Genomic DNA, 56,445 nt, shown 5'->3' on the forward strand with positions numbered 1-56,445 from the left:
GACCCCGACCCCGCAGAAACCAACCCGACTTCTCCCGAGGAGTGATCGCATATGCAGCCCGTACTCAACACCGAGGATGTCAAGTGCGTCGAGGTGGCGCTCACGCGTGAGGGAGTGAGCGTCTCCGAGCTCATGCACCGGGCGGGGTGCGCCGCCGCGCAGGAGGTCATGGAGCTGGGCGACGCCGAGAGCGTCGTCGTGCTCGTGGGCCTGGGGAACAACGGCGGCGACGGCTGGGTCGCCGCGGAGGCGCTCCACGCGCGCGGCCTCAACGTGACGGTGGTCTCGCCGATCGAGCCCGACCAGCTCTCCGGCGACCTCGCGCGCCAGGTGGCGCAGAGCGCGCTCAAGGCGGGCATCGAGCCCGTGGTGGGTCCTTCTCGCGATGAGCTCGAGGGGCTTCTGTCGACGGCCGACGTGGTGCTCGACTGCATGCTCGGGACGGGCTTTCACGGCGAGGTCCGCGCCCCCTTTGACATCTGGATCGAGTGCGTGAACGGCTGCGGGGCGCGCGTCATTGCCGTCGACGTGCCGAGCGGCCTCTCCGCGCAGACGGGCCTTGCCGCAAAGACCTGCATCGTGGCGGACATGACGGTCACGATGCTCGCCCTGAAGCCGGGCCTTCTCGCCGATGACGGCCGCGACGTGTGCGGCGCCATCGTGGTGGCCCCGCTCGCCGAGCAGACCGGCCGGCTCGTGGTGGATGCCGACCCCGTGGCCTGGCGCACCGACCTGGCCGACTACCTCGACGTCCTGCCGGCGCCCACGACGGCCGTGGACAAGTTCTCCCGCGGCTCCGTGCTCGTGGTGGCCGGCTCGCGCCGCTTCCCGGGAGCCGCCATCATGGCGGCTCGCGCGGCCGCGCGCATGGGTGCGGGCTACGTGACCCTGGCCATCCCGGCCTCCGCGGCCTACGTTGCCCAGAGCCACCTGCTCGAGATCCCGGTGGTCCCGCTGCCCGAGGACCCCGACGGCGTGGTCTCGAGCGAGGCCGCCGAGATCGTGTCCAAGCTCGCCGCGCGCTCCTCGGCCGTGCTCGTGGGCCCGGGCCTGCGCGTCACGGGGGGCTCCTCCGCCGTGGTCTCGGCGCTGCTCCAGGCGGAGGTGCCGCTCGTCGTCGACGCCGACGGCCTCAACTGCCTGGCGCGCCTCACCAACAACTGCCTGCCTGAGTTTCCCGAGCTCACGCGCCGCGCCGCCCCGCTCGTGCTCACCCCGCACCGCGGCGAGCTCGGCCGCCTCGTGGGCCAGCCGGACAACCCGCCCGTCTCCCTCGTGGAGCAGCTCGAGGCCGCGCGCAAGATCGTGTGGGCCGACGGCGGCTCGGAGCTTGTCGTCGTGACCAAGGGCACCGCGACGGGCTGCGTGAGCGTGGAGCAGGCCGTGATGCCCAAGCCGGGCCCCGCGGCGCTCGCCACGGCGGGCTCGGGCGACGTGCTCGCCGGCATGATGACGGCGGCCCTCGCGCAGCGCGCGGGGGAGGACGTGGACCTGGCGCTGCTCGCCGCCTTCGTGTGCGAGGTCCACGGCTACGCGGGCTCGCTCGCGGCGGAGCGCGTGGGCTCGCACGCCGTCATGGCCTGCGACCTCATCGACGTCATCGGACTTGCCTCCGACGCCGTCGAGGAGCACGCCACGTACCCGACGGACCCCGAGGAGGACTAGTCCGGCCCAGGCCGGGGGAGGAGCCGCTGGCTCATGGAGAGAGACAGGGTGAGGAGCCCGGAGAGCCGCTGGGCGTGGGTCGAGGTGGACCTTGCCGCGCTGCGGAGAAACACCGCCGCGTTCAGGCGCCTCATCGGGCGCGGGACGCAGATGATGTGCGTGGTCAAGGCGGATGCCTACGGGCACGGCGCCGTGGCCTGTGCCAAGACCATGCGCGCCGCCGGTGCCGACCAGTTTGCCGTCGCCACGGTGGCCGAGGGCGTGGCCCTGCGCGAGGCGGGCATCGAGTGGCCCATCCTCATCCTCTCCGAGCCGCCCGTCGACTGCGTGCGCACGCTTGTGGAGCACGACCTCATGCCCTCGGTCTACACGGCCGACTTTGCCCTCGCCCTAGGCGAGGCCGCGGCGTCCGCGGGGCGCGTGGCCCGCTACCACCTGGCGCTCGACACGGGCATGACGCGCATCGGCGTGCGCCGGGGCGACGTCGTCGAGCTGCGCCGCACCATCGACTTTCACCGGGGCCTCGAGTGCGCGGGCACCTTCACGCACTTCGCGACCGCCGACGTCCCCGACGACTGGGACTTTGCCCTCCAGCTCAACCGCTTCCGCGAGTCCGTGGAGGCGCTGCGCGGGGCGGGCCTGGAAACGGGGCTCGTCCACTGCGACAACACGCCGGGCACGGTCATGCACCCCGAGTGCCGCTTCGACATGTGCCGCGTGGGCATTGGCCTCTACGGCCTGCACCCCGCCGACGTCACGCGGGTGCGCCTGGAGCTCGAGCCCGTGATGAGCGTGCGCGGCCGCGTGACGCGCGCGGTCTACCCCAGCGTGGGCGACGGCGTGGGCTACGGGCTCACCTGGCGCGTGCCCAAGCAGAACATCCAGGTCGCCACGGTGCCCATCGGCTACGCGGACGGCCTCGCGCGCGAGCTCTCCAACAACATGGACGTCCTGGTGGACGGCTGCCGCTGCCGCCAGGTGGGCAACATCTGCATGGACCAGTTCATGTTCGCGGTGGACGTCAACAGCGCCCGTTCCTATCGCCCGTCGCGGCCGGTGGAGTACGGCGACGTGGTCACCCTCATCGGGTCCGACGGCGACGAGCGCATCACCGCTGACGAGATGGCCCGCCTGAGAAACACCATCAACTACGAGGTTGTCTGCGACTTTGGGATGCGCCTTGAGAAGATCTACACCTAGCGCCGGCACGCGCCGCGCGACCGCCGCGCAGAGAAGGGGGCTCGACCTCATGTCCGTCATGTACATTCCCGGGCACGACCACCAGGGGCCGCGCGAGGTCTCCCTGCAGGAGATTCGCGACCTCATGGGCAACTGCCAGCTCTGCCCGCTCGGCGCCACGCGCACGAACCTCGTCTTTGGCGTGGGCAACCCGCACGCGCGCGTCATGTTCATCGGCGAGGGCCCCGGGCGCAACGAGGACCTGCAGGGCGAGCCCTTCGTTGGGGCGGCGGGCAAGAAGCTCGACTCGCTGCTCGCCTGCGCGGGCCTCACCCGGGACGAGATCTACATCGCCAACGTGGTCAAGTGCCGCCCGCCCGGAAACCGCAACCCGCGCCCCGAGGAGATCGAGGCCTGCGCGCCCTTCCTGCGCGAGCAGATCCGCTCCATCTGGCCGGACGTGATCGTGTGCCTGGGCAACTTCGCCTCGCAGTTCGTGCTGCGCACCAACGCCGGCGTGACCACGCTGCGCGGCCGCCTGCACCAGACGGGCCACTTCGTGGTGTGCCCCACGTTCCACCCCGCGGCCTGCATCTACCACTCCGAGTGGCAGCCCCTGCTCGAGGAGGACCTTGCGATGGTGGGGGCCTGGCTCGCGGAGCATCCCGCGGGCTCGGACGCCGCCCAGGGAGGTGCGCGATGAGCGAGAAGAGCTTCCGCACGACCTCGCGCGAGGAGACGATCGCCCTGGGGGAGCGGCTGGGGCGCGTGCTCGCCGCCGGCGACGTGCTCGTGCTGACGGGCGACCTTGGCGCGGGGAAGACCCAGCTCACCAAGGGGATCGCCGCCGGCATGGGCGTGACCGACGACGTCACGAGCCCCACCTTCACCATCGAGATGGTCTACGAGGGTGCGGGGATGCCGCTCTACCACTTTGACCTCTACCGCCTGGACTCGCCCGAGCAGCTGGAGGACACGGGCATCTTTGACGTGCTCGGCGCTGACGGCGTGTGCTCGATCGAGTGGGGCGAGCAGTTTGCCGAGGAGATCGGCGACGCGCGCGTGGACGTCTTCGTGACGCGCCTCGACGATGAGGCCGCGCCGGGCGAGGAGCCCCCGCGCGAGGTGCGCCTGGTGGCGCACGACCCCCGCGGCGAGGAGCTTCTCGCGAGTCTCTGACGGGGCCTGCCAGGTCACGGGCCGCAGGTTCTTCTCGCCCGCGCCCTCCAAAATTGAGAGAAATTCTCAGTTGATATTAACTCTCAATATGCTAGAATCTCCTCAGCGAGAGGGGAGGGGACATGCCAGCACGAAACACGGTTCAGCGCCAGGTCATCGAGGAGACGCTGAGGTCGCTGGCCAACCATCCCACCGCCGACGAGGTCTATGACGCCGTCCACGCAGAGCACCCCAGCATCGGCAAGGCCACGGTCTACCGGACGCTGGGCAGGCTCTCCGACGAGGGGACGATAGGCCGCGTGCGCATCAACAACGGCGCGGACCGCTTTGACCATCGCACGTTTTCCCACTACCACGTGCGCTGCGTGCGCTGCGGTCGGGTGGACGACGTGATGATCCCCCTTCTGGGGGACGTCGACGAGGCGGCCGCTCGCGCGTCGGGCTATCAGATCTGTGGTCATACGCTGCAGTTTGATGGCATCTGCCCCGCGTGCCAGGCATGCGGGGAGGAGCGGGGCTAGGCATCTCCGGCCCAGGCGTCGCCCGGGCCGCGTGCATAGGAGAGGACGGCGGAGCTGAGGGGCTCCGCCACCTACGCGACAACAAGGAGGTTTCACGATGGACAAGTGGGTCTGCAAGGTCTGCGGTTACATCTACGAGGGCGCCGAGCCGCCGGCGGAGTGCCCGGTCTGCAAGGCTCCCGCGAGCCAGTTCGAGAAGGTCGAGGGTGAGCTCAAGCTCGCCGCCGAGCACGAGTACGGCATCTACGCCAAGACCGTGAAGGACAACGCCGACATCTCCGACGAGGACAAGGCCTACATCCTCGAGCAGCTCAAGGCCAACTTCACCGGTGAATGCTCCGAGGTCGGCATGTACCTCTGCATGGCGCGCATCGCTCACCGCGAGGGCTACCCCGAGATCGGCCTCTACTGGGAGAAGGCCGCCTACGAGGAGGCCGAGCACGCCTCCAAGTTCGCCGAGCTGCTGGGCGAGGAGCTCGAGCCCAACATGAAGGCCGACACCAAGGCCAACCTGGCCTGGCGCGTTGACTGCGAGTTCGGCGCCACCGCCGGCAAGACGGAGCTCGCCGCCTGCGCCAAGAAGAACGGCCTCGACGCCATCCACGACACCGTCCACGAGATGGCTCGTGACGAGGCCCGCCACGGCAAGGCTCTCAAGGGCCTGCTCGAGCGCTACTTCGGCTAATGGCTGGCCGGCCGAGGAAGAAGGCCGCCGGATCTGCCCGATCGAAGAAGGTCAAGCCCTCGGGGCCCGTGCCGTGCGCGGTGCTCTGGGGGCTTGACCCCTCTTCCGAGAGGGGCGCGGCGGTGCGGGCGGTGCTGCGCGAGATGGGCGTGGTGGCGCGCACGGCGGGGTACGAGCGGCTGGGCGACGCGGCGGGCGCCTTCGCGCGGCTGCCGGGATTCCGGCCGGCGCCGGTGCCGTTTGCGGGGCCGGAGCCGTCGGTGGGGGAGTTCGTGCTGCTCTGCGGGCTTACGGACGCGCAGGTGAACGAGTTTCTGGCGCGCTCGCGCGAGGCGGGGTGCGTCGTGGACGCAAAGGCGCTGATCACGAAGGTCAACCGCGCCTGGCCGCTCGCGCAGCTGATCGAGGCCGTGGCCGAGGAGCACCGCCAGATGGGGTCGGGTCAGGCTGCGGGCGCGCCGGGGCCGGGTGCGGGGCCGGAGGGCGCGGAGGGCGCGGCGGAGTAGGCGGCCGCTGGCGCGCCCGAGCCCGTTCCTGTCCTGTCGATGTGCCTGGCGCGGTTCTTCTCGCCGGGCCCGACCTTGGTTCCTCTTGCGGGTGCGCTCGGGCGTCTCGCCCCCTCCCGCGCGGCCGAGCTCATATCCTTTGCGTGGTTGGCCGCGGTCGGCTGCGGGCTGGCCTCGACCGCGTGGGAAGACAACGACATTGGGTGTTTTGGCCCCTCGCGTATCTCCTGAGGACGATTTCGTGCGGTTTTGGAACGGTATTGGGTCAATGGTTTTATATCAACGCAAAGAATCAGCCCAATCTTGCCCTCATTTTTGACCAAATTGCCGTGTTATCGCCGGTATTGGGTAGGGGGTTTGATGTGTTGGGGATTCTCATATCAAACCGTTGACCCAATACCGTCGCGCTCGGCTGACCGGGCCGGCACGCGCCGCCCGGCACGCCCCCCGGCGTGCACGCCGCCCCGGACCAGCGCGCGAACTGCGGGAGTACGGGCCCGTGCCGCTCGCGCTACACTAGACGGGTTGAAATCCCGACCGAGAAGAGCCGCCCATGAGCGAGAAGAACCCTGAGGCCGTCGCGCCCTCTGCCGAGAAGATCGTCCTTGCGCTGGACACGTCCACGGACATGCTGGCGTGTGCCGTCGGGCGCGTGGGCGCGGACGGCTCCGTGACGGTGCTGGCCGCGCGCGACCATATGTGTCGCCGCCAGGCCAACGTGGAGCTCGTGACCACGGCGCAGCAGGCGCTCGCCGATGCGGGCCTTGCGATGGGCGACCTCGACGCCGTGCTCGTGGGGCGCGGTCCGGGCTCGTTCACGGGCGTGCGGATTGGCATCGCCACGGCCAAGGGCCTGGCGTGCGGCGCGGGCCTGCCTCTGTACGGAACTTCCGCGCTCGACGCGATGGCGTGGTCGGCGCATGCCGGCGGCGCGCGCGGCACGCTCGCGGTGGCCGGCGACGCCATGCGCGGCGAGGTCTACCCCGGCATCTACGAGCTTGACGAGGCCGGCGCGCACCGCACCTTTCCGGCCGAGACCGTGCTCAAGGCGGATGCCTGCGTGGCCGCGTGGGCCGGTCGCGCGGACGCCGCCGAGCTCACGCTCACGGGAAACGGCCTGGCCAAGTACCGCGCGCGTTTTGAGGCCGCGGGGCTCGCGTCCTTCTCGCCCGAGGAGGCGTGGTATCCCACGGGCGAGGGGCTGCTCCGCGCGGCGGTGGAGGCCGGCGTGTTTGACGGCGCCGCGGCCCAGCCCGGCGACCCGGCGCTGGTGCTTCCCATCTACACCCGCCTCTCTGACGCCGAGGAGGCGGAGCGCACGCGCCTGGGCCTCAAGAAGCCGGCGACCGTGGAGCTCACCGGCGTGGATGACGCGCTCGCGGGGATCCACCTGCAGCTGCGCCCCATGACGGTGAACGATACCGCCGCCGTGGCCGCGCTCGAGGCGGCGGCCTACGAGGGCTCCGCGCACACGCCGTGGACCGAGAAGATGTTCTACGAGGAGCTCTCCCAGCCCGGTCGCAGCTGGTGGGTCGCGCACGACCAGGGGACCGTCATCGGATTTGCGGGCGGCGTGCTTGCCGGCGCCGACTTTGAGATCGAGGAAGTTGTGGTGGACGCGTCGCGCCGGCGCGAGGGCATCGCCACGCGCCTCGTGGCGCGCGTTGCCTACGACGCGCAGATGCTCGGCGCGAGCACGATCTCCCTCGAGGTGGACGAGAAGAACGAGCTCGCCCGCGCCCTTTACGGCGCGCTCGGACTCGCGGAGGAGGGCCGTCGTCCGGGCTACTACCCGGCAGCCGCCGGCGAGCCCGCGCACGATGCGCTCATTCTGCGCGCCCCGCTGCCGCTCGCGGCGGACGCCGTGATCGCGACCGGCCGCCCGGAGCCCGCCCCCTCCATCCGCCCATGGCCCATCGTGCCCGCGCCGCGCAGCGACGAGGCGCGCGCCGCGCTGGCCGCCGCCGGTCCGCTCATCCTTACGATCGAGTCCTCCTGCGACGAGACCGCCATGGCCGTGACGGACAGCCATGGCGTCGTGTGCGCGAGCGTCGTGGCCACGCAGATCGACTTCCACGCGCGCTTTGGCGGCGTGGTGCCCGAGATCGCCTCCCGCAAGCACACCGAGGCCATCGTGGGCGTCTTCGAGGAGACGCTTGCACGCGCCGGCGAGCACTTCGGCGTGGACACGCTGGCGCCTTCGGACCTCGCGGCCGTGGGCGTCACGGCGGGCCCTGGCCTCGTGGGCGCGCTCGTGGTGGGCGTCGCGTTTGCCAAGGGCCTCTGCGCGGCCGCTGACCTGCCGCTCATTGCCGTGCACCACCTCGAGGGCCACCTCATGGCCAACCTCTTCGAGACGCCGGACCTCGAGCCCCCCTTCGTGGCGAGCATCGTCTCCGGTGGCAACACCATGCTCGTCCACGTGCGCGCCTGGGGCGACTATGTGCTCCTGGGCGCCACGATCGACGACGCTGTGGGCGAGGCCTTCGACAAGGTGGCCAAGGCGCTCGGCCTGGGATACCCCGGCGGCCCCGTGATCTCCAAGCTCTCCGCACAGGGCAACCCGCGCGCGATTCACTTCCCGCGTGCGATGATGCACAGCGGTGACTACAGCTTCAGCCTCTCCGGCCTCAAGACGGCCGTCATCACCTACATCGAGGGCGAGAACCGCGCCGGCCGCGCGATCAACCTGCCCGACCTGGCGGCGAGCTTCGAGGCCGCGGTCATCGACGTGCAGGTGGCCAAAGCCGTGACGGCCGTGGAGGAGACCGGCGTGACGGACTTCTGCGTCGGTGGCGGCGTGGCGGCCAACCCGGGCCTGCGCGCGGCGTACAAGAAGGCGCTCGAGAAGCGCGGCGTGCGCGTGACCGTGCCGCCCATGCGCGCCTGCGGCGACAACGCGGCCATGATTGGCATCGCGGCGCTCAGGAGCTACAACGCCGGGTCCTTCTCGCCGCTCACGCTGGACGCCGACCCCAACGCCGCCCTGGGCACCTGGTCCACCCCCGACGCCCCCGTCCCTCCCGTGTGGGAGTGATGTGACGAAGGGACAGTCCCTTCGTCACATTTTGCGAGAGGTGGATGCGGGGTGAGAGAAGGGGTGCGATGTACTTCCGGTACGGACAGGAGGAGACGGACTACCTCAAGGCGCGCGATCCGGTGCTCGGCGAGCTGATCGAGAAGATCGGCCCCGTGCGCCGCGAGGTGGACCCTGACGTCTTTTCTTCCGTGGTGCACCACATCGTGGGCCAGCAAGTCTCCACTAAGGCGCAGGCGACGATATGGGCGCGCCTGCAGGAGCTCCTGGGTACGGTGGACGCGGCGCACGTGCTTGCGCGTACCCCTGCTGAGCTGCAGTCTGTTGGTATGACCTTCCGGAAGGTGGACTACATACGGGAGTTTGCGCGGTGCGTCTCGGACGGCGAGTTCGATCTTGCCGCAGTGGCGGTGATGCCGGACGAGGAGGCCATTGCGGCACTTTGTGCGCTACCAGGCATCGGACGCTGGACGGCGGAGATGATCCTGCTCTTCTGTCTTGAGCGTCCCGACGTGCTGGCCTTTGATGACCTGGCAATCCAGCGTGGCCTGCGCATGGTCTACCATCATCGCAAAATCACGCGCAAGCTCTTCGAGAAGTACCGGCGTCGCTACAGCCCCTACGGCAGCGTGGCCAGCCTCTATCTTTGGGCCGTGGCGGGCGGCGTCATCCCCGGAATGCGCGACTATGCGCCCAAGACCAAGCCATCGTTGGGAAAGGTGTGACATGCATACCTGCGACCACGAATCCCCGCTGGGAAAGATGCTGCTCGCGGCCGACGACGCCGGGCTCACGGGCGCATGGTTCTACGGTCAGCGCTCCTTTGCGCGCGGGCTGGAGGGTGCCGAGAAGGACGCGGAGACAGGCGAGCCCGCCGACTCGCCCGTTCTTCTCGCCGCACGTTGCTGGCTGGACGCGTACTTCGCAGGAGAGCGTCCGGGCGTGGCCGACGTCCCGCTGGCGCCGCGCGGCACCGCGTTCCAGCGTCGCGTGTGGGACGCGCTTCTCGCCATCCCGTACGGGGAGACGCGCACGTACGGCGAGCTTGCGGCTGAGCTGGGGTCGTCGCCGCGTGCCGTCGGCGCCGCCGTGGGCAGGAACCCCGTCAGCGTGATTATCCCGTGCCACCGCGTCCTGGGCGCGGGCGGCTCTCTCACCGGCTACGCCGGCGGCCTCGAGCGCAAGCGAGCCCTTCTCGCGCTTGAGCGGGCCCATGCGCCGGAAAGGCCGCACGGGGCATACGTAAACTCGCTTTTTCGGAAATTCTAGTTTGCGCGTTCTCGAGCTCGCGGTTTTTGATGCGTAAACGAGAAAAACAGTGTAATTTGACCGGGAATCTGGGTTTACGCGTTAAAAACTTCAAATCAAATCACGCGTAGCCAAAGGTTTCCGAAAAACCAGATTGCGCGTCCCCGAACTGCCGAACCGTGCAAAAGTGCCTGTCCCCCTTGCACGCAGGCCGTGCAAGGGGGACAGGCACTTTCGCACGCCTAGCACGCACCGGACCCGCACATGAGCTCGATGATCGTGCGGTCGGTCTCGCGCATGCCCTGAGCGGCCAGAACGCCCACGTTGCGGATCGTGTTCTCCACGCCCTTGACCACGATGCCGTCGCCGCCAAAGAACTGCTTGCCCTGCCGCTGCATCTGCATGCCCAGAAGGCCGGCCTCCACCGCGCTCGCGATCTTGGCCGCGCAGCTCGCCTTGGCGCCGTCGCAGACCATGCCGGACTCGATGGCGATGGCGTTGACCACCGTGTGCGCCACCTCGTCGGCGCGCCCGCCGTAGAGGTAGGTGATGCCGGCCGCCGCGCCCGCGCCCGCGCTCGTGGCGCCGCAGTAGGCGGAGAGCCGGCCTATGCCGGTCTTGAGGTGGATGGTCACCAGGTTGGACACCACAAGCGCGCGCAGCAGCTCCTCGTGCGCCACGCCCAGCTCCTGCGCGTACACGATCACGGGCACGCTGGCCGTGAGGCCCTGGTTGCCGCTGCCGGAGTTGATGACCACGGGCAGCTCGCAGCCGCCCATGCGCGCGTCGGAACCGGCGGCGGCCCAGGCCTTGGCGCGGTTGGCCACGCCGTCGCCGTACGCCTCCAGGAGCACCTTGCCAATGCCCGCGCCCCAGCCGCCCGTGAGCCCCTCGCGCGCGATGGCCACGTTGCAGGCGATCTGCCGGCCCAGGACCTGCTTCACGTCCTCCAGGTCCACCGCGCCGGCAAACTCGACGATCTTCTCGACAGAGAGGAGGCTGCGGTCCGCCCCGGAGTCCTTCTCGCCCGCGCCCTCCTCGAAGGGCTGGTCGAGAAGAACCTCGCCATCACGCTCCACGCGGATGACGTTGGTGTGCGAGCCGGCGATCTCGCAGAACGCCGTGTGGCCGCCGCCGGAGACGCGCACCTGGATGTCGAAGATCCACGGCCGCTCGCTCGGCGTCACGGTGACCTCGTGCGTGGCGAGAAACGCGCGCATCTCCTCGACCTGCTCGGGGGTGACGCCGGCCAGGACCTCGAGCTTGGCGTCCGCGTTGCCCGCGACCACGCCTGCCGCCGCGGCCGCCTCGATGCCGCGCGCGCCGCCCGTGTTGGGCACGACGACGCTCTTCACGTTCTTGATGATGTTGGAGGAGGCGGCCACGTCCACGCGCTCCGGCGCCGCGCCGAGCGCGCTCCGCGCGAGCGCGGCGCAGTAGGCCACGGCGATGGGCTCGGTGCAGCCCATCGCGCAGACGAGCTCCTCCTCGAGGATGGCGACGTAGGCGTCGTAGGTCTCCTGGTCCATGGGATCCCTTCCCGACGTGCAAGGGGGACAGGCACTTTTGCACGCCCCGGAAGCGTGCAAAAGTGCCTGTCCCCCTTGCACGCTCACCCGTTACGGCGGTGTTTCCCAGTAGTCTATCAGCTCGCGGTCCTTCTCGACCCGCGGTATTCTTCTAGCGTGCGCGTAACTTTCTCGCATCGGGTGTGCCCGCTTGCAAGGGGGAGGGGAATGGGTCCCCTCCGGTTGCGTCGCGCGGAAGGGGATTACCAAACAGGGAAAGGAACCACCATGAAGGCCACCCCGCACGTGTACGTATCTGACAGAGTCTCTCGCCGCGACTTCCTCAAGCTCTCGGGCCTCGTGGCGGGCATGGGGGGCGTGATGGTCCTTTCCGGCTGCGGTCCCGCCGCGCAGGAGCCCACCGCCGACGCCTCGGACGAACCGGCCGCCGACGCCGCGTCCGACGGCGCCGTCACGCTCGGCGACGGCACGACGCTGCGCGTGGGCATGGAGGCGGCCTACGCCCCGTACAACTGGCAGGTCTCCGAGGAGTCCGAGTACACCATCCCCATCGAGAACGTCTCCGGCGCCTTTGCGGACGGCTACGACGTGCAGGTGGCCAAGATGATCGCCGAGGGCCTGGGCATGGAGGCCGTGGCCGTGAAGCTCGACTTTGCCGGCCTCATCGACGCGCTCAACAACGGCCAGATCGACATCGTCTGCGCCGGCATGTCCGTCGACCCGGAGCGCGCCCAGTCCGCGGACTTCTCCGACTCCTACATCGACGACGACATCGTCATGATCACCACCAAGGACTCCGCCTACGCCGGCGCCACCACCTTCGCCGACCTCGCCGGCGCCTCCGTCCTGGGCCAGGCCGCCACGATGTACGACACCGTGATCGACCAGATCCCCGACGTCAACCACATGACGCCGGCCGAGACCGTGCCGCTCGTGGTCCAGGGCCTCACCAACGGCACCTGCGACATCATCACCTACTCGATGCTCTCGGTGCCCAAGCTGCTGGAGACCTACCCCGACTTCGTGGAGCTCGAGATGACCGACAAGTTCGAGGGCTCCGTCATGCCCGACAACGCGGCCATCGCCAAGGGCCAGGATGCTGCGCTCGAGAAGATCAACGAGATCATCGCCGGCATCCCGGAGGACGAGCGCCAGCAGATGTGGAACGACTGCATGGACCGTCAGCCGGCCTAGGCCTGGTGCACAACAGCGATCTGCCTTGGAACGGGGCGGGGGCGCGGGCCCTCGTCCCGTTTGGGGCGAGAAGTACGAGGGGTTTGCATGAGAAAACTGCGTGACTTCGTGGCGGGCGACCACCGCTACGTCCTTCTCGGCACGTCCGCCGTGGCTCTGGTGGGCATGCTGCTCTCCAGCTCGCCGCGCCCCGCGATGAGCTTCCTGGCCCAGGCGTTTACCGTCGAGCTGGTGATGTACTACTTGCTGGTGGCGTGGCTCGTGGTGAGCGCCGCGGCCCTGGTGCTCAAGCTCGCGCACTGGCGCAGCTACGGGACGACGTCGCCCTTCGTGAGGCCGGCCGCCCGCCGCGCCCTGCGCTACGGCTCCTACGCGGTGTGGGCGATCGCGCTCGTGCTCCTGGCTGACCGCGGGGTCATGGGCGTCGCGTCCGCGTGGCAGGCCGCCGCCGCTGCCTCGGCCCGCCCCCAGGACGACATGCTCCAGGGCATCCTCTACATCCTCCAGCACGACCACCAGACCTTCACCACGGGCCTCGCGACCACCGTTGAGCTGGCGGTCTTTGGCACCGTCTTCGCCTTCTTCCTGGCGCTGCTGCTGGTCTTTGCGCGCATCCAGACCGTCGACCGGCCGGACAACGACTTCGTGCGCTTCTGGAAGAGGCTCGGCTGCGGCTTTGCCAAGGCGTACAGCACCGTGATCCGCGGCACGCCGATGATGATCCAGGCCATGATCATCTACCCGGCGATCTTTGCGCTCTTTCGCGGCACGGGCATGACCACGACGGAGATCAACGGCCTCTGGACGCCGTTTCTCGGCGGCCTCGTCACCATCACGCTCAACTCCACCGCGTACATGATGGAGGTGCTGCGCGGCGGCATCGAGTCCGTCGACCGGGGTCAGACGGAGGCGGCGCGCTCGCTCGGCCTCTCCCAGTGGCAGGCCATGCGCAAGGTGGTCTTCCCGCAGGGCATCAAGTTCGCGATCCCCGGGCTCTCCAACGAGCTCATCATCAACATCAAGGACTCCTCGGTCCTCTCGGTCATCGGCACCTTCGAGCTGGCCTTTGCGAGCACCACGGCAACCGGCGTCTACTACAACCAGCTGCAGCCGAGCCTCATCTCGGCGGTGGTGTACCTCTTCCTCACGATGGTGGCGTCCTGGCTGCTCGGGAAGTTTGCCAAGCACTTTGACGTCAAGCCCGAGCCGGTGGGGAGCACGTCCGACAAGAACCTCGTGGGGGAGGAGTAAGCATGGCCGAGAAGAACGTCACGACCGCCGGCGCCGCCGGAGCCGGCGCCCGCTTCGCCGAGCCCATGGTCCGCATCGAGGGCCTGCAGAAGAGCTTCGGCGACCTGGAGGTCCTGCGCGACATCAACCTTGACGTCATGCCCGGCCAGGTGGTCACGATCATCGGCGCCTCCGGCTCCGGAAAGTCGACGCTTCTGCGCTGCATCAACCTGCTCGAGACGCCCGACGCCGGCCACGTGTGGTTCCACGGCGCCGACCTCGCGGCCGAGCACGTGGACGTGAACCGCCTGCGCGAGAAGATCGGCATGGTGTTCCAGGGCTTCAACCTGTTCAACAACATGAACGTGCTCGACAACTGCACGCTTGCGCCCGTGACCCTAAAGAAGATGAAGAAGGCCGAGGCCGAGGAGGTCGCGATGCGCCACCTCGAGTCCGTGGGCCTTGCGGACTTCGCGCGCGCGGACGTGAACAACCTCTCCGGCGGCCAGAAGCAGCGCGTGGCCATCGCGCGCGCCCTCTGCATGCAGCCCGACCTCATGCTCTTCGACGAGCCCACCTCGGCGCTCGACCCGGAGATCGTGGGCGAGGTCCTGGAGGTTATGCGGCGCCTGGCCGCCGAGGGCATGACGATGGTCGTGGTCACGCACGAGATGGCCTTCGCCAAGAACGTCTCCGACGAGGTCGTCTTCATGGACAAGGGCGTCATTGCCGAGAAGGGCGCGCCGTCCAAGATCTTCTCGGCACCCGAGCACCCGCGCACCCGCGAGTTCCTCGCCCGCTACCTCGAGGGGTAGCGTGCAAAGGGGACAGGCACTTTTGCACGCCGTCCTGGGGTCTGAAGGGGTATAACATCTCCCATCAACAAGGCGAGGGGAGGGGCTATGCCCAGATTACCAAGACGTGTTGCAGAATCTGGCTTTTACCACGTAGTTCTCTACGCAAACGGTCGGCAGAACCTCTTTGAGGAAGACGCCGACCGTTTGGCTTTTCTTGACATGTTCGTGGAAGCTGCGCGCAAGCACGGCGTCAGCATTCTGGCATGGTGTCTCATGGCAAACCACATCCACCTGCTTCTCGAGGACCCGGACGACTGCCTGAGCGAGCTGATGCGCTCCCTTGCCACGCGCTACGCCCAGCGCTTCAACAGGCGAGGGGGTCACGCAGGGCACGTGTTTCGAGGGCGGTTCTACAGCAGCCCCGTCGAGGGCGAGGCCTATCTCCTCGAGGCCATGCGCTACATCCACAACAACCCCGCGAAGGCCGGCATCTGCGCGGCGGAGGACTATCCGTGGAGCAGCTACCATGAGTACGCCGGCGCTCCCGACCGCACCGGCACCGGGCGCGCCGGCACCGGGCGCACCGGCGCTCCCGACCGCGCCGACACCGACCGCCCCGGCGTTCCCGACCGCACCGACACCGGGCTGCTGCTCGAGATGCTCGGCGGCCGCGAGGCGTTCGTCAGGTTCTCGAGCTCTTCCGAGCGCGTCCGCTACCGCCCGCCGGCCCGGCCAAGGCTCGCCGACGCCGCGGCGGAGGAAGTCGCGCGCGAGGTTTTGGGCCCACTGACGGCATCGGAGCTCAAGGGCCAGGAGCAGGCCCGGCGCAATGCGCTACTCTGTGAGTTGCGGGAGGCGGGGCTGTCCGTGAGGCAGATCGAGAGGCTCACGGGCATTGGCCGCGGCACCATCACAAGAGCAACGACGTAGCGTGCAAAGGTGCCTGTCACTTTTGCACGCCGTTCACGGAGGAGGCAGGATGAGGGACGGGTTCGTCAAGGTGGCGGCGCTGACGCCGGAGGTCCGCGTGGCGGACGTGAGCTTCAACGTGGGCGCCTGCACGGCGGCGGTCCGCGAGGCGGCCGCGCAGGGAGCCGCCGTCATCGTTCTCCCGGAGCTCGCCATCACCGGCTACACCTGCGAGGACCTCTTCTGGCAGGACGCGCTCGTCCGCGCCGCCGACGCCGGCCTCGCCGACCTCGCCGCCCGCACGGCGGACCTTGCCGCCCTGATTCTCGTGGGCGTGCCCGTGCGCGCCAACGGAAAGCTCTACAACTGCGCCGCCGCCCTGAGCGCCGGGCGCCTGCTCGGCCTTGTCCCCAAGACGCACATCCCCACCTACCACGAGTTCTACGAGGGCCGCCACTTCGTTCCCGGCCCGGCGGACCCCGTGGCCGTCTCGTTTGCCGGCAAGAAGAACGTGCCCTTGGGCACCAACCTGCTCTTCTCGTGCGCGGAGCTCCCCGAGCTCGTGGTGGCCGCGGAGATCTGCGAGGACCTCTGGGCGCCTGACCAGCCCTCCGTCTCCCACGCGCTCGCGGGCGCCACGCTGATCTGCAACCTCTCCGCCTCGAACGAGCTCGTCGGCAAGGCCGACTACCGCCGCGACCTCGTGCGCGGCCAGAGCGCCCGGCTCGTCTGCGGCTACCTCTACGCGAGCGCCGGCACCGGCGAGTCCACGCAGGACGTGGTCTACTCCGGGCACGACCTCGTGTGCGAGAACGGCCGCGCCCTCGCCGAGGCCGCGCCCTTCGGCTGCGGCCGCGCCATCTCGGAGGTCGACGTCCGGCACCTCGTCGCCGAGCGCACCCGCATGTCCACGTTTACGTGCGCGGCAGCGCCGGAGGAGGCGGGTTACGCGTGCCTGTCCTTCTCGCTCGGCGAGGGCGCCGCGGAGCGCGAGACCTCGCTCACCCGCTGGGTGGACCCGCACCCCTTTGTGCCGTCCGACGCGCACCGCCGCGCGGAGCGCTGCGAGGAGGTCTTTGCCATCCAGGCCCACGGCCTCGCCAAGCGCCTCGCGCACACGCACTCGCGCCGTGCGGTGATCGGCCTCTCGGGCGGGCTGGACTCCACGCTCGCCCTGCTCGTGTCCGTGCGCGCCTTCGACCTGCTCGGCCTTGACCGCGCCGGCATCGTGGCCGTGACCATGCCCGGCTTTGGGACCACGGACCGCACCTACAACAACGCCTGCGAGCTCGCCCGCACCGTGGGGGCCGAGCTGCGGGAGATCGGCATCGCCGCCGCCGTGCGCCAGCACTTTGCCGACATCGGCCACGACGAGGCCGTCCACGACGTCACCTACGAGAACTCCCAGGCCCGCGAGCGCACGCAGATCCTCATGGACGTGGCCAACCAGGAGGGCGGCCTCGTCATCGGCACCGGCGACCTCTCCGAGCTGGCCCTTGGCTGGGCCACCTACAACGGCGACCACATGTCCATGTATGCGGTCAACGCGAGCGTGCCCAAGACGCTGGTGCGCCACCTCGTGCGCTACGTGGCTGACACCTGCGGGGACGAGGCCGAGAAGAACGTCCTGCTGGACGTCCTTGACACCCCGGTCTCCCCGGAGCTTCTGCCCGCCACGGGCGACGGGCAGATCGCTCAGAAGACGGAGGACCTTGTGGGCCCCTACGAGCTGCACGACTTCTTCCTCTACGAGGTGCTGCGCCGCGGGACCAGCCCGGCCAAGGTCTACCGGCTTGCCCGCCATGCGCTGGGCGAGAAGTACGACGACGAGACGATCCTCGCCTGGCTCAAGGTCTTCTACCGGCGCTACTTTGCCCAGCAGTTCAAGCGCAGCTGTCTGCCTGACGGCCCCAAGGTGGGCTCGGCGGCCGTGAGCCCGCGTGGCGACCTGCGCATGCCTTCGGACGCCTGCTCCGCCCTCTGGCTCTCCGAGCTCGAGAGCCTGTAGCGTGCAAGGGGGCGTGCAAGGGGGACAGTCACTTTTGCACGCATGGGGCGGCGTGCAAAAGTGACTGTCCCCCTTGCACGCCCCCTTGCACGCCTACCGTACGGTGATACGTACTCGATGCGGTCGCTGCCGGACCCAAAGGTCGCGCGCACGGCATAGCGTCGTCCGGGCTCCACTTCAAAGGCGAGCTGGCCGTTCTCGTAGGTGGAGGGAACCTCGTCGCCCAGCGAGTCGGCGGTGTCGAGCACGGGACGGACCCGCCGGAAGAGCAGCGAGTCCAACGCCGATTCCTCGCGCGGCTCGACCTCCTCCCAGTCGCGCACGTAGGCGGTGATCGGCGTCACGTCAAAGCGCACGGTGACGGGGGTGCTCCCGGCCATGTCCAGCTGCGCCAGCTCACTCGCGTCCAGCCGTTGTGGGCCAACCTGCACCAGCTGCCTTGCGTAGCGCTGGCCGTTCGCGGTGTAGCTCCAGTCGTAGCTGCCAAAGGTGAGCGTGAGCTCGTTCTCGGCGCCATTGGCGCTGAGGTGCGCCTCGGGGCCGTTGGCCTCCGGGATGGCCGGGTGCGGCAGCATGGCGCACGAGACGATCGTGGCGACAAAGATGGCCACGACCGCCACGATGACGATGGCGCGAGCAGGAACAGCTCGACCGTCTCCCTGTCGTGCATGCGGACCCCCCGTCTGGGCGCCTCCCGGCGTCCAACTTTTCGTCCGCACCCCCCACTCGAAAAAGGTTGGGTACTTTTTTGAGGGACCGTCGAGTAGCCCTCTGATCGGGCAGGCTCCTGAGCTGGTGTTTATCAGAATAGAAACAAAATCGTACTCAGGGGTCCCGTGAAAAAGTACCCAACCTTTTGTGGGCGACCGCCGCGCGGCCCTATGCCGTGAAGCCGTAGGTGACGGTGCCGTCCTCAAAGGCGACCTCGGCGGCGTAGCGCGCCCCCGGCTCGGCGGTGAAGCGCACCTGGCCGTCCTCGAGCGCAACGTCCACGGCCGTGCCGCCGGCGTCGAGCGAGCCCTCGTCCCAGGACGTGACCGAGGCATCCGTGGCGTCAAACTCAAAGGTCATCGTGACCTCGGTGGGCTCGGAGAGCGTTGCGTCGGGCAGCTCGCCCACCGCGTAGTCCGTGACGGCCGGTGCGTCCACGGCGATGGTCCTGCGCGTCTCGGCGGGCCCGTAGCTCCACTCGTAGCCGCAGGTCAGGGGCACAAGCGAGACCACCGCCTGGTCCGTGCGGTACTCCACCAGGGCGGAGGCGGGAGCCGCCGGGTCGCGCGGCGCCCAGATCTGGCTTACGAGGTCCTGGTACTCATCGGCGTCCTCGGGCGCGCCTTCGTCTATGAGCTCCACGCTCGTGATGCCTGGGTACTGCGCGGGGTAGCTCTCCAGCATGATGCCGTTGCCGGTCACGCGCACGACGTTGCCGGGCGCAAGCTCGGGCGTGCCGGCGGGAAGGGTGGGGAAGTAGGGGGCCTCGGTGTCCCGGTCCACAAAGAGGACCTCGTCGCCCTCTGCGCGGACGACGAGCGCGGTGCTCACGAACGCGTCGCCGGGGGCCTCCCCGGCCTGCTCCTCCGCGTCAGTGCCGCGCCCGTCCGTCTGTGGTGTCGTCTGCGGCGTGCAGCCCGCGCCTCCCAGCACGGCGACAAGCGCAAGCGCGGCGAGCGTGGTCGGGATGGCCTGGGTTCTCATGGCGTCCTCCGGGTGGGTTCGTTGCGTTAGAAAAATGCTACCCGTGCCGGGCCCTGGCCTTGCGTGTCGGTCGGCGGGCGCACGAGAAGGGCCCGTCCTCCGGGCGGCGTTGCGCGGCTCCCCTTCTCGCCCGGCGTCCTCTGCGCACGAACGCCTCAGAAAATCTAAGTGCGAGTTGGAAGATTTTTTTACGCGAGGTGGTATAAGTCACGTCGGCTGGGTATGATTCTGAACGTTGGATTGGGCGGTGCAAGACTCCACCCGCACCGCAGGAACGCCCGAACGGGCGCAAAGAAGGAGGTTCTTGAAGATGACCCTGAAGCCGCTTGGTGACCGCGTCCTCGTGAAGCCCGCCCCCAAGGAGGAGAAGACCTCGACCGGTCTCTACATCTCCAGTGGTGCGCAGGAGAAGCCGCAGCGCGGCCAGGTCGTGGCCGTGGGCGCCGGCAAGGTGAACGAGCACGGCGAGCGCATCGCCCTCGACGTCAAGGTGGGCGACGAGGTCTACTACGGCAAGTTCGGCGGCAACGAGGTGAAGATCGACGGCGAGGACTTCCTGCTGCTCCGCGCCGACGACATCTACGCCGTCATCGAGGACTAGCTTCCGACGTGGAAAGGGGACAGTCCCCTTTCCACATTCACCAGCAGCGTGCAAAGGGGACTGTCCCCTTTGCACATCGGAAAGGACAGAGAGAAATGGCCAAGGACATTCTTTTCGGCACCGACGCTCGTGCCAAGCTCGCCAAGGGCGTCAACACCCTCGCTGACGCCGTGACCACCACCATGGGCCCCAAGGGCCGCTACGTGGCCCTGCAGCGCTCCTACGGCGCCCCCACCATCACCAACGACGGCGTCTCCGTTGCCAAGGAGATCGAGCTCAAGGACCCCATTGAGAACATGGGCGCCCAGCTCGTGAAGGAGGTCGCCACCAAGACCAACGACGCCGTGGGTGACGGCACCACCACCGCCACGCTCCTCGCCCAGGTCATCGTCAACGAGGGCCTGCGCAACGTGGCCGCCGGCGCCAACCCCATCGCCATCCGCCGCGGCGTCGACAAGGCCGTGAACGCCGTCGTCGAGGAGATGCGCAAGAACGCCCAGGAGGTCTCCACCAAGCAGCAGATTGCCTCCGTCGGCACCATCTCCGCCTCCGACCCCGAGATCGGCAACAAGATCTCCGACGCCATGGAGGTCGTGGGCAAGGACGGCGTCATCACCGTCGAGGAGTCCCAGACCTTTGGCATCGACATCGACACCGTCGAGGGCATGCAGTTTGACAAGGGCTACATCTCCCCGTACTTCTCGACCAACAACGAGACCATGACGGCCGAGCTCGACTCCCCCTACATCCTCATGACCGACCAGAAGGTCTCCAACATCCAGGACATCCTGCCGATTCTCGAGGCCGTCCAGAAGCAGGGCGCGCCGCTGCTCATCATTGCCGAGGACGTTGACGGCGAGGCCCTGGCCACGCTCATCCTCAACAAGCTCCGCGGCGTCCTCAACGTCTGCGCCGTCAAGGCCCCCGGCTACGGCGACCGCCGCAAGCGCATGCTCGAGGACATCGCCGTGCTGACCGGCGGCCAGGTGGCCATGAAGGAGCTCGGTGTCCAGCTCACCGACGTCACCGCCGAGATGCTCGGCCGCGCCAAGTCCGTCAAGATCTCCAAGGACGACACCACCATCGTGGGCGGCGCCGGCTCCAAGGAGGCCATCGACGAGCGCATCGCGCAGATCAAGGCCGAGTACGAGGTGACCACCTCCGACTTCGACAAGGAGAAGCTCCAGGAGCGCCTTGCCAAGCTCGCCGGCGGCGTGGCCGTCATCAAGGTGGGCGCGGCCACCGAGGTCGAGCTCAAGGAGATCAAGCACCGCATCGAGGACGCCCTGCAGGCGACCCGCGCGGCTGTGGAGGAGGGCATCGTCGCCGGCGGCGGCGTGGCGTTCCTCGCTGCCACCAAGGCGCTCGACGCCGTCGAGACCGCCGACGCGGACGAGAAGATCGGCGTGGAGATCATCCGCAAGGCCCTCGAGGCGCCCGTGAAGACCATCGCCAACAACGCTGGCTTCGAGGGCTCCGTCGTGGCCGAGAAGATCAAGGGCCTGCCCGCCGGCCAGGGCCTCGACTCCGCCACCGGCCAGTACGGCGACATGATCGAGATGGGCGTGCTCGACCCGGTCAAGGTTGCCCGCGTGACCCTGCAGAACGCTGCCTCCGTGGCGTCGCTCATCCTCATCACCGAGGCCACCGTCTCCGACGAGCCCAAGAACACCACCATCGAGGAGGCCATCTCCGCGGCGGCTGCCCAGGGCGGCCAGGGCGGCATGTACTAGGCTCAAGGTCTGACACGCGCTAGTCGGCGCCCCCGACCTTCCTACGAGAAGTGCTCTTCGAGAAACTTCTCTCCGGAAGGTCGGGGGCGCCTTCTCGTTTCAAGCCTTGAAGGTCCTCGGCCGGGGTTGCGGGGGGCTCAGCCGCGCTGCCGGGTGAGCTCGATGGCCTCCTTGCCGCTTACGTGCTCCGGCACCAGCTCGAGGATGCAGAGCGCGCGCCAGAAGCGGTCGATCTCTGCCGCAACGCCCTCGGCGCTCTCCTCGGGGCAGTACTTCTGGGCCAGGAGCTCCGCCGCGGCGCGCCGCCCGGCGTCGTCCTCGACCACGCTCGCCCGCCCAAAGACGATTACGCTGCGGAAGTAGGTCGTGTACTCCTCGGGCACCACGCGGTCCTGGTCCACCACGCAAAACGAGACGCGGGGCTCGCGCGCGATGGCGTCGAGCTTGTGCCCCGCCTTCGCGCAGTGAAAGTACAGCCTCCCGTTTGCGTAGACGTAGCTGAGCGGTACCGCATACGGGTGCCCGCCATCGCCGAGAACCGCGAGCACGCCCGAGCTGCCCCGCTTAAGCACCGCCTCGCACTCCTCTGCCGACAGCGCCTGCCTCTTGCGTCTCATCTCACGAAACATGTCAGCCTCCAATCATGAGGGCCCTCGCACAACCGCTGGTTGTTCTCGCTGGTAAACAGGTAGAATGGTAACTCGTTAGATGGTTGGTGGAACTCAACCGGGGGAGATGTCACAGTGGGAGCCGCGCGCAGAAGCCCGAGGAAAGGACCAACCATGGACGAGAAGAACGAGACGCTGGGACGGCGCATCGCGCGGCTGCGCCTGGAGCACAGCATGACGCAGGAGCGGCTCGCCGGCGAGCTGGGCGTGACGCCGCAGGCGGTGAGCAAGTGGGAGAACGACCTCAGCGCGCCCGACATCTCGCTGCTGCCGGCGCTCGCCAGGACGTTTGGCGTGAGCGTGGACCAGCTTTTGGGCGTGGCGCCCATCGTGCGCGCCGTCGTGCCGGCGCAGGCGGCGGCTCCCGCGGAGCCTGGCGCCGCGTTCGAGCCGGAGCCGGAGCCCGCGCCGCGCCCTGACCGCGACGCCCGCCCGCACACCCTGCACATCCAGCTGCATGATGGCGACGACGGGAATGACGTCAACATCAACGTCCCCTTGGGCCTGGCGGACATGGTGCTGGGTGCCAGCAGGAAGGCTCCCGGCGCCATCAACCTAAACCTTGGCGATGCCGGCGTTGACCTGGACCTTGTCTCCGAGGCGATCAAGCGCGGCGAGAGGGGCACGCTGCTGGACATCGACGACGGCGACGGCGACCACGTGACCATCACGCTGGAGTAGCGCGCGGGCCTGGGGGAGGGACGACGTTGGACAAGGGGTACGCGGCAGGCATCACGGGCATCGCGCGCCTTGACGAGGCAATCGCGCGCATCGTTGGCGCGGCGGTCGCCGACGGTCTGTGCGAGGCGGCTCTCCTCAGGGGCTCGATCGCCCGCGGAGACGCGGACGAGTTCTCCGACATCGACCTCTATCTCGTCGTCTCTCCCCAGAACCGCGACGCCGTGCTGGGGCGGCGCGAGAAGTACCTCGCCGCGTACGGCGACGTCGTGTTCGTCGAGGACGTCGACTTTGGCCTGCCGCAGAAGGTGGCCATCTTCTCCGACGCCCTCCACGTGGACCTCTACGTTGCCGAGCCCCAGCAGGTTGGCAGCCTTGACCCCGTCGTTGCGGTATACGACCCGGCGGGCCACTTCGGGAGCGTGTCGCCTGCTCGCCCGGACGTGACGGACGAGGAGCTCTGCCGGCACTTCTCGTCCGTGCTCTACTGTCTCGTCGAGGCGAGTTCCGCCTATGGCCGCAGGAACAACGCCTGGGCGGCAAAGATCATGAGCGACGCGGTGGGGGAGCTCTCCGTGCTGGTGCGCAGCCTCTACGACCGGCGCTACGCGTTTCTTGGCCTGAAGAAGCTCAACGAGGTGGTTCCTGCGGAGGACTACCGGCTGTTTGAGGATGTCTATGCCTGCGTGGGGCGCGGTGACTTCCCGGAGGCGGCCCGGACTGTCCTGAGCGTTCTTGATGCGTTTCTTGCCAACGCGGACGAAACCCTTGCGCCCCATCTGGACACGCGCTTTCTCGCGTGGGCCAAGCTGAGCCTGGGCACCCTGCTCTTTGCGGAGCGCAGGAACGTGCTGGTGGCGGACGTGCCCATCACGAGCCCGCGCACGTACGAGGAGTTCCGCGCGTCGCTCGAGGACGGGACCGTCATCGGAACCGCCTTTGTCGAGGCTGACGAAGAGGCGCCGCGCATTCCCTGGTGGCCCGACCACAAGATCGTGCCCGGCACCAAGACGCCTGCGGAGCTGCGCGCCTGGCTCGAGGGGCATCTCGACCTGGAGCCGGAGCCGCTGGAGGGCGTCTCGCAGGCCCGTCTTTGGGCCATGCGCCACAACATCGAGACCGGTCTCGGAATCGATGGCTCCGACCTGGAGTTTGTTGCCTACCGCATCCTGCCCACGGAGCGCAACGCGCCCTATCTGGAGGACGTGCCGCAAAACTGTGTCGGCGAGCCAGAGCCCGCGATCGCCCTCATGGAGCTTGGAACGGGCTTCGTCGACCTTCAGTGCCCCCGCCTCTTCCACGAGTACGTCGTCGCGCGCGGCGTCAGCCATGAGGACCTCACGGAGAAGACCGTGAACCTCCAGGACTACCTCTTCCACCTCCGCAGCCTCGAGGACCCCGGCTGGAAGTAACGACCTTATTGTGTCGTCTGCGCCCTTCGGTGGTTTCAGACGAGAGGAACCTCTCGACAGCAAAAAGCCCTCCCGGTTTCCTAAGAGGAAGTTCCGCGAAGCGCACTTCCTCGTGGAAACCGGGAGGGCCGTCTGTTACAGCGCGAGGTTCTTCTCGCTACCCGACGAGCGCCTTGGTGATGCTTGCCGCAGCGGTCTTGCCGGCGCCCATGGCCAGGATGACCGTGGCCGCACCGGTGACGATGTCGCCGCCTGCCCAGATGCGCGGGTCGGAGGTGCGGCCGTCCTCGTCGGCGATGATGTAGCCCCACTTGTTGAGCTTGATGTCGCCGATCATCTTGGCAAACGGGTTGGCGTTGGTGCCGATGGCGGAGATGGCCACGTCGCAGGGGATCTCCTCGATGGCGCCCTCGATGGGCACCGGGCGACGGCGGCCGGACTCGTCGGGCTCGCCGAGCTCCATCTTCTGCACGCGCACGGCGCAGACGCAGCCGTCCTCGCCCTTCACGAACTCGAGCGGGGCCACGAGCGGCATGACCTCGACGCCCTCGGCCTTGGCGTGGTGCAGCTCCGCACGACGGGCCGGCATCTCGGCCTCGGTGCGGCGGTAGGCGATGATGGCGCGCTCGGCGCCGAGGCGCTTGGCGGTGCGCACCGCGTCCATGGCAACGTTGCCGCCGCCAAAGACCACTACGTTCTTGCCGTGCTTGGTGGGGGTGTCGTACTCGGGGAACTTGTTCGCCTTCATGAGGTTCACGCGCGTGAGGTACTCGTTGGCGAAGAAGACGTTGGGGAGGTTCTCGCCGGGGACGTTGAGGAACTTGGGCAGGCCCGCGCCCGTGGCAATGTAGATGGCGTCGAAGCCCATCTCAAAGAGCTCCTCGGCGTCCGTGATGCGGCCCACGACCGAGTTGTACTCAAACTTGACGCCCAGCTCCTCCAGGCCGTCGATCTCACGCTTGACGACGGCCTTGGGCAGACGGAACTCGGGGATGCCGTAGACGAGCACGCCGCCGCCGGTGAAGAAGGCCTCGAAGACGGTGACGTCAAAGCCGTTCCTGGCCAGCTCGCCGGCGCAGGTGATGCCGGACGGGCCGGAGCCCACCACGGCGACCTTCTTGCCGTTCTTGGGGGCCATCTTGGGCTTGGAGGCAAGCTCGGGCATGTCGCCCAGGAAGCGCTCCAGCTGGCCGATGGCCACCGGCTCGCCCTTCTTGCCGCGGATGCACTTGCCCTCGCACTGGTTCTCCTGCGGGCACACGCGGCCGCAGATGGCGGGCAGCATCGAGTCCTCGCGGATGATGTCCAGTGCCTCGCCGAACTTCTCCTCGCGGATCTTCTCGATGAACTTGGGGATGTTGATGTTAACGGGGCAGCCGTCAACGCAGAACGGCTTCTTGCAGTCCATGCAGCGCTCGGCCTCGGCCAGCGCCATCTCCTTGGTGAAGCCCTTGTCAACGGGGCGGAAGTCGCAGGCGCGCTCGGCGGCCGGCTCCTCGTTGTCCGGCGTGCGCGGGGACTTCATGTCCGGAACAAAGCGACCGTTTACCTGTGGCATGCGCAGTTCGCCTCCTCGTAGGCCTTGAGGGACTGGCCCTCCTCGGTGAGATACGCGGCCTGACGCGCGCGCAGGTCGTTCCAGTCGACCTTGGTGGCGTCAAAGTCGGGGCCGTCGACGCAGGCGAACTTCGTCTTGCCGTCGACCTCGACGCGGCAGCAGCCGCACATGCCCGTGCCGTCGACCATGATGGGGTTGAGCGACGCGGTGATCGGCGTGTTGTACTTCTCGGCCGTGAGGGCGGAGAACTTCATCATGGGCACCGGGCCCACGCAGAAGACCTGGGTGACGGCCTTGGCCTCAAGCAGGCGCTCGAGCGGGGCGGTGACCACGCCCTTCTCGCCGTAGGAGCCGTCGTCGGTGGTGATGTGGATGTGGTCGTCCGGGAGGATCTCGCGGAACTGGTCCTCGAGGAGCAGGAGGTCCTTGGTGCGCGCGCCCATGATGGCGTGGACCTCGTGGCCGGTCTCCACCAGGTGGCGGGCAACCGGGAAGGCGATGGCCAGGCCAACGCCGCCGCCGATGACGGCGCAGGGGCCGTCGGCCATCTCGGTGGGCATGCCCAGCGGGCCGGTGACGTCCCTGATGGAGTCGCCCGCCTCGTAGGTGGACAGCATCTCCGTGGTCTTGCCGATCACCATGAAGATGAACTCGACCCAGCCCTCCTCGGCGTTCCAGCCCGCGAGCGTGAACGGGACGCGCTCGCCCGTCTCGTTGGCGCGCACCATCAGGAACTGGCCGGCGTGAGCGTGCTTGGCCATCTGCGGCGCCTCGATGCGGAACTTGAACACCTTCTCGGAGAACTGCGTCTTTTCGAGGATCTTGTACATTAACCGAACTCCTCTCCTGCATTCCCTCTCTTGGCGGCCCATAGGGGGGCCTGTCCAGCATTTCGATTGTACCCCAGGGCTCTGCGCGCCCTCTTTCAACTATCGATAAGAACGGCGAACGGAGGGCAGCGAGACGTGAGCCCGCGCCCCGCCCGCCGCGCCCTACAGCGTCTGCTCCACGAGGTCGGCCGCGCGCTGGACGGTGAGCTCGAAGTCCTCGAGGAAGCCCCCCTTGAGCTCGCGCAGCACGTAGTCTGCCACGGCCATGCGCCCGGGCGGGCGGCCGATGCCAAACTGCACACGCGCAAAGTCGCGGCTTCCGAGCTTGTCGGCGATGGAGCGCAGGCCGTTGTGCGCGTTGAGTCCGCCGCCAAGCTTGAGCTTGACCTCGCCGGCGGCCAGGTCCACCTCGTCGTGCACCACAAGGATCTCCTCGGGTCGGACGTGGTGGGCGCGGGCCAGCTTGGAGAGCGGGCCGCCGGAGGTGTTCATGTAGCTCATCGGCTTGGCAAGAAGGACCTCGCGCCGCTCGCCGTCCGCGCCGGTCGTGGCGATCGAGGCAACCTGGGCCCCGGCCTCGGACTTCCAGTAGCGGACGCCGTGGCGGGCGGCGAGCTCGTCGATGGTGGCAAAGCCGGCGTTGTGCCGCGTGCGGGCGTACTCGGCGTCGGGGTTGCCCAGGCCGCAGACAATGCGGACGGGCGCGGGACGCGGTGCTTGCTTGGCGGGCATGTGACTCCTTACGTGTGCGGGGCCGCCTGTGGGCGACCCCGCTTCGTGGTACGTGATGGCACGTGATGACGCGCTGCCGCCCGCGGAGCGCGGGCCGGTCATGGCAGGTTACCCCGTCACCCTTAGAGGTTGAGGTTGCCGCCAAAGATCTCGGAGACGGAGCGACGCATGTAGACGCTGTGGATGGCCTCGGCGAGCTCGTTGGCCACGGAGATGGTGCGAATCTTGGAGCCGGGGAGGTCGGCGGCGTCGCACGGGATGATGTCGGTGACGACGCACTCCTCGAGCGGCGCGTCCTGCAGGCGCTGGACGGCCTGGCCGGAGAAGATGCCGTGGGTGGCGGAGACGTAGATGTCGCCGGCGCCCATCTCCTTGAGCTTCTTGACGGAGTTGCAGAGGGTGCCCGCGGTGTCGATCATGTCGTCGTTGACGATGCAGGTCTTGCCCTCGATGTTGCCGATGATGCCCATGACCTCGGCCGCGTTGTGCTTGGGGCGGCTCTTGTGCGCAATGGCGACCTCGCAGCCCAGGTAGTCGGCGAGCTTCTTGGCGTGCTTGGCGCGGCCCATGTCCGGGGAGACCACGACGGTGTTGTCCCAGTCGAAGTCCTTGGCGCGGAAGTAGTCGCCGATGAGGTAGAGGGCGGTGAGGTGGGTCACGGGGATGTCAAAGAAGCCCTGGATCTGGCCCTGGTGCAGGTCGACGGTGATGACCTGGTCCACCCCGGCCGCCTCGAGGAGGTTGGCCACGAGGCGCGCGGTGATCGGCTCGCGCGCGGCGGCCTTGCGGTCCTGGCGCGCGTAGCAGTAGTGGGGGAGCACCGCGGTGAACTTGGAGACCGAGGCGCGCTTGGCGGCGTCGGCCACCACGAGCGTCTCCATGAGGAGGTCGTTCACGTTCTGGCCGGAGAGCGACTGGATGAAGAAGACGTCGTCGCCGCGCACGGACTCGTCAAAGCGCGCGTAGATCTCGCCGTTGGCGAACTTCTCGATCTTGAGGCCCTGGAGCTCGAGGTGCAGGATGTCCGCGATCTTCTCGGACAGCTCCGGGTTGCCGGTGCCGGTGTAGAGCTTGATCTCCTTCTTCAGCGGCATGGGCTCGCACAGGTTCTCGTACATCTAGGCCTCGCTTCTCTTGAGTCTCTCGAGACGCCTTGCGGCGTACCCCTCTACAATGCGCTGGTCGGCGCGCTCCAGGTAGAGCGCGTCGGCAGGGACGTCCTTGGTCACGCAGGAGCTTGCGCCCACGAGCGCGCCGTCGCCGATGGTCACGGGCGCGACCATCATGGTGTCGGAGCCCACGAACACGCCGTCGCCGATGACGGTGCGGTTCTTGTGGACGCCGTCGTAGTTGCAGGTGATGGAGCCGCCGCCAATGTTGACGCCCGCGCCCATCGTGCAGTCGCCGATGTAGGAGAGGTGCGGCACTTTGGAGCCCTCGCCGATCACGGAGTTCTTGATCTCCACGTGCGTGCCCACGTGGGCACCGGCCAGCACGTGCGCGCCGCCGCGCAGGTAGCAGCGCGGGCCGCAGGTGACGTCGTCCTCGATGGTGACGTCTGTGCACACGGTCTCCTCCAGGGAGACGTTGTCGCCCACGCGCGTGTCGGTGAGGCGCGTGTTGGGGCCGAGGACGCACTCCTCGCCCACCGTGGTGCTGCCCCAGAGCATGGTCATGGGAAGCAGGACCGTGTCTCGCCCAACGGTCACGTCCGGGCCCACCCAGACGGTCGTGGGATCGAGCATGGAGACGCCCTCGAGCATGAGGCGCTCGTTGATGCGCGCCTGCGCAAGGCGCGCGAGCTCCGCAAGCTGGGAGCGGTTGTTGGCGCCGAGGCCCTCCACGTAGTCCGCGCAGTGGACGATCGTGGTGGCGTGCCCGTGGGCGCGCAGAATCTCAACCATGTCGGGGAGGTAGTACTCGCCCTGGGCGTTGTCGTTGCCGATCTCTGCCACGTGCGCGGCCAGCAGGGCGCCGTCGAAGGCGTAGCAGCCGGCGTTGCACTCCAGGAGCTGCGCGTCCTGCTCGGGCGTGCAGTCCTTCTGCTCGACGATGCGCGCGACGGTGCCGTCCTCGGCGAGCTCGATGCGGCCGTAGCCGGTGGGGTCGGGCGGGGTCATCGTGAGGATGGAGGCGGCATGGCTGCCGTCCGCCACGGACTCCGCAAAGGCGCGGACGGTCTCGGGCTCGATGAGCGGCAGGTCGCCGTTCAGGATGACGACCGGTCCCTCGTCGATCCCCGTGGCGTCAAGCGCCACGCGAACGGCGTGCCCGGTCCCCAGGCGCTCGGCCTGCTCGACGAACTCGACGTTCTTCTCGTTGGCAAGATGGTCCCGCACCTCTTGGGCGCCGTTGCCCACCACGACCACGATGCGCTCCGCCCCTGCCTCGCGCGCGGCGCGCGTGACCCAGGAGACGAGCGGACGGTCGAGGAGCTTGTGCATTACCTTGGGGTGACGGGACTTCATGCGCGTTCCCTCGCCGGCGGCGAGGATGATCGCGGTCATGGGCATGGACAGCCTCCAAAGCGACGCGTGTGTCCCAACATTCTTTACCATCATACCGCAGGTCCGTCCGCCTGAAAGCCACTATGGGACACCGTGCGGGCCGACTACGCCGTTTCTTGATACAATGCTCGCGCACAGGGGTATCGTCCAATGGTTAGGACAGTGGTTTTTGGTGCCATCAATGTGGGTTCGAGTCCTACTACCCCTGCCAGCGCACAGAGGCGCCCCGGCGAGAAGAACCTCGTCCGGGGCGCGGTTGCCTGTTATGGAAACGCCACCTCGATTACGTTGCGGATAGGCTGCGCCGGGGCGCTTGCTGGTGGGACGTCATCAGGCAAGCTCCAGGCTCTCGAAGGCCGCGCAGATGGCGTCGAGGAGAATCACGGCAAAGGTCTGCGCGTCGCTGATCGTGAAGGCGGAGGTGCCCACGGGCAGCTCGATGCGCGCCGTCCGCGGAGCGGCGGCGGAGCTCTGGACCGCGGTGCGCAGGCGCAGCGCCAGGGTCTCAAAGTCGTCGAGCACGACGTTGCCCACGCCGGAGGCCACGTTCTCGGGCAGGGGGGAGGACGAGACCTCGATCACGGCGCGCGTCTCGGGGCTCGCGTCCGCGGCACTGTCCACGAGCTCGACGGCGCAGTCGTCCACGGTGGCGTGGGCGAGGTTCCAGATGCGGCCCGCGACGTTGCGGGAGATGGGGTCGTCCGCGGTGATGGCGATGTGGGCGTCCTCGAGCACGCTCGCCGCGCGCGCAAAGCCCATGCCGCCCTGCGGGTGGGGGCCCGCCGCGGGCTTGCCGCCCCAGACGTGCTTCAGGCGCTCGATGGCATCAAAGGTATCCGGGAAGGCCATGCCGTCGGCCAGGACCCCGATGCTCTCCTGGAAGAGCTTCACCGCGGCCTCCGTGTGGACGCCGTAGGTGCCGTCGGGCTCGCCGCAGGAGAAGCCCAGGATGTTGAGGCGCTCCTGGAGCTGGCGGACGTCGTTGCCGTGGAAGTTGGGGAGACGCAGGTAAAGGGTGCGGTCGCCAAGCTGGTAGCACTCGTCGACAAGGGTCGACCAGGTGGCGGTGTCCACGGCCTCGCCCAGGGAGAGCCCGTGGTCAAGGCGGAAGCGTGCCACGGCCGTGGCCGTGGAGCGGCCGAAGGTCCCGTTTGCGCGCTCCGTCTCGTCGATCTGGTAGCCGAGCGAGCCCAGGCGCTCCTGGATGTCCTCGACGGCGGCGCCGGCCGCCCCTTCCTGAATGGTTTCCATTGCCTCTCCTATACCGCGAGTGGGGTGGGGCGGGCCCTAGCCCGCACGCTCCACGAAGAAGTCTGCCATAGAGACGAGAAGGTCGCGGGCCTCAACCGTGATGTGACCCTGCTCGGCGAGCGCCCGGGCGCCCGCCTTGGCCTCGTCGGCCTTCTCGCGCGCGAGCGCACGGCACCGCTCGATGCCGCCGCCCGCCTCGATGAGCTCGACGGCGCGGTCGAGCCTCTCCGCATCCGCCGTCCGCATGGAGAGAAGGGCCACGAGCTCGTCTCGGTCCTTCTCGGCAAGGTGCTCGAGCGCCCACACGACGGCGAGCGTACGCTTGCCCTCGGTGATGTCCGAGCGAAAGTCCTTGCCCTGCGCCTCGGCGTTGCCGACCAGGTTGAGGAGGTCGTCCTGGAGCTGGAAGGCGATGCCCGCGGCAAGGCCCAGCTCGCGGAGGCCCCGCGCCGCCTCGGTGGAGCCGCCGCCCACGAGCGCGCCCACGAGAAGCGGCACCGCGGCGGAGTACCAGGCCGTCTTGCTCTCCACCATGTAGAGGTAGTCGTCCGAGGTGAGGTCCCAGCGGGCGTCGCGGACCCACCCCAGGTCAAGCGCCTGACCCTCGAGGGTGTGACGCTCCATCCGCACGAGCTCGCCCGCGGCGGCAAGGCGCCGCTCGGGGGAGAGCCGCTCGTCGGAGAGCACCACCTCGATGACCTGCGTGAGGGCAAGGTCGCCGGCGTTGATGGCCAGGCCCACGCCCTCGGTCCGGTAGAGGCAGGGCTCTCCGCGCCGAAGCTCGCCCTCGTCCGCGATGTCGTCGTGGACGAGGGCCGCGCTCTGGAAGAGCTCGACGGCCACGGCGCACGAGAGCGCGTCCTCGGCCGTGCCGCCCACGGCCTCGGCGCCCAGGAGCGCGAGGACGGGCCGCACGCGCTTGCCGCCGCTCGCGGTGAAGCGGGCGAGCGGGCCGTAGAGGTAGCGCTCGAGGTCGGCGGGCGCGCCCGTGCCGAGCGGGCGCGCCGCGGCCTCAGAGAGCGCACGCTCGACGAGCGGCAGGCGCGCGGCCAGGTAGTCGACGAAGGGCTCTGCCATGTTCTTCTCGCCTAGTTCTCGTAGCCGTTCGGGTTCTTGGACTGCCAGTTCCAGGAGTCGCGGCACATGTCCTCGATGTTGAACTTGGCCTCCCAGCCCATCTCGTTCTTTGCCTTGGAGCAGTCGGCGTAGTTGGCGGTGACGTCGCCGGGGCGGCGCGCCTCGATGACGTAGGGGATCTCGTGCCCGCAGGCGGCGGAGAACGCCTTGATGATCTCGAGGACCGAGGTGCCCTTGCCGGTTCCCAGGTTGAAGACCTCGACGCCGGTCTTGCCGTTCATCCACGCGAGCGCGGCCACGTGCCCCGTGGCCAGGTCGACCACGTGGATGTAGTCGCGCACGCCCGTGCCGTCGGGCGTGTCGTAGTCGTTGCCAAAGACGTGCACGGCCTCGCGCTTGCCGATGGCGGTCTGCGCGACGTAGGGCACGAGGTTGTTGGGGATGCCCTTGGGGTCCTCGCCCATGAGGCCCGAGGGGTGTGCGCCGATGGGGTTGAAGTAGCGCAGCAGCACGACGTCCCACTCGGGGTCGGCCGTGTGGAGGTCGGTGAGGATCTGCTCGATCATCCACTTGGTCCAGCCGTAGGGGTTGGTGGCCGGCTTCTTGGGGCTCTCCTCGGTGAGGGGCAGGGAGTCCGGGTCGCCGTAGACGGTGGCGGAGCTGGAGAAGATGATGGACTTGCAGCCGTGCTCGCGCATGACGTCCACGAGCGTGAGCGTGTTGCCGATGTTGTTGGAGTAGTACTCGATGGGCTTGGAGACGGACTCGCCGACGGCCTTGAAGCCGGCGAAGTGGATCACGCGGTCGGGGTGGTGGGCGTCGAAGATCTTGGTGAGGGCCTCGCGGTCGTTGACGTCGGCCTCGTAGAAGGTCATGCGGGACGCGGCCTCGTCGCCCACGATGGTCTTGATGCGGTCGAGCACCTTGACGGAGGCGTTGGAGAGGTCGTCCACGATGACGACCTGGTAGCCGCCGCTCAGCAGCTCGACGACCGTGTGGCTGCCGATGAAGCCCGCGCCGCCCGTGACGAGCACGCAGGTGTCCTGAGGTGCGATCTTCTCGCTCATGGAGGGTCCTTTCCCCGAGGCTTCGGCCGGGAGCCCCGACCATTTCGACCACCATTCAGTATACGTCGTGCGCCGGCGCTTGCGGGGGCGCGCGGCAAGGGGATGCGGGGCATTTTGCGGCAAGGGGCCGCGCGCGGGAGCCGTTGGGCGAAATGCGGGGCTCTCCTCGCGCCGGGCGTCGCAAAATGGCTAGACTTGCAGCTGTTGGTTCTTATCGCTGGGGCGCCGGCCGTGGCCGGCCGCGACCGGCGGCGTGAGATGGGAGCAGCCATGGCAGAGGACGCCAAGCAGTACGCGCTGGACAAGCACCGCGAGTGGCAGGGCAAGATCGAGGTGATCGCCCGCGCGCCGATCACCACGCCGGAGGAGCTGGCCGTGGCCTACACGCCGGGCGTCGCCGAGCCCTGCCTCAAGATCTCCGAGAACGTGGAGGACTCCTACACCTACACCCGTCGCGGCAACCTGGTGGCCGTGGTCACGGACGGCACCGCGGTGCTGGGCCTTGGTGACATCGGCCCCGAGGCGGGCATGCCGGTCATGGAGGGCAAGTGCGCCCTGTTCAAGACCTTCGCGGACGTGGACGCGTTCCCGCTGTGCGTGCGCTCCAAGGACGTGGACGAGATCGTGCGCACCGTGGAACTCATCGCCGGCTCCTTTGGCGGCATCAACCTCGAGGACATCTCCGCGCCGCGCTGCTTTGAGATCGAGCGCCGCCTCAAGGAGTCCTGCGACATCCCCGTCTTCCATGACGACCAGCACGGCACCGCCGTCGTGACCTGCGCCGCGCTCATCAACGCGTGCCGCCTCACCGGCCGCGACCTGGCCGACGTGCGCGTGGTCTTCTCCGGCGCCGGCGCCGCGGGCATCTCCATCGCCAAGCTCATGCAGCGCATGGGCGTGAAGGACGTCATCATCTGCGACCGCACGGGCGCCATCTACGAGGGCCGCGAGGGTCTGAACCCCGAGAAGGCCGAGATCGCCACGTGGACCAACCGCGAGGGCGTGAAGGGCAGCCTCGCCGACGCCGTGCGCGGCGCCGACGTCTTTGTGGGCGTGTCCGCGCCGGGCGTGCTCACTCAGGACATGGTCCGCACGATGGCGGCCGACCCGATCGTCTTTGCCTGCGCCAACCCCGTGCCGGAGATCATGCCGGACGAGGCGCTCGCCGCCGGTGCCGCCGTGGCCGCCACGGGCCGCTCCGACTTCCCCAACCAGATCAACAACGTGCTCGCGTTCCCGGGCATCTTCCGTGGCGCCCTCGACGTGCGCGCGTCCGACATCAACGACGACATGATGGAGGCCGCGGCCTACGCGATCGCCGGCCTCGTGGACGACGAGCACCGCGCCGCCGACCACATCATCCCCGGCGCCTTCGACGAGCGCGTGGCGCCCGCCGTCGCCGCTGCCGTGGCCGAGGCCGCCCGCAAGTCCGGCGTCGCCCGCATCTAGGTGCAAAGGGGACAGGCACCTTTGCACATTCCGCCGCCCCGACGTTCCTCCGAGAGGGGAGCGTCGGGGCGGCGTCGTGCTACTCGGCGAGCTCGGTGAGACAGAAGAGGCTGGGCGGGTTCGTGCGGAGCGCCTCGGCCCGCTCGGGCTCGGCCGATGCCATCTCCTCGAGGTGGCTGGCATAGATCTGGGCATAGCCCTCGCGAGTGGAGAAGGCGTAGCGCTTGGTCTGGGCGGAGCCGTCGGAAAAGTCTGCCGTCATGACGAGCGTCGCCCTCTCGAGCTCCGTCGCAAGCACTTCGAGCGCGCAGACGCTTCCCCGGTCGGAGAGCTCGGCCATCTGCCCCAGCTGGTCCTCGCTCGGCTCGTCCCCCGTGCTGATCGCGTCGTGCAGGTCCTGCATCTGGGCAAGCAGCCCTCGCATCTCGTCCCCGAGCGGGGCGTTCGCGTACACCCGGTAGTCAGAGCCCGTTGTGTCGGCCCTGACCTGCTCGTCGTAGGGGACCGTGTAGCTCTGGACGCTTCCTCCTGGCCAGTGGATCCAGATGCCCTGCCTCGAGGCGAGGCCGCTCTCCATGCGGAGCCCCTGCTCGGCGATGACGTTGTCGCCTTCGAGCGAGTAGGTGATCGTCCTTACGTTGGCTCCGGTGCACGTGAGGTCGAGGACCGTGTTCACCATAATAAACTCGCTCTCGGGCCCACCCGACCAGCCGAGCGTGCCGTTGAACAGCCGGCCAAGCGCCAGGTGCGTGTTGTCCTCCCCGCCTGTGCCCTCAGCGTAGGCGGTGAGCGCGAACCAGTTGCCCTCCTTGTCCGCCAGGCGGTTCATGAGGGCGCTCGCGCCAAGAAACGCCGCGACGCTTCCGGCCGCCACGGCGCCCGCGCGCACGAAGGTCCGCCTCGTGAGTACTCCTCCACGTAGTGGAGCAGCGCCACCGCGCGGAGCTTCTCGGGCAGGACCTGGAGCGCCTGCCAGACCGGGTCGGCGCGCAGCTCCGCGAGGGCCGCGTCCTCGGTGCCCGTGCCGGGCGCCGGCAGCTTGCGACCCACGTCATCCGCGCTCTCCACGCGGCGGCGCCACGGTGTGCGCCAGAGCTCGCGGCATCGGTTGACGGTCACGCGCAGGAGCCAGGCGCGCAGGTGCTCGTCGCTGGTGAACGCGGTGTCGTCCGTGAGCAGTCGGCAGAAGACGTCCTGGGCCACGTCCTGGGCGTCGGCCTCGGAGCGCGCCTGCGCAAGGGCGACGAGATAGACCGAGTTGCCGTGCGCGGCCATTGCGTGCCGCATGAACCTCTCGGTGCGCTTGATGCTCTTGTCGGTCACGCACCTCACCTCCTTGCCAACTACATGCGCCAGCGTCGCATAATGTTCCCTTGGGGCGGGTTCGTGCCGAGGGGGAGTGTGGTGGACGATCAGGAGTTCAGGGCGTGCGGGCGCAAGAAGCGCTACGAGACGCGCGTCGACGCTAAAAAGGCGGCGGAGAAGAGCTCGCGGCGCAAGGACGCGCCCAAGATCTTCGTCTACGAGTGCCCATACTGCGGCGGTTGGCACCTCACGCACCGCCGCCCGGGGCGCTGAGTCAAAGGTTGGGTACTTTTTCGGAGAGTCCCGAAGTACGACCGCTCTTGTGCCATTTTTCTACCTGCGAAAACTCGGGGCCCAAGTGTTCCGATACTCAGGGGGCGTCCAAAAAAGTACCCAACATATGCAAGTGGGCTACTCGACGCCCATGACGGTGCCGATGAACACCGGCGTCATCGTGGCGTAGTCAACAATGAGGTAGACAAAGGGACGATCGAGGATGACCTCCTTGACCTCGGGCGGCTCGCTGGGCGCCGTCGCACCGGTCTCCAGCTCAACGACCGTTGCCGCCGCGGCCCTTGTGCCCTCCTCGTTGACGTCAATGAACGTCTTGTGCAGCACGGCGCTTGCGTAGAGGGGGCCGTTGTCGGAGGTGCCCAGGCGCGTGAGGTCGGCGCGCTCCGGGTCAAAGACGTCCGTCACGCCAAGGGAGGCCAGCTCCTCAGAGAGCTCGTTGCCGTAGGTGACGCTGAACTGGGGAAGCCCCACGTCAGCGACGGTGTTGCCGCGCGGCCTGAGCAGCGCTTGGAGGCTGGCGCCATCGAGGCTCGCGAGCAGCTCGCTCACCGTGACGCCCTCGTTGGGCAGAAGGCCCACAAAGCCGTACTCGTAGCCCTCGTACGGACGAACAAAGCCCGTTGCCAGTTCGCCCTCAAGGTAGGACTGCTCCCTCGAGAGCATCATGTCGATGTCTTGCGTGGTCCCATCCTCGCAGGTAAAGGTGTCCGCCACAACACGCGCAGGGTCATAGGGGTCTTGCCACGGCGCCTCGAACGCAAGGGCGTTCACAAGGTAGAGCTGCGCCTCGTCGGGGATGTCCTCGACGATGCTCGGAATCATCCCGTGGGTGTGGTCGCTCACCCAGCCGTTGATGTCGTTCTTTGTGGTCTCGTCAAACGGCGCGGCATACGCCTGCGCCCCGAGGCTTGCGGCGCAGGCGTCAAGGTAGCCGTCGCTCACGTGCAGCCCGTCGGAGTCGCGCAGCCAGATCGAGTTGGCGAGCGAGAGCGGGGAATCGTCGAGCGCGGCGCGCAGCGCACGCGCCTGAAGCGCCTCGGTGAGCGTGTCCGCGCTCATGCCCGTTGCGGCCTCTATCTGGGCCAGCGTCTCGCCCGAGGCCCCGTTCTCGACCATCGAGAGCGCATAGAGCACGGAGAGCGGCGAGACGAGCGCGTTCTCGCTCGGCGCCTCCTCGGCGCAGGCGCGCAGCAGGTCAAGCGAGAAGTCATAGGCGGCCGGGTCGGCGGGTGCCAGCTCGAGCGACCCCTGCTCGGCGAGCGCCCGACCGGAGGTGGGCTCCGTTGCGGCGATGCTTGTCCCCTGGTGGCAGGCCGCCAGCGCAAGCGCCAGAAGCGGAGCGAGGGCAAGGGCAACGAGCGAGCGGCGTCTGCGGCACATAAGCGCCTCCTCTCGGACGGCTTTGCGACCTAGTGTGCCACAGCGGGCGGCATAACGCGCCGCCTTTCGGCGAGCGCCCCTCGACGCGAGCCTACGCTCGCTCCGGACGGTTCACGATGACAATGCCCACGCTCACCAGCACCAGCGCGGCCACCGCGACCGCAGGGCTCACCACGTTGGTCTCGCCGAGAAGGACGGCGGAGAGCAGCACGCCAAAGACCGGGTTCATGAAGCCAAAGACCGCCACGCGCGAGACGGGGTTCACGGCAAGCGTCGCGGACCAGAGAGAGTACGCGGCGGCAGAGATAAACCCCAGGTAGGCGAGAAGCGCGAGCGCTGGCAGAGGATTCGCGAGGTCGGCCGGCGCCACGTGCCCGCCCGCCGCAAGGCCTACGGCGAGCATGACCAGCCCGCCAAAGAGGAACTGCCAGCCAGAGAGCAGCACCGGGTCGTGGCTGCGCGAGAAGAGCTTGGCCAAGTTGCTCGACGCCGCCGCGGCAACGGTGGAGAGCAGCACCATGCCCTCGCCGGCAAGCGAGAACGAGAGCCCGCCGCCCTCGCCCGTCACGTTGACGAGCACGACGCCCGCAAAGCCGATGAGGCAGCCGAGCACCTTGCGCCCCGTGAGCCGCTCGAAGCGAAACACGAGCGCCGCAATGAGCACGCACAGAAACGAGTTGCTCGCCTCGAGGATGGAGCTCGTGACGCCCGCGCAGTTTGCGAGCCCCACGTAGAAGAGGACGTACTGCACGATGGTCTGCGCCAGCGAGAGCGCGCCAATGGCGGGCAGGTCGCGACGCTCGGGCACAAAGGCCCGCCGCGTGGCAAGGCTCATGCCAACCGCCACCATCGCGCCGGCAATCGTGAACCGCAGCCCCGCAAAGGCCAGGATTGAGGGCACGTCAGCGGCGTCGATGCCAAAGAGCTCGTAGCCGATCTTCACGCACGGGAACGCCGACCCCCACAGAAAGCAGGCGGCCAGGCACGCCAGCACCATTCCCGGCGTCGTGGCAAGAAACGCTCTCTTTGCGGCCGTGTTATTGATTTCAGCAGTCACGTCCAGCTCCTCAGGCGGCGTCTGCGCCGCGCGAATACCGTGCCAGCAACAGGCCGCCCCGGTTTTCTAAGCAGAGGTTCCGCGAAGCGCACCTCTGCGTGAAAACCGGGGCGGCCACCCTTGTGTACGAGTCTACTCCGTGAAGTACGCCACGCCGCCCTCGATGAGCGGCTGGTACGCGTTGCCCGGCACGTTCTTGTAGAGCCCGGCGCCGGAGCGCTCGGTGTGGCCCATCTTGCCCAGCACGCGGCCGTCAGGCGAGGTGATGCCCTCGATGGCGAGGACCGACCCGTTGGGGTTGACGTCGAGCGCCATGCCCGGCACGCCGTCCTCGCCCACGTACTGCGTGGCCACCTGGCCGGCGGCCACGAGCGCGTCCACCGTCTCGGGGGAGGCCACGAAGCGGCCCTCGCCGTGGGAGATCGCGATGTTGTGGACGTCGCCGACGGCGCACTTGGAGAGCCAGGGCGAGAGGTTGGACGCCACGCGCGTGCGCACGAGGCGGCTCTGGTGGCGCCCGATGGTGTTGAACGTGAGCGTGGGGGCGTCCTCGTTGGCCTCGACGATGTCGCCGTAGGGCACGAGGCCCAGCTTCACGAGCGCCTGGAAGCCGTTGCAGATGCCGAGCATGAGGCCGTCACGCTTCTGCAGCAGCTCGCGCACCGCCTCGGTGACCTCGGGCGCGCGGAAGAAGGCGGTGATGAACTTGGCCGATCCGTCGGGCTCGTCGCCGCCGGAGAAGCCTCCGGGGATCATGACGATCTGGGACTCGCGAATGCGTCGCGCGAGCTCGTGCGTGCTCTCGGCCACGGCCTCGGGGGTGAGGTTGTTGATCACGAAGACGTCGGCCGCGGCGCCGGCGCGCTCGAAGGCGTGCGCGGTGTCGTACTCGCAGTTGGTGCCGGGGAACACAGGGATGATGACGCGCGGGCGCGCCACGTGGAGGGCGGGCGTCGCGCGCGAGACGTTCTTCCGGGCCACGTCAAAGGAGACGGGCTCGACGGCCGGACCCTCGGCGCGGTAGGGGAAGACGGACTCGAGCGCGCCCTCCCAGGCCTCCTGGAGCTCGGCAAGATCGATCTTCTCGCCCGCCACGGAAAGCTCGTAGGCCTTGGTCGTGGTGCCGAGGAGCGAGGCGGTCACGCCGGACGGGGCCTTGGGCATCTGCGCGTCGTCGGTGAGCTCCACGATGAAGCTGCCGTAGGACGGGCAGAAGAGCGCCTCGGCGCCAAAGGCCGGCGCGATTTCGAGGCCGATCCGGTTGCCCACGCACATCTTGAAGAGGGCCTCGGCCGCCCCGCCGTAGCCCGGGGTGGACACGGCGAGCGCCTCCCCGCGGGAGACGATGCCCTCGACGAGGGCGTAGGTGGCGAGAAGGTCGTCGGCCTCCGGGGCCAGGCCGTCGTCGGCGTAGCGCGGGACGATCACCACCACGCGGTGGCCGGCGCCCTTGAACTCGGGGGAGGTCACGCGGTCGACGTGGCCGAGGCCGGTCGCAAACGAGACCAGGGTGGGCGGCACGTCGAGGTCCTCGAAGCTGCCGGACATGGAGTCCTTGCCGCCGATCGAGCCGATCCCCAGGTCGACCTGGGCCATGAGGGCGCCGAGCAGGGCGGCCATGGGCTTGCCCCAGCGGCGCGGGTCGTCGCGGAGCTTCTCGAAGTACTCCTGGAACGTGAGGTAGAGGTTCTTGTGCTCAAAGCCGGCGGCCACCATGCGGCTCACGGACTCCACCACGGAGAGGTAGGCGCCCGTGAACTGGTTGGCGCTCATGAGGTAGGGGTTGAAGCCCCAGGCCATGCCGGAGCACGTGGTGGTCTCGCCGTCCACGGGGAGCTTGGCGACCATGGCCATGCTCGGTGTGAGCTGCGTGCGGCCACCGAACGGCATGAGCACGGTGGCGGCGCCGATGGTGGAGTCAAAGCGCTCCGAGAGGCCCTTGTTGGAGGCAACGTTGAGGTCCGTGACGAGCGAGCGCATCATCTCGGCGACGGTCTCGCCGGCCCAGCCGTGCTCAAACTCGGCGGGTGCCTCCACGCGCACGGAGGTGGACTTGGGCGCGCCGTTGGAGGCCAGGAACTCGCGGCTCACGTCCACGATCGTGGCGCCGCGCCAGCTCATGCGCAGGCGGGGCTCGGCGGTGACGGTTGCGACGACCGTGGCCTCGAGGTTCTCCTCGTTCGCGTAGCGCAGGAACTCGTCCACGTCCTCGGGCGCCAGCGCCACGGCCATGCGCTCCTGGGACTCGGAGATGGCGAGCTCGGTGCCGTCGAGGCCCTCGTACTTCTTGGGCACGAGGTCGAGGTTGATGTCCAGGCCGTCGGCCAGCTCGCCGATCGCCACGGAGACGCCGCCCGCGCCAAAGTCGTTGCAGCGCTTGATGAGGCGGCAGGCGTCCTCGCGGCGGAAGAGCCGCTGGAGCTTGCGCTCGACGGGCGCGTTGCCCTTCTGGACCTCGGCGCCGTCCTTCTCGAGGGACTCGACGTTGTGGGCCTTGGAGGAGCCGGTGGCGCCGCCGATGCCGTCGCGGCCGGTGCGCCCGCCCAGAAGCACGATCTTGTCGCCGGGCGCCGGGCACTCGCGGCGGACGTGGGAGGCCGGGGTGGCGCCCACGACGGCGCCGATCTCCATGCGCTTGGCCACGTATCCCGGGTGGTAGAGCTCAAAGACCTGTCCTGTGGCCAGGCCGATCTGGTTGCCGTAGCTGGAGTAACCGGCGGCGGCGGTGGTCACGAGCTTGCGCTGCGGCAGCTTGCCGGCCATGGTCTCGGACACGGGGACCGTGGGGTCGGCCGCGCCGGTCACGCGCATGGCCTGGTAGACGTAGCTGCGGCCGGAGAGCGGGTCGCGGATGGCGCCGCCGATGCAGGTGGCCGCGCCGCCGAAGGGCTCGATCTCGGTGGGGTGGTTGTGGGTCTCGTTCTTGAAGAGGAAGAGCCAGTCCTCGTCCTGCCCGTTGACGTCCACCTTGACCTTGACGGTGCAGGCGTTGATCTCCTCGGACTCGTCGAGGCCGGTGAGCTGGCCGGTCTTCTTGAGCCACTTGGCGCCGATGGTGCCCATGTCCATAAGGCAGACGGGCTTCTCGTCGCGGCCGAGCTCGTGGCGCATCTCGAGGTAGCGGTCAAACGCGGTGCGGACCACCTCGTCGTCGATCTGGACGTGCTCGAGCGCCGTGCCAAAGGTGGTGTGGCGGCAGTGGTCCGACCAGTAGGTGTCGATCATCTTGATCTCGGTGATCGTGGGGACGCGGCCCTCGCCCGCAAAGTAGCGCTGGCAGAACTGGATGTCGGCGAGGTCCATGGCGAGCCCGCGCTCGTCGATGAACGCCCTGAGCGCGGCCTCGTCGAGCTCGAGGAAGCCGTCGAGCACCTCAACGTCGGCGGGCTCGGGGTAGTCCTGGCGCAGGGTGGCGCGCTCCTCGAGGGAGGCCTCGCGCGCCTCGACCGGGTTGATCACGTAGTGCTTGATGGCGGCCACGTCCTCGCCGGAGAGGTCCCCCTCGAGCACGTAGACCTTCGCGGAGCGCACGATGGGGCGCTCGCCCTGGGAGATGAGCTGGATGCACTCGCTCGCGGAGTCGGCGCGCTGGTCAAACTGGCCGGGCAGGAACTCCACGGCAAAGACGACGGCGCCCGGCGCGGTCCGGGGCATCGAGGTGGTGGCGCGGTCGGTCTGCGGCTCCGAGAAGACCGTGGGGACGCACGTCTCGAAGAGCTCCTCCGAGATTCCCTCGACGTCGTAGCGGTTGATGAGCCTGAGGCCGGCAAGGGCGTCTATGCCAAGGAGGGTCCTGAGCTCGCGCTCAAGGGCCCGGGCCTCGCCGTCAAACCCCGGCTTCTTCTCCACGTAGATGCGAGAGACCATACGCTGCTACCTCCTGGGTGGTCTGGAGCCATTTCCATGTCATGCCATTTTACGGCAAATGGGCTGAGCGGGGGTTCGGTGGGGCCGCCCTCCCGCAATGCCGGGCCGGCGCCTAGGTGTTCAGTGCCAAGACGTTGTTTACGCCCGGAGGGTGACAAATAGGGATGGCTCCCGCATGCTGTGAGTTGTCTAGGCTTACGGCAAAGGGGGCCATCCCATGTCCCAACATCCTAACGCAAGGCTCACCCCGCGCGGCCGGGAGCTGCTGTGCAGCCGGGTCGCCGGCGGCATGCGCGTCTCCGAGGCGGCGCGGCAGGCGGGCGTGAGCCGCCAGACCGCCTCGAAGTGGCTCGCCCGCGCGAGGCGCGGCGAGCCGATGTCCGACCGCCCGAGCAGGCCCCGCAGGCTCGCCAGGCTGACGCCGCCCGGAGCCGAGGCGCGCGTCCTCGAGGCCCGCCGATCCATGCTGCTCGCGCCCCTCGCGCTCGCCGCCGCGACGGGCGTCCCCGCGCGCACCTGCGCCAGGATCGTCGCGCGCTCCGGGCTGCCGAGGCTCGCCGACGTCGACCGCGTGACCGGGGAGGTCCGCCGGCGCGGCCCGGTCACGCCCGTGCGCTACGAGCGGGAGCGCCCCGGCGAGCTCCTGCACGTCGACGTCAAGAAGGTAGCCCGCATCCCGGACGGGGGCGGCTGGAGGGCGCTCGGGCGCGGCAACGACCCCTCCGGGGGGCACTCCGGCCTCGGCTCGTCGTGCCTGCACGTCGCGGTGGACGACTTCTCCCGCGTCGCCTACGCGGAGCTGCTCCCCGACGAGAGGAGGGGGACCTGCTCGGCGTTCGCGGACCGCTGCCTCTCCTTCTTCGCCGGCCTCGGCGCCCCCGTCGAGCGCGTGATGACTGACAACGGCCCCGGCTACCGCAGCCGCGACTTCAACGCGCTGCTCGAGTCCCGGGGCGTCCGCCACCTGTACACGAGGCCCTACAGCCCCTGGCAGAACGGCAAGGTGGAGAGGATGAACAGGACGCTGGCGCAGGAGTGGCAGTACGGACGCGCGTGGGAGAGCGAGGCGGGCAGGGCCGACGCCCTGCCCGCCTATCTGGAGCGCTACAATTGGGAGCGTCCGCACAGCGCGTGCGGGGGCCTCCCGCCCATGTCGCGCATCGTCGGCGTAAACAACCTATTGGCACACAACAGCTAGGCGCGCGTCACCTCGACGGTTCCCGTCATCCCCGCGATCGCCTCCGCGCCCGCCACCGCGTGGCCCAGCTCGTAGAGGCTGCCGTTGCGGGAGAAGTCGTCGTAGAACATCACGACGTCACCCCACGGCTCGTAGTAGGCGAGCACGCCGGCACCGCCCGAGGCGAGCGGCGCGTCCGAGCAGTCAAGCGCCTCGGGCGGGTAGAAGGTCTGCTCGTTGCTGCCGAAGGGCGTCACCTCGAGCGTCAGCGGCAGCTGCTCCACAAGGCCGCGCGCCGCAGCGCTGTCGTTGAGCTCGTAGGTCACCGTCTGACCTGCGCAGGTCACGTTGATGGTCATGGTCTCCTCCTCCGGGGCCTCGTCGAGGTCCACCAGCTCGTAGGTCTGCGTGCCCAGGCCCATGGCCTCGGCGTAATCCAGCGTGTGCGTGCCGTTTCTGCTCTCGATGCGCTCCACGAGCGCCGTGCCGTCCGCCGCCGCGTAGACGAGGTCCACGCACGCGCGGTCAAGCGCCACCGGGTCCGTCGAGGCCAGGATGCCAATGTCGGCCATCTCGGGCTCGGCGGGATGCGAGTCGCAGTCCACCGAGAGGCGGTTCATCACGTTGACGTAGGCCATCGCGCCGCCCGCGCCGCCGAAGTGGTCGCTCACGGCCTTGGCGGCCTCGGCCATGGACTCGAGGAAGTCGTCCTGCGCGGGACTGCCCCAGCCTGTAGTCGAGGTGCCCGCGCTGTGAATGAGCATCTTGCCCTCACGCGCCGCGATGCCGATGGAGCAGTTCTTGATGGCCCCGCCAAAGCCGCCCATCGCGTGCCCCTTGAAGTGCGCGAGCGAGACCACGGAGTCGTAGTTCGCCAGATGGGCGCCCACGAGGTCCTCCGTAAGGTGCGCACCACCCGTGACCGGCAGGCTCATCGAGCCGTCGGCGTCCATGATGTCCACGTCCGCGATGGCCGTGAAGCCGTGATCGGCGGCCGCTCGCAGGTGACTCTCCGTGGTGCCGCGCGCCCCTCCGTAGGCGGTGTTGCACTCCACGATCGTGGCGTCGAGGTCCCGCACCAGATCCGCGATCAGGTCCGGCGAGAGGAAGTTGTGCCCGCCCGGCTCGCCGGTCGAGAGCTTCACGGCAACGTTGCCCGCGGGCGAGAAGCCCAGGGCGTCGAAGGCCCGGCGCAGGCCGGCGGGGCTGATGTCGCGCGTGAGGTAGACCGTCGCCGGTGCCGCGGCCTCGAGGGCGGCGTTGTCAGCGGGCGCAGGCTGAGCCCCGGGCTCGGGCGCATCCGGCGCGGACGCCTCGCACCCCGCAAGAGCGGCCGTTGCCGCAACGCCGGCAAGCGCGCCCATGAACGTCCTTCTCGTCAGTCCGGACATGTCGTCCCCCTTTCGGCGGGGGCGAGAAGAACCGCGGGCTCGAGGTCCTTCTCGCCCGCTCGCGCTAGTCTGCGGAGGCATTCCCCTTGCGGGCCCTGGCAAAGCTCAGGCAGTCCGCAGCCTTCTCGCCCGTGCGCAGGTAGGTGTAGGTGGGCATCTCAAAGAGCACGGGACTGAGCGCCGCCACGTCGACCTTGCCGTCCTCGGTCACAATCGCGTCGTCCGCGTAGGTGCCCGCCACCGAGCAGATGAAGTTCTCAAAGTGGTCGACCTCGTAGACGTCCTCCACGCGGCACTCCATGGAGAGCCTGGCGTCGTCGATGAGCGGGGCGCCGGCCTCGCCCGCGGTCCAGGCGAAGACGTCGGCCTTGCACTGGCGCGCGCCGCTCACGCTGCCGCAGTAGTCCGCGCGGTCGAGCCAGGACTCGTCCACCACGTTCACGGAGAGCACGCCGGCCTGCTTGATGCAGCCGTTGATGAAGTGCGCGCCGGCCAGGCTCACCATGATCTTGCTGTGGCTCGGGATGCCCGTGTGCGCGACGAGCGTCCAGGTGGGCTCGTCGCCGTTCATGGCGCCCACCACCACGACGGGCATGGGATAGAGTGCGGGCTTGGGTCCGATGTTTCGCTTCATGGCTCTCCTTTCGACAGGCAGGCTCGGTCGAGACCTGTCCCGTTTTTTCTGAGAGAAAAAACCTGTCCCCTATTCACGTAGGTTACGTGACGTCACGTATCTTGTAAAGGGGTTAGATGGGCCCAGAGAACTTTTCCGAGGTGGACGCTATACTAGGCAGAAGGAGACACACGGAGGGTTCCATGGCCGATTTCATACGGGCGCGCAGCGCCGAGCAGAAGGAGCAGCGCCTCGAGGAGATCAAGGGCGCGGCCCGCCGCCAGTTTTCCGAGCGCCCCTACCACGAGATCACGCTCACCACGATTGCCGACGAGCTGGGTTGGTCGCGCGCCAACCTCTACAAGTACGTGACCACCAAGGAGGAGATCTTCCTGCTCCTCGCCGGGGACGAGTGCGGCAGCTACTTCCAGGCCCTTCTCGCCGCGCTCCCCGAGGGCTGCGGTCTTGCGCCCGACGTCGTGGCCGAGGTCTGGGCCGGAATCGCCAACGCCCACCAGGAGTACTTCCGGCTGGGCGACCTGCTCACCACGATCATCGAGACCAACGTGACGGTGGAGCGGCTCGCCCACTTCAAGGGCGGCTACTATGCCAAGGTCGACGAGATGTCCGATCGCCTGCCGCGCATCCTTCCCATCGCCCCCGAGCGCGTCGAGCCCCTGCTCATGGCCATCTACTATCACGCCGTCGGCCTCGTGAGCGGGTGCTGGCGCAACCCGCTCGTGGCGCAGGCCCTCGAGTCGATCGGCCGCGGGCGGCGCCAGGTTGACTTCCGCGCCGAGATGCGCGACTTCATCGGGATGTGCCTCGCGCACTGCGCGGGGTAGCCACAGGGCCCAGGGGCCTGCCCCCGCACCCCCACATCCGCGAGTGACTGATTTCGGGCGGACGGGCCCCCAGGGAGGCCCGTCCGCCCGAATGCCGTCACCTGGACGCGGCGGGGGCCAGGCCCAAGCGCGAGTGAGCGCAGAGCGCCCCCACCCCAAGAACGGCAGGGGCGAGGGCGTTCTACTTAGGGAGTCCTTCTTACGACGTCCCTCTTACGACATCCTTCTCGCCAGGCCCTCCCGCCCGGCACGTGACTCGCGGCTACGCGACGGCGGCCTCGTAGCCCGCCTCGGCGACGGCGGCCACGAGGGCGTCGTCGGCCACGGAGTCAGCGGCCTCGACGGTGGCGGTGCCAGCCTCGAGGCTCACGTCCACGGAGCTCACGCCGTCGACGCCCTCGAGCGCCTTCTTCACGTGCGCGACGCAGTGCTGGCACATCATGCCGGTGACGTTCAGGGTCTTGGTCATGGTCCCATCCCTTCTCTCGGTCGCGGGCGCAGGCGCGCCGGCGACGCTCTCAACGGACACGGCCACCTCGGTGGCCGGGGTTGCCTCGGACGCCGCGCGCTCGCTCGGCCTCCAGGTGCGCAGGCGCAGGGCGTTGGTCACCACGAAGACGGAGCTGAAGCCCATGGCGGCCGCGCCGATCATCGGGTTGAGCGTGATGCCCCAGGGCGTGAGCGCGCCGGCGGCCACGGGGATGCAGATCGCGTTGTAGAAGAGCGCCCAGAAGAGGTTCTGCTTGATGTTTCTCATCGTGGCGCGGGAGAGCTCCATCGAGGTGGCCACGTCGGCCGGGTCGGAGTGCATGAGGACCACGTCGGCCGAGGAGATGGCCACGTCGGTGCCCGCCCCGATGGCAATGCCCACGTCCGCGCGGGCGAGCGCCGGCGCGTCGTTGATGCCGTCGCCCACCATGGCCACGGTGCGCCCGGCCTCCTGGAGCTCGCGGACCTTGGCCTCCTTCTGCGCGGGCAGCACGCCGGCGATGACCTCGTCCACGCCCACCTGCCGCGCCACGGCGGCCGCGGTGCGCTCCTGGTCGCCGGTGAGAAGCACCGTGCGGGCCCCCATCGCGCGGAGCCGTGCGATGGCGGAGGCGCTCGTGGGCTTCACGGGGTCGGCCACGGCGACCATGCCCAGCGCACGGCCGCCAAGCGAGAAGAACAGCGGGGTCTTGCCGTCGTCCGCGAGCGTCGCGGCCGCGTCGGCGAGCGAGCCGAGCCCCACGCCGCGCCCCTCCATGAGGCGGGCGTTTCCGGCGAGCGCGGGCATGCCGTCCACCGTCGCCGCAAGGCCGCCGCCCGGGATCTGGTCGAACCCCTCGACGCGCGCGCTGCGCTCGGCGCCCGGGTCCTTCTCGTCCGCGTAGGCGCAGATGGCGGACGCCAGCGGGTGCTCGCTCCTGCGCTCGAGGGCCGCGGCCACGCGCAGCAGCTCGTCCTCGGACACGCCCGGGGCAAGAAGGACGTCCGTCACGCGCGGCGCGCCCGCCGTCACGGTGCCCGTCTTGTCGAGCACGACGGCGTCCACGTTGCAGGCGGTCTCGAGCGCCTCGGCGGACTTGATGAGAATCCCGTTGGCGGCGCCGCGGCCGGTGCCCACCATGATGGCCGTGGGCGTGGCCAGGCCGAGGGCGCACGGGCAGGAGATCACGAGGATCGAGATGGCGTGCGTGAGCGCCGTGGCCACGTTGCCCGCGAGCGCGAGCCACGCCACGAACGTCACCGCGGCGATGGCGATGACCACGGGCACGAAGACGCCGGCGATCTTGTCAGCCATGCGCTCGATGGGGGCCTTGGAGCTCGTGGCCTCGTCCACGAGGCGGATGATGCCGGCGAGCGTGGTGTCGTCGCCGACGGCGCGCGCCTCCAGGGCGAGCCAGCCGCGCGTGGAGACCGTGGCGCCGGTCACGTGGTCGCCGGGGGCCACCTCGCGTGGCACGCTCTCCCCCGTGATGGCGGACTCGTCGATGGCGGCCGTGCCCTCCACCACCACGCCGTCCACCGGTACCGACTCGCCGGCGCGCACGATCACGCGCTCCCCCACGGCCACGTCCTCGGTGGGGACCTCGCGCTCCTCGCCGTCTCGGACGACCGTGGCCGTCTTGGGCGCGAGGTCCATGAGGGCGGCGATGGCGTCCGTGGTGCGTCCCTTGGCCCGCGCCTCGAAGAACTTGCCGAGCGTGATGAGGGTGAGGATCATGCCGGCCGAGTCGAAGTAGAGGTCGTGCGCGGCCGCGTGGAGCGCGGCGGCGTCACCCGCACCCGCGGCCCACGCCATACGGTAGAGCTGCGCGATCGACCAGGCGGCCGAGGCGGCCGAGCCCAGCGCGATGAGCGAGTCCATGTTGGGCGCGCGATGCCAGAGCGTGCGGAAGCCCGTTATGAAGTAGTGCCGGTTCACAAAGAGGATCGGCGCACACAGCAGGAGCTGCGTGAGGCCGAGCGCCATGAGGTTGGCCTCGCCCGCGAGCGCGGGCGGCTGCGGCCAGCCGAACATCGGGCCCATGGCCACGTAGAAGAGCGGCACCGAGAAGACCGCTGAGACTATCAGCTGGTCGCGCTTCTCGCGAATGGCCTTCTCGGCGGCCGCGCCGGGGCGCTCCGTCGGGGCCGCGCCCCTCTCGCCCGGCCGCGCGCGCCGGGTGGCCCCGTAGCCGGACTCCTCGATGGCCGCCACCACCGCGGCCGCCGTCTCGGGCGAGCCGTCGTAGTCGAGCTCCATCGAGTTCTTGAGCAGGTTCACGTTGGCGCAGGTGACGCCCGCCACCTCGCCCGCCGCCTTCTGCACCCGGCTCGAGCACGCCGCGCAGGTCATGCCCGTGATGTCAAACGTCTCTCTCATCCCACCTCCTACCGTGCAAAGGGGACAGTCACTTTTGCACGCGTGCAAAAGTGACTGTCCCCTTTGCACACATCACATGAACTTCTTGAAGAGGCCCATGACCTCGTCGATGACCTCCTCGTCACCGGCGCGGACGCGCTCGACCACGCAGGTCTCCAGGTGATCGCGCATGACCTCGCGCGAGATGGCCTTCACGGCCGACTCCACGGCGGCGAGCTGCGTGAGGACGTCGCCGCAGTATCGGTCCTCCTCCACCATCTGCCGGATGCCGTTCAGCTGCCCCACCGCGCGGTTGATCCGGCGCGTCACGCTTGCCTTGAGCTCGGGAGAGCGAGGCGTGTGCTTGTGCGCGCCGCACCGCGGGCAGGCCGCCGTCCCGTCAAACTCTGTCTCCACGAAAATGCGACCTCCCTTGGACACATACCCCCATGGGGTTTGCTGCTGCCAACTCTATACCCATAGGGGGTATGTGTCAAACAGTGTTTCCCAGACCACGAAGAAGCGCCCGACCGTGCTACGCTAGCCCAGACGCACCACTACGCACCAGTGCCCGGCAGGGAGGAAACCATGCAGCTCAGGACCCCTCGGCTCATCCTGCGCCCCTGGACCGCCAGCGACGCGGAGGCGCTCTTTCGCTATGCCCGCGACCCCGAGGTCGGCCCGCGGGCAGGCTGGCCGGCACATGCCAGCGTCGAGGAAAGCCGGGAGGTCATCCGGACGATACTCTCGATGCCGGAGACCTACGCCCTCGTGGTGAGAGGGGCCGAGCCGGCCGACGAGCCCGTCGGGGCCGCGAGCCTCATGATCGGCGCGGCGTCACGGCTCTGCGTCGGCGCGCGCGAGGCGGAAATCGGCTACTGGCTGGGGCGGCCGCTCTGGGGGCGGGGCTACATGCCCGAGGCCGTGGGCGCGCTCGTCGCCCACGCCTTCCGCGACCTCAGGCTCGACGCCGTCTGGTGCGGCTACTACGAGGGCAACGAGCAGAGCCGCCGCGTGCAGGAGAAGGCCGGGCTCATCCCGCACCACGTGGTCGACGTGGCGCCGGGGAGCTCATCGTTCGGGACCACGAGCGAGCACGTGACCCGCCTTACGCGCGCCGAGTGGGAGAGCCGGGAGGCCGACGGCCGGCGCTAGCCCGACACGGCCCCGCGCCCCGCCCGCCACTTCCCGCGCGCGTCCCTACCCCGCGAGCGGATAGGCCCTGATCTGCGGGTCCTCGTAGGTGGCGTGGTAGTACGTGAGCGTGGCGGCCGAGAACCCGCTCGTATAGAGCGTGCGCTCCCACGAGCCGTCGGCCTCCTGGGCGCACCCCATCGGCACGGCCACCGACCCAAGCGTCCTGAAGAGGCGCGTGACGTTGTCGCGCTCCCCGCTCTGCGCCGGGTAGTGGGCGTTCACGAAGGCGGCCTTCGCAAGGCGTGCAGGCGAGCAGTAGTCGCCCGGCATCCCGCGCATCCCCGCGCCCGACCCAAAGGGCGCAAGGCTCGCCGAGCCCCACGAGGCCGTCGCCGGCTCCTCCGTCCCCAGCAGCAGGTAGTTCCTGAGGTTCTGGCGATGCCAGCCAAACTCGGGCTCGTTGGCGAGCGCGTCGACGTCGTCCTCCCAGACGGTGAGGCCCCGCTCCAGGCACTCGACCACGATGGAGCCCGTGGCGTCGGCGACGATCCAGTGAAGGCTCGCCACAGGAAGGCGCCCGCTCACCGGCCGCGCGACCACGGTGACCCGCGCCAGGGCGGCGCGAGCCTCCGCGACGCTCGAGAAGTTGCGCGCGATCCAGTACGGCAGCTCGTAGGCCGCCACGTTGACGGTGCCCTCCACGGGGGCCTGGGCGTAGCGCGCGCTCTGGGGGAAGTTGAGCCCGGCGACGGCGAGACCGGCGTCGTTGCCGCAGTCAAAGTAGAGCGGCACGCCCTCCTCGACGATCCCCATGCCAATGACGGCATGCCCGCGCGCCGGCTCGTCGGGCCGCTCGAAGGCACGGGGGACGTTGGCGTCGGCCGGGGTGCGGAGCACCCGCTCGCCGTACCCGAAGCTCCAGTCAAGGTTGCGGCCAAAGAACATGCCGCCCTTGTCGTCCGTGAACCTGACCGCCGTGCACATGGGCCCTCCCCTCGCCATGGGCCCGCCTCGGGCCCTTTCAGGTGATGGTACCCACGCGCACGCGAGGGGTCCCCCGGCCCACCCCATCGCCATCATGCTGAAACGGCGCTGGCCCCGCCCGCGATCCTAAGGGCGCCGGGCGAGAAGAACCCCCGCCCCAAACATCACCGCACCCATCAGGAGCGCAGGGACAACGTCGGTGGCGGGGGCAAGCACGACGAGCGGGAGGGACACGACGACGCATCCCCCACAGAGCGTCGCGCAGAGCGCACCGAGCCTCCTCAGGTACGAGGCCTCCCCTAGCGGCGAATACGTTCCGGGCATGGCGCGCTCCCTCCGTCGTCTCCTCTTCAGCCCGAGCGTAGGCCGGCCGTGTAAGCGCCCCGTAAGCGAACGAACAGGGCGTCGCAAGCGCCACGTCAGGCTTCCGGTAGCTCTGAGCAGGGAAAAGAGCGGGACGCGCACCAAAGGTCAACGAGCCCGCCAGCGCATGGGCACGCGTCCGCCGCTCACGGGCGCACGTCCGCCGCCCACCGAAACCTCGCCCGCCGCACGCGGGCGCCCACCGCCTGTGACCGGCCCCGTCAGTGGGCGGGCAGCCAGCCGAGAGACAACGCCTCGGCAGCCGCTGATACGCTCCTTCCCCCATGTCGGATCGAGCGAGAGGAGCGGCCATGAGACAGACACGGCACATCCCCGCGGGCAAGGCCCCGGGAGCGCGCACGAACGGGCGAGGCAGGGAGGGACGCGGAGCGAGGAGGCGCGCATGAGGAGGCTGAGAAGGGCAAGGCGACGGGCGGCGCGAGTCGTGCTCGCAGCGATCATGGTGCTCGCGGTCCTGTCACAGGGGCTCGGGGCCCGGCCGGCACGGGCGGCCGCGGATGCCCGCGCCGTCTCGAGCGTCTCCTGGCAGGCAGCAAAGCCGCAGATCGAGGCGCTCATGGGCGTGCCCTACGTCTGGGGCGGCAAGAGCCCCAGCGGCTGGGACTGCTCGGGCTTCGTGGGGTGGGTCATGGCAAACGTCTACGGCACCGGGTGGCCCGGAGGCTCGCCGGCCTCCTGCGGGACGGATGCGATCAAGGCGGCCGTTCGGGACGGCTGGGTGCTGCACGGCACCTCGGCGGGAGACTACGCCGCAGGCTGCGCCTCAGGCGTCGTCCGACCGGGCGACGTCATCATCCTCTACAACGCAAGCGGCGCGACGGTCCACTGCGCCATCGCCGGCGAGAACCAGACGATCTACCATGCATGGTCGGAGTTCTACGGCACGTGCCACAAGCCCTTTGACGAGGTCTGGGGGCAGAACGGCGGCCACGGCAAGACCTACGCGAGCTTCGACGTCTACCGCGGCCTCGAGGACGCGGGGCGCATCCGGCTCCGGAAGGCGTCGGCCCAGCCCGCCGCCACGGAGGGCAACCCGAGCTACAGCCTCGCCGGGGCGGAGTACGCGGTCTACGACGACGCCGGCGCGCAGGTGGCCACGCTCGTCACCAACGAGGCGGGCGCGGCGGGCCCCACGGGGGACCTGCCCAGCGGCACCTACACCGTGAGGGAGACGAAGGCCCCGGAGGGCTTCTCGCTCGACCCTGCGACGTACACCGTCGAGCTTGGGAGCGGCACATGGGACGCCGAGCGCACGGTCCTCGTGACGCCCGACCCCGAGGCCCCGCTCCTCGCAGGCTCGGCCGTGGCGCGCAAGCACGACGCCGAGGGCGCGGGCGGCTCGGGGCAGGGCTCGGCCACGCTCGCCGGGGCGGTGCTCCGCTTTGACCACTACGCCGTCGACCCGAGCACGGTCGATGGCCCCTCCGACCTCGACGGTCTCACGCCCATCCTCAGCGCCACGGCAACGACCGGCCCCGACGGCCGAGCCGAGGTGAGCTCCATGACAGCCCCCGACGGCACGGAGGTCCCCGGCATCCCCCTGGGCGTCCTCGTGGTAAGCGAGGTCGAGGCCCCCGCGGGCTACCTCGTCTCCAACGAGCGGTTCCTGCTCAAGGTGTCGTCCGAGGACAACGTCGTCGTGGAGGTCTCCAACGAGGCCGACTTCGCCGAGAAGGTCGCGCGCGGTGGGGTACGCATCGAGAAGAGAGACCTCGAGACCGGCGAGAACGCGCCCCAGGGCGGGGCCTCGGTGGACGGCGCGGTCTTCGAGGTGGTGAACGCGTCCGCCGCGCCCGTGCTCGTGGGCGGCGAGGAGGTCGGGCCCGGCGAGGTCGCGCTCACGCTCGAGACCGAGGGAGGGGCCGCCGAGTCCGCGCCCGACGCCCTGCCCTACGGCGACTACCTCGTCCGCGAGGTCGTGGCGCCCGAGGGCTACCTCGGCACCGACGCCGAGGTGCCGTTCTCGATCGCCGCGGACGGCGAGGTCGTCGAGCTCACCGGGGAGCGCGCCGTGGCCAACCAGGTCAGGCGCGGCGACCTCGAGCTCGTGAAGGTCTCCGACGGCGACCTCTCCCGCATGGCGGGCGTGCCGTTCCGCATCACCAGCGCGACCACCGGCGAGTCCCACGTCGTCGTGACCGACGGCAACGGGTACGCCAGCACCGCGGCCTCGTGGAACCCGCACACCGCCTCGACCAACGCCAACGACCAGGCGGCCGACGGCTCCTGGGACCCCTCCGCCGGCGTGTGGTTCGGGACGTCGGGGCCCGACGACTCCAAGGGGGCGCTGCCCTACGACACCTACGAGGTCGAGGAGCTGCCCTGCGAGGCCAACGGGGGCAAGCAGCTCCTCGGCCCCATCGAGGTGAGGGTCTACCGCGACGCCGTCACCGTGGACCTGGGAACGCTCACGAACGACGACCTGCCCCGCACCGTGGTCTCCAAGAAGTCGGTGACGGGCGAGGACGAGCTGCCCGGCGCGACGCTTCGCGTGTACGACGCGGACGGCGAGCTCGTGGAGGAGTGGGTCTCGGGCGACGAGCCCCACGAGCTGACGCTCATGCCCGGCTCCTACACGCTCCACGAGGAGGCCGCGCCCGAGGGCTACCTCGTCACCTCCGACGTGGAGTTCGAGGTCCTCGAGGGCGTCCCCGTGACGCAGGTCGAGATGGTCGACGACTACACCAGAGTGGAGTTCGAGAAGGTCGACGCCGACACGGGCGAGCCCCTCGCAGGCGCAACGCTGCGCCTCTACGACGCCGGCGGCGAGCTCGTGGAAGAGTGGGTCTCGGGCGACGAGCCCCACCTCATCGAGGCGCTCGCCCCCGGTGACTACGTCCTCCGCGAGGTCGAGGCGCCCGAGGGCTACGCGCTCGCCGATGACGTGGCCCTCACGGTGAGCGAGACTGCCGAGGTGCAGGTCGCAACGATGGTCGACGAGCTCCTTCCCGACGCCCCGGAAGAGGGAAGCGATCATCCCGAGGAGGCGCCCGCTCGCGAGGAGATGCCCTCCACGGGTGACCCCTCGGGCGGCATCGCGGTCGGTTGCGCGCTTGGCGCGGCGGGAGCCTTCGCAAGCGCTATCGCGCTCGCGGCGCGGGAGCGAAGGCGCGACTCCCTGACGAGAGGGCGCCGCAGGTAGCGAGCAGGCACGGGCGGCGGGACACCGGCTCTGCCAGACGGCGCCGAATCGGCCCGGCAGCGCGCTGGCCCCGCCGCCCGCCCCGTTTTACGGGCTTTTTGTCGGAATGCGCCCCCATGGGCAGCCAAACGGTATAACAGTGCGTGCCCCACCCGCCGCAGGCTCCCCAAGGAGGCCCCATGGAGTCCGCCTTTTTCGACCTCATCAACCAGTTCGGCTACTTCGGCGTCTGGTTCCTCATCTTCTTCGAGAACGTCTTCCCGCCCATCCCCTCCGAGCTCATCCTGCCCCTCTCGGGCTTCTTCACCACCTCGACCTCGCTCACGCTCCCGGGCGTGATCATCGCCGCCACCGTGGGCTCGGTCACCGGTGCCTTCATCCTCTACGGCGTGGGCCGGCTGCTCTCGCGCGAGCGCCTCATGACGTTCTTCGGCACGCGCCCGATGCGCCTTCTGGGCTTCAAGCCGGACGACATCGCCTCCGCCGTGGACTGGTTCGACCGCAAGGGCCAGGTCACGGTTCTCATCTGCCGCTGCATCCCCATCGTCCGCAGCCTCATCTCCATCCCCGCCGGCACCGCCAAGATGGGCGTCGTGAGGTTCTCGCTCTACACGCTCGTGGGCTCGGCGGTGTGGAACACGATCCTGTGCTCGCTCGGCGCCGCGGCCGGCAGCGCCTGGGAGACCGTCACCGCCCAGGCCGAGTGGGTCTCGGACATCGTCAAGTACGTCATCATCGCGCTCGTGGTGGTGGCCATCGCCTTCTGGACGGTCAAGCGCATCATCCCCGCCCTGAAGGAGCGCCGCTCCGAGTAGCCCCGGGGACCCCTGAGCCAATCGCAGCTCCCCTTGCGTCGCACCCCTTGGCCGTGCCCCCTGCCGTTCGCGCCACGCATCCGACACATCGTGCCTCAGGCGCGGCCGCTCGCCACGCCCCTTCTATGATGGAGCCGAGTGAGGCCCCGCCGAAGGAGCGAGCATGAGACACGCCGACGTCATACGAAAGCTCTCCCTGATCGAGAAGTGCGCCCTGCTCCAGGGCGCCACGACCTTTGGGAGCTGGCCCAACGAGCGCGCCGGGATTCCCTCCGTCGAGTT

Annotated in this window: 49 protein-coding genes, 1 tRNA gene and 1 pseudogene (1 of these 51 only partly in view); 29 read left to right on the forward strand and 22 right to left on the reverse strand. The window is 69.0% G+C overall.

Annotated elements, in window-relative coordinates; genetic code table 11:
* Positions 1-51: 51 nt before the first annotated feature.
* The 10 genes from B5F84_RS06910 to B5F84_RS06955 all read left to right on the forward strand — a co-directional run bounded on the left by B5F84_RS06910 (position 52) and on the right by B5F84_RS06955 (position 10,041).
* Complete coding sequence (locus B5F84_RS06910) at positions 52-1,665, forward strand: NAD(P)H-hydrate dehydratase (protein ID WP_087322169.1); 1,614 nt, start codon at positions 52-54, stop codon at positions 1,663-1,665.
* Between the two features lie 33 nt (positions 1,666-1,698).
* The gene (alr, locus tag B5F84_RS06915) at positions 1,699-2,865 is read left to right on the forward strand and encodes an alanine racemase (protein WP_087322171.1); all 1,167 of its coding nucleotides are present in this window, start codon (positions 1,699-1,701) and stop codon (positions 2,863-2,865) included.
* 49 nt (positions 2,866-2,914) lie between these two features.
* Positions 2,915-3,547, forward strand: a complete 633-nt coding sequence (locus B5F84_RS06920; RefSeq protein ID WP_087322173.1) for a uracil-DNA glycosylase — start codon at positions 2,915-2,917, stop codon at positions 3,545-3,547.
* Entirely contained in the window at positions 3,544-4,023 is a 480-nt protein-coding gene (gene tsaE / locus B5F84_RS06925) for a tRNA (adenosine(37)-N6)-threonylcarbamoyltransferase complex ATPase subunit type 1 TsaE (protein WP_087322175.1), read from the forward strand. The genes B5F84_RS06920 and tsaE overlap by 4 nt, the downstream gene beginning before the upstream one ends.
* Before the next feature lie 122 nt (positions 4,024-4,145).
* Entirely contained in the window at positions 4,146-4,544 is a 399-nt protein-coding gene (locus tag B5F84_RS06930) for a transcriptional repressor (protein ID WP_087322177.1), read from the forward strand.
* A gap of 97 nt (positions 4,545-4,641) precedes the next feature.
* Positions 4,642-5,229 (forward strand): rubredoxin-like domain-containing protein, encoded by a 588-nt coding sequence (locus tag B5F84_RS06935; protein WP_072373344.1) that lies wholly within the window; start codon positions 4,642-4,644, stop codon positions 5,227-5,229.
* Complete coding sequence (locus B5F84_RS06940; protein ID WP_087322180.1) at positions 5,229-5,735, forward strand: DUF3783 domain-containing protein; 507 nt, start codon at positions 5,229-5,231, stop codon at positions 5,733-5,735. Before B5F84_RS06935 ends, B5F84_RS06940 begins: the two co-directional genes overlap by 1 nt.
* 553 nt (positions 5,736-6,288) lie before the next feature.
* Positions 6,289-8,772 carry a tRNA (adenosine(37)-N6)-threonylcarbamoyltransferase complex transferase subunit TsaD gene (tsaD, locus tag B5F84_RS06945; RefSeq protein WP_087322182.1) on the forward strand — a complete coding sequence of 828 codons (2,484 nt, stop codon included), beginning with the start codon at positions 6,289-6,291 and terminating at the stop codon, positions 8,770-8,772.
* A 68-nt stretch (positions 8,773-8,840) separates the two neighbouring features.
* Positions 8,841-9,497, forward strand: a complete 657-nt coding sequence (locus tag B5F84_RS06950; protein ID WP_087322184.1) for a DNA-3-methyladenine glycosylase — start codon at positions 8,841-8,843, stop codon at positions 9,495-9,497.
* A gap of 1 nt (position 9,498) precedes the next feature.
* Entirely contained in the window at positions 9,499-10,041 is a 543-nt protein-coding gene (locus B5F84_RS06955) for a methylated-DNA--[protein]-cysteine S-methyltransferase (protein ID WP_087322186.1), read from the forward strand.
* A gap of 221 nt (positions 10,042-10,262) precedes the next feature.
* On the opposite strand, the gene B5F84_RS06960 is transcribed toward B5F84_RS06955, so the two are convergent.
* Positions 10,263-11,549 (reverse strand): L-serine ammonia-lyase, iron-sulfur-dependent, subunit alpha, encoded by a 1,287-nt coding sequence (locus B5F84_RS06960; RefSeq protein ID WP_087322188.1) that lies wholly within the window; start codon positions 11,547-11,549, stop codon positions 10,263-10,265.
* A 267-nt stretch (positions 11,550-11,816) separates the two neighbouring features.
* Between B5F84_RS06960 and B5F84_RS06965 the strand changes: the two genes are divergently transcribed.
* The 5 genes from B5F84_RS06965 to B5F84_RS06985 all read left to right on the forward strand — a co-directional run bounded on the left by B5F84_RS06965 (position 11,817) and on the right by B5F84_RS06985 (position 17,687).
* On the forward strand, positions 11,817-12,743 hold the full coding sequence (locus tag B5F84_RS06965; protein WP_143786070.1) for a transporter substrate-binding domain-containing protein: 927 nt from the start codon (positions 11,817-11,819) through the stop codon (positions 12,741-12,743).
* An 87-nt stretch (positions 12,744-12,830) separates the two neighbouring features.
* Complete coding sequence (locus B5F84_RS06970) at positions 12,831-13,994, forward strand: amino acid ABC transporter permease (RefSeq protein WP_087322190.1); 1,164 nt, start codon at positions 12,831-12,833, stop codon at positions 13,992-13,994.
* 2 nt (positions 13,995-13,996) lie between these two features.
* Positions 13,997-14,788: an amino acid ABC transporter ATP-binding protein gene (locus B5F84_RS06975; RefSeq protein WP_275531504.1), complete on the forward strand. Its 792-nt coding sequence runs from the start codon at positions 13,997-13,999 to the stop codon at positions 14,786-14,788.
* 87 nt (positions 14,789-14,875) lie between these two features.
* Positions 14,876-15,700: a transposase gene (locus B5F84_RS06980; RefSeq protein ID WP_087322192.1), complete on the forward strand. Its 825-nt coding sequence runs from the start codon at positions 14,876-14,878 to the stop codon at positions 15,698-15,700.
* 49 nt (positions 15,701-15,749) lie between these two features.
* The gene (locus B5F84_RS06985) at positions 15,750-17,687 is read left to right on the forward strand and encodes an NAD(+) synthase (protein ID WP_087322194.1); all 1,938 of its coding nucleotides are present in this window, start codon (positions 15,750-15,752) and stop codon (positions 17,685-17,687) included.
* Positions 17,688-18,566: 879 nt separating this feature from the next.
* On the opposite strand, the gene B5F84_RS06990 is transcribed toward B5F84_RS06985, so the two are convergent.
* A complete protein-coding gene (locus B5F84_RS06990) occupies positions 18,567-19,382 on the reverse strand; it encodes a hypothetical protein (protein ID WP_087322196.1) in 816 nt (271 codons plus the stop codon).
* Between the two features lie 310 nt (positions 19,383-19,692).
* On the opposite strand from B5F84_RS06990, the gene groES reads away from it, so the two are divergent.
* Together groES and groL are read left to right on the forward strand one after the other, a co-directional pair.
* Positions 19,693-19,983, forward strand: a complete 291-nt coding sequence (gene groES, locus B5F84_RS06995; RefSeq protein ID WP_087322198.1) for a co-chaperone GroES — start codon at positions 19,693-19,695, stop codon at positions 19,981-19,983.
* 95 nt (positions 19,984-20,078) lie between these two features.
* A complete protein-coding gene (gene groL / locus B5F84_RS07000) occupies positions 20,079-21,716 on the forward strand; it encodes a chaperonin GroEL (protein WP_087322200.1) in 1,638 nt (545 codons plus the stop codon).
* A 137-nt stretch (positions 21,717-21,853) separates the two neighbouring features.
* Here groL and B5F84_RS07005 read toward each other — a convergent pair whose 3' ends face one another.
* A complete protein-coding gene (locus tag B5F84_RS07005) occupies positions 21,854-22,333 on the reverse strand; it encodes a pyridoxamine 5'-phosphate oxidase family protein (protein WP_204205527.1) in 480 nt (159 codons plus the stop codon).
* Positions 22,334-22,498: 165 nt separating this feature from the next.
* On the opposite strand from B5F84_RS07005, the gene B5F84_RS07010 reads away from it, so the two are divergent.
* Both B5F84_RS07010 and B5F84_RS07015 read left to right on the forward strand, forming a co-directional pair.
* Positions 22,499-23,065 (forward strand): helix-turn-helix transcriptional regulator, encoded by a 567-nt coding sequence (locus tag B5F84_RS07010; protein ID WP_087322204.1) that lies wholly within the window; start codon positions 22,499-22,501, stop codon positions 23,063-23,065.
* Between the two features lie 26 nt (positions 23,066-23,091).
* Positions 23,092-24,474: a nucleotidyltransferase domain-containing protein gene (locus tag B5F84_RS07015; RefSeq protein ID WP_087322206.1), complete on the forward strand. Its 1,383-nt coding sequence runs from the start codon at positions 23,092-23,094 to the stop codon at positions 24,472-24,474.
* Positions 24,475-24,631: 157 nt separating this feature from the next.
* On the opposite strand, the gene gltA is transcribed toward B5F84_RS07015, so the two are convergent.
* The 5 genes from gltA to glmU all read right to left on the reverse strand — a co-directional run bounded on the left by gltA (position 24,632) and on the right by glmU (position 30,107).
* Complete coding sequence (gene gltA, locus B5F84_RS07020) at positions 24,632-26,032, reverse strand: NADPH-dependent glutamate synthase (protein WP_075577152.1); 1,401 nt, start codon at positions 26,030-26,032, stop codon at positions 24,632-24,634.
* Positions 26,020-26,862, reverse strand: a complete 843-nt coding sequence (locus B5F84_RS07025; RefSeq protein WP_087322208.1) for a sulfide/dihydroorotate dehydrogenase-like FAD/NAD-binding protein — start codon at positions 26,860-26,862, stop codon at positions 26,020-26,022. The genes gltA and B5F84_RS07025 overlap by 13 nt, the downstream gene beginning before the upstream one ends.
* Before the next feature lie 162 nt (positions 26,863-27,024).
* Complete coding sequence (gene pth / locus B5F84_RS07030; protein WP_087322210.1) at positions 27,025-27,594, reverse strand: aminoacyl-tRNA hydrolase; 570 nt, start codon at positions 27,592-27,594, stop codon at positions 27,025-27,027.
* A 122-nt stretch (positions 27,595-27,716) separates the two neighbouring features.
* The gene (locus tag B5F84_RS07035; protein ID WP_087322213.1) at positions 27,717-28,712 is read right to left on the reverse strand and encodes a ribose-phosphate pyrophosphokinase; all 996 of its coding nucleotides are present in this window, start codon (positions 28,710-28,712) and stop codon (positions 27,717-27,719) included.
* Positions 28,713-30,107: a bifunctional UDP-N-acetylglucosamine diphosphorylase/glucosamine-1-phosphate N-acetyltransferase GlmU gene (gene glmU, locus B5F84_RS07040; protein WP_087322215.1), complete on the reverse strand. Its 1,395-nt coding sequence runs from the start codon at positions 30,105-30,107 to the stop codon at positions 28,713-28,715.
* A 130-nt stretch (positions 30,108-30,237) separates the two neighbouring features.
* On the opposite strand from glmU, the gene B5F84_RS07045 reads away from it, so the two are divergent.
* A tRNA-Gln gene (locus tag B5F84_RS07045) sits at positions 30,238-30,312 on the forward strand.
* A 119-nt stretch (positions 30,313-30,431) separates the two neighbouring features.
* Here the strand turns inward: B5F84_RS07045 and B5F84_RS07050 are convergent.
* The 3 genes from B5F84_RS07050 to galE are packed head-to-tail and all read right to left on the reverse strand — an operon-like array spanning position 30,432 to position 33,496.
* Positions 30,432-31,352, reverse strand: coding sequence for a peptidoglycan-binding protein (locus tag B5F84_RS07050; RefSeq protein ID WP_087322217.1), 921 nt, complete (start codon positions 31,350-31,352; stop codon positions 30,432-30,434).
* A gap of 36 nt (positions 31,353-31,388) precedes the next feature.
* On the reverse strand, positions 31,389-32,429 hold the full coding sequence (locus B5F84_RS07055) for a polyprenyl synthetase family protein (RefSeq protein ID WP_087322219.1): 1,041 nt from the start codon (positions 32,427-32,429) through the stop codon (positions 31,389-31,391).
* Positions 32,430-32,440: 11 nt separating this feature from the next.
* Entirely contained in the window at positions 32,441-33,496 is a 1,056-nt protein-coding gene (gene galE / locus B5F84_RS07060; RefSeq protein WP_087322221.1) for a UDP-glucose 4-epimerase GalE, read from the reverse strand.
* 270 nt (positions 33,497-33,766) lie between these two features.
* On the opposite strand from galE, the gene B5F84_RS07065 reads away from it, so the two are divergent.
* Positions 33,767-34,945 carry a malic enzyme-like NAD(P)-binding protein gene (locus tag B5F84_RS07065; protein WP_087322222.1) on the forward strand — a complete coding sequence of 393 codons (1,179 nt, stop codon included), beginning with the start codon at positions 33,767-33,769 and terminating at the stop codon, positions 34,943-34,945.
* 79 nt (positions 34,946-35,024) lie between these two features.
* On the opposite strand, the gene B5F84_RS09580 is transcribed toward B5F84_RS07065, so the two are convergent.
* Both B5F84_RS09580 and B5F84_RS07075 read right to left on the reverse strand, forming a co-directional pair.
* Positions 35,025-35,834, reverse strand: a complete 810-nt coding sequence (locus tag B5F84_RS09580; protein ID WP_087322224.1) for a hypothetical protein — start codon at positions 35,832-35,834, stop codon at positions 35,025-35,027.
* Complete coding sequence (locus B5F84_RS07075) at positions 35,771-36,268, reverse strand: RNA polymerase sigma factor (protein ID WP_204205528.1); 498 nt, start codon at positions 36,266-36,268, stop codon at positions 35,771-35,773. The genes B5F84_RS09580 and B5F84_RS07075 overlap by 64 nt, the downstream gene beginning before the upstream one ends.
* A gap of 81 nt (positions 36,269-36,349) precedes the next feature.
* Between B5F84_RS07075 and B5F84_RS09585 the strand changes: the two genes are divergently transcribed.
* Complete coding sequence (locus tag B5F84_RS09585; protein WP_158094508.1) at positions 36,350-36,523, forward strand: hypothetical protein; 174 nt, start codon at positions 36,350-36,352, stop codon at positions 36,521-36,523.
* Between the two features lie 138 nt (positions 36,524-36,661).
* On the opposite strand, the gene B5F84_RS07080 is transcribed toward B5F84_RS09585, so the two are convergent.
* The 3 genes from B5F84_RS07080 to B5F84_RS07090 form a co-directional block, all read right to left on the reverse strand.
* Positions 36,662-37,924 carry a serpin family protein gene (locus tag B5F84_RS07080; protein WP_087322226.1) on the reverse strand — a complete coding sequence of 421 codons (1,263 nt, stop codon included), beginning with the start codon at positions 37,922-37,924 and terminating at the stop codon, positions 36,662-36,664.
* A gap of 91 nt (positions 37,925-38,015) precedes the next feature.
* Positions 38,016-38,981, reverse strand: coding sequence for a DMT family transporter (locus B5F84_RS07085; RefSeq protein ID WP_239378305.1), 966 nt, complete (start codon positions 38,979-38,981; stop codon positions 38,016-38,018).
* Between the two features lie 132 nt (positions 38,982-39,113).
* Complete coding sequence (locus B5F84_RS07090; protein WP_087322229.1) at positions 39,114-42,848, reverse strand: phosphoribosylformylglycinamidine synthase; 3,735 nt, start codon at positions 42,846-42,848, stop codon at positions 39,114-39,116.
* Between the two features lie 217 nt (positions 42,849-43,065).
* Here B5F84_RS07090 and B5F84_RS07095 point away from each other — a divergent pair, with 217 nt between their 5' ends.
* Positions 43,066-44,046 (forward strand): IS481 family transposase, encoded by a 981-nt coding sequence (locus tag B5F84_RS07095; RefSeq protein WP_087322231.1) that lies wholly within the window; start codon positions 43,066-43,068, stop codon positions 44,044-44,046.
* Here the strand turns inward: B5F84_RS07095 and B5F84_RS07100 are convergent.
* Entirely contained in the window at positions 44,043-45,416 is a 1,374-nt protein-coding gene (locus tag B5F84_RS07100) for a cyclophilin-like fold protein (protein ID WP_158094509.1), read from the reverse strand. The two genes, B5F84_RS07095 and B5F84_RS07100, sit on opposite strands and share 4 nt — an antisense overlap.
* A 64-nt stretch (positions 45,417-45,480) precedes the next feature.
* Complete coding sequence (locus B5F84_RS07105) at positions 45,481-46,050, reverse strand: flavin reductase family protein (RefSeq protein WP_087322234.1); 570 nt, start codon at positions 46,048-46,050, stop codon at positions 45,481-45,483.
* A 182-nt stretch (positions 46,051-46,232) separates the two neighbouring features.
* On the opposite strand from B5F84_RS07105, the gene B5F84_RS07110 reads away from it, so the two are divergent.
* Positions 46,233-46,874 (forward strand): TetR family transcriptional regulator, encoded by a 642-nt coding sequence (locus B5F84_RS07110; protein WP_087322236.1) that lies wholly within the window; start codon positions 46,233-46,235, stop codon positions 46,872-46,874.
* A 262-nt stretch (positions 46,875-47,136) separates the two neighbouring features.
* Here B5F84_RS07110 and B5F84_RS07115 read toward each other — a convergent pair whose 3' ends face one another.
* Both B5F84_RS07115 and B5F84_RS07120 read right to left on the reverse strand, forming a co-directional pair.
* A complete protein-coding gene (locus B5F84_RS07115) occupies positions 47,137-49,722 on the reverse strand; it encodes a heavy metal translocating P-type ATPase (protein WP_087322238.1) in 2,586 nt (861 codons plus the stop codon).
* Positions 49,723-49,794: 72 nt separating this feature from the next.
* Complete coding sequence (locus B5F84_RS07120) at positions 49,795-50,118, reverse strand: metal-sensing transcriptional repressor (protein ID WP_087322240.1); 324 nt, start codon at positions 50,116-50,118, stop codon at positions 49,795-49,797.
* 171 nt (positions 50,119-50,289) lie between these two features.
* On the opposite strand from B5F84_RS07120, the gene B5F84_RS07125 reads away from it, so the two are divergent.
* Positions 50,290-50,856 carry a GNAT family N-acetyltransferase gene (locus B5F84_RS07125; RefSeq protein WP_087322242.1) on the forward strand — a complete coding sequence of 189 codons (567 nt, stop codon included), beginning with the start codon at positions 50,290-50,292 and terminating at the stop codon, positions 50,854-50,856.
* A gap of 45 nt (positions 50,857-50,901) precedes the next feature.
* Here B5F84_RS07125 and B5F84_RS07130 read toward each other — a convergent pair whose 3' ends face one another.
* Together B5F84_RS07130 and B5F84_RS07135 are read right to left on the reverse strand one after the other, a co-directional pair.
* Complete coding sequence (locus B5F84_RS07130) at positions 50,902-51,822, reverse strand: linear amide C-N hydrolase (protein ID WP_087322244.1); 921 nt, start codon at positions 51,820-51,822, stop codon at positions 50,902-50,904.
* 126 nt (positions 51,823-51,948) lie between these two features.
* Positions 51,949-52,146: a hypothetical protein gene (locus B5F84_RS07135; RefSeq protein ID WP_087322246.1), complete on the reverse strand. Its 198-nt coding sequence runs from the start codon at positions 52,144-52,146 to the stop codon at positions 51,949-51,951.
* Between the two features lie 616 nt (positions 52,147-52,762).
* Between B5F84_RS07135 and B5F84_RS09790 the strand changes: the two are divergent.
* The 4 genes and pseudogenes from B5F84_RS09790 to B5F84_RS07150 form a co-directional block, all read left to right on the forward strand.
* Positions 52,763-53,062, forward strand: a pseudogene (locus tag B5F84_RS09790) (NlpC/P60 family protein); the annotation flags it as partial.
* A 129-nt stretch (positions 53,063-53,191) separates the two neighbouring features.
* Positions 53,192-55,348, forward strand: coding sequence for a SpaA isopeptide-forming pilin-related protein (locus tag B5F84_RS07140; protein WP_343225135.1), 2,157 nt, complete (start codon positions 53,192-53,194; stop codon positions 55,346-55,348).
* A gap of 179 nt (positions 55,349-55,527) precedes the next feature.
* A complete protein-coding gene (locus tag B5F84_RS07145) occupies positions 55,528-56,163 on the forward strand; it encodes a DedA family protein (RefSeq protein WP_087322250.1) in 636 nt (211 codons plus the stop codon).
* Positions 56,164-56,326: 163 nt separating this feature from the next.
* Positions 56,327-56,445: the 5' portion of a glycoside hydrolase family 3 C-terminal domain-containing protein gene (locus tag B5F84_RS07150; RefSeq protein WP_087322252.1), read on the forward strand. The gene runs 2,386 nt beyond the window's last position; only the first 119 of its 2,505 coding nucleotides appear in the window; its start codon is at positions 56,327-56,329; its stop codon lies off the right edge, out of view.

This window comes from Olsenella sp. An290, assembly GCF_002159535.1.
Classification (GTDB): domain Bacteria; phylum Actinomycetota; class Coriobacteriia; order Coriobacteriales; family Atopobiaceae; genus Thermophilibacter.

Bases quoted from the DNA above. Each gene is read 5' to 3' on its own strand.
- B5F84_RS07100 (WP_158094509.1), bottom strand. From the start codon at position 45,416: ATGTCCGGACTGACGAGAAGGACGTTCATGGGCGCGCTTGCCGGCGTT.
- tsaE (WP_087322175.1), top strand. From the start codon at position 3,544: ATGAGCGAGAAGAGCTTCCGCACGACCTCGCGCGAGGAGACGATCGCC.
- B5F84_RS07080 (WP_087322226.1), bottom strand. From the start codon at position 37,924: ATGTGCCGCAGACGCCGCTCGCTCGTTGCCCTTGCCCTCGCTCCGCTT.
- B5F84_RS06975 (WP_275531504.1), top strand. From the start codon at position 13,997: ATGGCCGAGAAGAACGTCACGACCGCCGGCGCCGCCGGAGCCGGCGCC.
- B5F84_RS07115 (WP_087322238.1), bottom strand. From the start codon at position 49,722: ATGAGAGAGACGTTTGACATCACGGGCATGACCTGCGCGGCGTGCTCG.
- B5F84_RS06935 (WP_072373344.1), top strand. From the start codon at position 4,642: ATGGACAAGTGGGTCTGCAAGGTCTGCGGTTACATCTACGAGGGCGCC.
- B5F84_RS07110 (WP_087322236.1), top strand. From the start codon at position 46,233: ATGGCCGATTTCATACGGGCGCGCAGCGCCGAGCAGAAGGAGCAGCGC.
- pth (WP_087322210.1), bottom strand. From the start codon at position 27,594: ATGCCCGCCAAGCAAGCACCGCGTCCCGCGCCCGTCCGCATTGTCTGC.
- B5F84_RS07025 (WP_087322208.1), bottom strand. From the start codon at position 26,862: ATGTACAAGATCCTCGAAAAGACGCAGTTCTCCGAGAAGGTGTTCAAG.
- B5F84_RS06960 (WP_087322188.1), bottom strand. From the start codon at position 11,549: ATGGACCAGGAGACCTACGACGCCTACGTCGCCATCCTCGAGGAGGAG.
- B5F84_RS07055 (WP_087322219.1), bottom strand. From the start codon at position 32,429: ATGGCAGAGCCCTTCGTCGACTACCTGGCCGCGCGCCTGCCGCTCGTC.
- gltA (WP_075577152.1), bottom strand. From the start codon at position 26,032: ATGCCACAGGTAAACGGTCGCTTTGTTCCGGACATGAAGTCCCCGCGC.
- B5F84_RS07090 (WP_087322229.1), bottom strand. From the start codon at position 42,848: ATGGTCTCTCGCATCTACGTGGAGAAGAAGCCGGGGTTTGACGGCGAG.
- B5F84_RS07135 (WP_087322246.1), bottom strand. From the start codon at position 52,146: ATGCCCGGAACGTATTCGCCGCTAGGGGAGGCCTCGTACCTGAGGAGG.
- groES (WP_087322198.1), top strand. From the start codon at position 19,693: ATGACCCTGAAGCCGCTTGGTGACCGCGTCCTCGTGAAGCCCGCCCCC.
- B5F84_RS07065 (WP_087322222.1), top strand. From the start codon at position 33,767: ATGGCAGAGGACGCCAAGCAGTACGCGCTGGACAAGCACCGCGAGTGG.
- B5F84_RS06930 (WP_087322177.1), top strand. From the start codon at position 4,146: ATGCCAGCACGAAACACGGTTCAGCGCCAGGTCATCGAGGAGACGCTG.
- B5F84_RS07010 (WP_087322204.1), top strand. From the start codon at position 22,499: ATGGACGAGAAGAACGAGACGCTGGGACGGCGCATCGCGCGGCTGCGC.
- B5F84_RS06970 (WP_087322190.1), top strand. From the start codon at position 12,831: ATGAGAAAACTGCGTGACTTCGTGGCGGGCGACCACCGCTACGTCCTT.
- B5F84_RS07125 (WP_087322242.1), top strand. From the start codon at position 50,290: ATGCAGCTCAGGACCCCTCGGCTCATCCTGCGCCCCTGGACCGCCAGC.
- B5F84_RS06990 (WP_087322196.1), bottom strand. From the start codon at position 19,382: ATGAGAACCCAGGCCATCCCGACCACGCTCGCCGCGCTTGCGCTTGTC.
- B5F84_RS06955 (WP_087322186.1), top strand. From the start codon at position 9,499: ATGCATACCTGCGACCACGAATCCCCGCTGGGAAAGATGCTGCTCGCG.
- B5F84_RS06920 (WP_087322173.1), top strand. From the start codon at position 2,915: ATGTCCGTCATGTACATTCCCGGGCACGACCACCAGGGGCCGCGCGAG.
- alr (WP_087322171.1), top strand. From the start codon at position 1,699: ATGGAGAGAGACAGGGTGAGGAGCCCGGAGAGCCGCTGGGCGTGGGTC.
- tsaD (WP_087322182.1), top strand. From the start codon at position 6,289: ATGAGCGAGAAGAACCCTGAGGCCGTCGCGCCCTCTGCCGAGAAGATC.
- B5F84_RS06980 (WP_087322192.1), top strand. From the start codon at position 14,876: ATGCCCAGATTACCAAGACGTGTTGCAGAATCTGGCTTTTACCACGTA.
- B5F84_RS06940 (WP_087322180.1), top strand. From the start codon at position 5,229: ATGGCTGGCCGGCCGAGGAAGAAGGCCGCCGGATCTGCCCGATCGAAG.
- galE (WP_087322221.1), bottom strand. From the start codon at position 33,496: ATGAGCGAGAAGATCGCACCTCAGGACACCTGCGTGCTCGTCACGGGC.
- B5F84_RS07095 (WP_087322231.1), top strand. From the start codon at position 43,066: ATGTCCCAACATCCTAACGCAAGGCTCACCCCGCGCGGCCGGGAGCTG.
- B5F84_RS07145 (WP_087322250.1), top strand. From the start codon at position 55,528: ATGGAGTCCGCCTTTTTCGACCTCATCAACCAGTTCGGCTACTTCGGC.
- B5F84_RS07130 (WP_087322244.1), bottom strand. From the start codon at position 51,822: ATGTGCACGGCGGTCAGGTTCACGGACGACAAGGGCGGCATGTTCTTT.
- B5F84_RS07005 (WP_204205527.1), bottom strand. From the start codon at position 22,333: ATGAGACGCAAGAGGCAGGCGCTGTCGGCAGAGGAGTGCGAGGCGGTG.
- groL (WP_087322200.1), top strand. From the start codon at position 20,079: ATGGCCAAGGACATTCTTTTCGGCACCGACGCTCGTGCCAAGCTCGCC.
- B5F84_RS07050 (WP_087322217.1), bottom strand. From the start codon at position 31,352: ATGGAAACCATTCAGGAAGGGGCGGCCGGCGCCGCCGTCGAGGACATC.
- glmU (WP_087322215.1), bottom strand. From the start codon at position 30,107: ATGCCCATGACCGCGATCATCCTCGCCGCCGGCGAGGGAACGCGCATG.
- B5F84_RS06965 (WP_143786070.1), top strand. From the start codon at position 11,817: ATGAAGGCCACCCCGCACGTGTACGTATCTGACAGAGTCTCTCGCCGC.
- B5F84_RS07035 (WP_087322213.1), bottom strand. From the start codon at position 28,712: ATGTACGAGAACCTGTGCGAGCCCATGCCGCTGAAGAAGGAGATCAAG.
- B5F84_RS07105 (WP_087322234.1), bottom strand. From the start codon at position 46,050: ATGAAGCGAAACATCGGACCCAAGCCCGCACTCTATCCCATGCCCGTC.
- B5F84_RS06950 (WP_087322184.1), top strand. From the start codon at position 8,841: ATGTACTTCCGGTACGGACAGGAGGAGACGGACTACCTCAAGGCGCGC.
- B5F84_RS06910 (WP_087322169.1), top strand. From the start codon at position 52: ATGCAGCCCGTACTCAACACCGAGGATGTCAAGTGCGTCGAGGTGGCG.
- B5F84_RS06985 (WP_087322194.1), top strand. From the start codon at position 15,750: ATGAGGGACGGGTTCGTCAAGGTGGCGGCGCTGACGCCGGAGGTCCGC.